At 62.4% G+C, this 55564-nt stretch carries 58 protein-coding genes and 1 pseudogene (1 of these 59 running past the window's edge); 19 read left to right on the top strand and 40 right to left on the bottom strand.

Annotated elements, in window-relative coordinates; translation table 11 throughout:
• Window positions 1–358: 358 nt before the first annotated feature.
• From AC3WWH_RS24305 to AC3WWH_RS24285, 5 genes are all read right to left on the bottom strand, one after another.
• A complete protein-coding gene (locus AC3WWH_RS24305) occupies window positions 359–574 on the bottom strand; it encodes a hypothetical protein (protein ID WP_058323173.1) in 216 nt (71 codons plus the stop codon).
• 52 nt (window positions 575–626) lie between these two features.
• Window positions 627–2600: an amidohydrolase gene (locus AC3WWH_RS24300; RefSeq protein WP_492377301.1), complete on the bottom strand. Its 1974-nt coding sequence runs from the start codon at window positions 2598–2600 to the stop codon at window positions 627–629.
• A 547-nt stretch (window positions 2601–3147) separates the two neighbouring features.
• A complete protein-coding gene (locus tag AC3WWH_RS24295; protein ID WP_058322580.1) occupies window positions 3148–4026 on the bottom strand; it encodes a helix-turn-helix transcriptional regulator in 879 nt (292 codons plus the stop codon).
• A gap of 63 nt (window positions 4027–4089) precedes the next feature.
• Complete coding sequence (locus AC3WWH_RS24290) at window positions 4090–4788, bottom strand: helix-turn-helix domain-containing protein (RefSeq protein ID WP_492377300.1); 699 nt, start codon at window positions 4786–4788, stop codon at window positions 4090–4092.
• Between the two features lie 257 nt (window positions 4789–5045).
• Window positions 5046–5939, bottom strand: coding sequence for a LysR family transcriptional regulator (locus AC3WWH_RS24285; protein WP_058322578.1), 894 nt, complete (start codon window positions 5937–5939; stop codon window positions 5046–5048).
• A gap of 99 nt (window positions 5940–6038) precedes the next feature.
• Between AC3WWH_RS24285 and AC3WWH_RS24280 the strand changes: the two genes are divergently transcribed.
• Both AC3WWH_RS24280 and AC3WWH_RS24275 read left to right on the top strand, forming a co-directional pair.
• A complete protein-coding gene (locus AC3WWH_RS24280) occupies window positions 6039–6500 on the top strand; it encodes a cupin domain-containing protein (protein WP_058322577.1) in 462 nt (153 codons plus the stop codon).
• Window positions 6501–6600: 100 nt separating this feature from the next.
• Entirely contained in the window at window positions 6601–7416 is an 816-nt protein-coding gene (locus AC3WWH_RS24275) for an arylamine N-acetyltransferase family protein (protein ID WP_245299143.1), read from the top strand.
• A gap of 54 nt (window positions 7417–7470) precedes the next feature.
• Here the strand turns inward: AC3WWH_RS24275 and AC3WWH_RS24270 are convergent, their stop codons facing one another.
• Window positions 7471–7704 carry a hypothetical protein gene (locus AC3WWH_RS24270; protein ID WP_058322575.1) on the bottom strand — a complete coding sequence of 78 codons (234 nt, stop codon included), beginning with the start codon at window positions 7702–7704 and terminating at the stop codon, window positions 7471–7473.
• A gap of 493 nt (window positions 7705–8197) precedes the next feature.
• Between AC3WWH_RS24270 and AC3WWH_RS24265 the strand changes: the two genes are divergently transcribed.
• Together AC3WWH_RS24265 and AC3WWH_RS24260 are read left to right on the top strand one after the other, a co-directional pair.
• Complete coding sequence (locus AC3WWH_RS24265; protein ID WP_492377299.1) at window positions 8198–8584, top strand: methylated-DNA--[protein]-cysteine S-methyltransferase; 387 nt, start codon at window positions 8198–8200, stop codon at window positions 8582–8584.
• Window position 8585: 1 nt separating this feature from the next.
• The gene (locus AC3WWH_RS24260; protein WP_058322573.1) at window positions 8586–9164 is read left to right on the top strand and encodes a hypothetical protein; all 579 of its coding nucleotides are present in this window, start codon (window positions 8586–8588) and stop codon (window positions 9162–9164) included.
• A gap of 84 nt (window positions 9165–9248) precedes the next feature.
• Here the strand turns inward: AC3WWH_RS24260 and AC3WWH_RS24255 are convergent, their stop codons facing one another.
• The 9 genes and pseudogenes from AC3WWH_RS24255 to AC3WWH_RS24215 all read right to left on the bottom strand — a co-directional run bounded on the left by AC3WWH_RS24255 (window position 9249) and on the right by AC3WWH_RS24215 (window position 15678).
• A complete protein-coding gene (locus AC3WWH_RS24255; RefSeq protein ID WP_112948626.1) occupies window positions 9249–9998 on the bottom strand; it encodes a 2OG-Fe(II) oxygenase in 750 nt (249 codons plus the stop codon).
• Window positions 9995–10561 carry a methylated-DNA--[protein]-cysteine S-methyltransferase gene (locus tag AC3WWH_RS24250; protein ID WP_082640831.1) on the bottom strand — a complete coding sequence of 189 codons (567 nt, stop codon included), beginning with the start codon at window positions 10559–10561 and terminating at the stop codon, window positions 9995–9997. The genes AC3WWH_RS24255 and AC3WWH_RS24250 overlap by 4 nt, the downstream gene beginning before the upstream one ends.
• A 134-nt stretch (window positions 10562–10695) precedes the next feature.
• On the bottom strand, window positions 10696–10941 hold the full coding sequence (locus tag AC3WWH_RS24245; RefSeq protein ID WP_058322571.1) for a hypothetical protein: 246 nt from the start codon (window positions 10939–10941) through the stop codon (window positions 10696–10698).
• A 146-nt stretch (window positions 10942–11087) separates the two neighbouring features.
• Window positions 11088–11738: a DNA oxidative demethylase AlkB gene (alkB, locus tag AC3WWH_RS24240; RefSeq protein WP_058322570.1), complete on the bottom strand. Its 651-nt coding sequence runs from the start codon at window positions 11736–11738 to the stop codon at window positions 11088–11090.
• Window positions 11722–12372: pseudogene (locus AC3WWH_RS24235) on the bottom strand (hypothetical protein). Before AC3WWH_RS24235 ends, alkB begins: the two are co-directional and overlap by 17 nt.
• A gap of 22 nt (window positions 12373–12394) precedes the next feature.
• The gene (locus AC3WWH_RS24230) at window positions 12395–13036 is read right to left on the bottom strand and encodes a DNA-3-methyladenine glycosylase family protein (RefSeq protein ID WP_113398828.1); all 642 of its coding nucleotides are present in this window, start codon (window positions 13034–13036) and stop codon (window positions 12395–12397) included.
• A gap of 94 nt (window positions 13037–13130) precedes the next feature.
• Window positions 13131–14222: a bifunctional DNA-binding transcriptional regulator/O6-methylguanine-DNA methyltransferase Ada gene (gene ada / locus AC3WWH_RS24225; protein ID WP_492377298.1), complete on the bottom strand. Its 1092-nt coding sequence runs from the start codon at window positions 14220–14222 to the stop codon at window positions 13131–13133.
• 274 nt (window positions 14223–14496) lie between these two features.
• Window positions 14497–14946: an ester cyclase gene (locus tag AC3WWH_RS24220; protein WP_440661825.1), complete on the bottom strand. Its 450-nt coding sequence runs from the start codon at window positions 14944–14946 to the stop codon at window positions 14497–14499.
• A 237-nt stretch (window positions 14947–15183) separates the two neighbouring features.
• A complete protein-coding gene (locus tag AC3WWH_RS24215) occupies window positions 15184–15678 on the bottom strand; it encodes a DUF6428 family protein (RefSeq protein WP_058322566.1) in 495 nt (164 codons plus the stop codon).
• Between the two features lie 43 nt (window positions 15679–15721).
• On the opposite strand from AC3WWH_RS24215, the gene AC3WWH_RS24210 reads away from it, so the two are divergent.
• Both AC3WWH_RS24210 and arsK read left to right on the top strand, forming a co-directional pair.
• Window positions 15722–16063 carry an ArsR/SmtB family transcription factor gene (locus AC3WWH_RS24210; RefSeq protein ID WP_058322565.1) on the top strand — a complete coding sequence of 114 codons (342 nt, stop codon included), beginning with the start codon at window positions 15722–15724 and terminating at the stop codon, window positions 16061–16063.
• Between the two features lie 19 nt (window positions 16064–16082).
• On the top strand, window positions 16083–17285 hold the full coding sequence (arsK, locus tag AC3WWH_RS24205) for an arsenite efflux MFS transporter ArsK (protein ID WP_058322564.1): 1203 nt from the start codon (window positions 16083–16085) through the stop codon (window positions 17283–17285).
• Here the strand turns inward: arsK and arsH are convergent, their stop codons facing one another.
• The 16 genes from arsH to AC3WWH_RS24125 form a co-directional block, all read right to left on the bottom strand.
• Entirely contained in the window at window positions 17286–18014 is a 729-nt protein-coding gene (gene arsH, locus AC3WWH_RS24200) for an arsenical resistance protein ArsH (RefSeq protein ID WP_162752533.1), read from the bottom strand.
• A complete protein-coding gene (arsC, locus tag AC3WWH_RS24195) occupies window positions 17989–18411 on the bottom strand; it encodes an arsenate reductase (glutaredoxin) (protein WP_058322562.1) in 423 nt (140 codons plus the stop codon). Before arsC ends, arsH begins: the two co-directional genes overlap by 26 nt.
• 2 nt (window positions 18412–18413) lie before the next feature.
• Complete coding sequence (gene arsB, locus AC3WWH_RS24190) at window positions 18414–19472, bottom strand: ACR3 family arsenite efflux transporter (protein ID WP_058322561.1); 1059 nt, start codon at window positions 19470–19472, stop codon at window positions 18414–18416.
• Window positions 19459–19998 (bottom strand): arsenate reductase ArsC, encoded by a 540-nt coding sequence (locus tag AC3WWH_RS24185; protein WP_113398826.1) that lies wholly within the window; start codon window positions 19996–19998, stop codon window positions 19459–19461. The genes arsB and AC3WWH_RS24185 overlap by 14 nt, the downstream gene beginning before the upstream one ends.
• A gap of 15 nt (window positions 19999–20013) precedes the next feature.
• Window positions 20014–20454: an arsenic resistance N-acetyltransferase ArsN2 gene (gene arsN2 / locus AC3WWH_RS24180; RefSeq protein ID WP_058322559.1), complete on the bottom strand. Its 441-nt coding sequence runs from the start codon at window positions 20452–20454 to the stop codon at window positions 20014–20016.
• Complete coding sequence (locus AC3WWH_RS24175; RefSeq protein ID WP_110881662.1) at window positions 20451–20804, bottom strand: ArsR/SmtB family transcription factor; 354 nt, start codon at window positions 20802–20804, stop codon at window positions 20451–20453. Before AC3WWH_RS24175 ends, arsN2 begins: the two co-directional genes overlap by 4 nt.
• Window positions 20805–21005: 201 nt before the next feature.
• A complete protein-coding gene (nadE, locus tag AC3WWH_RS24170) occupies window positions 21006–21848 on the bottom strand; it encodes an NAD(+) synthase (protein ID WP_058322558.1) in 843 nt (280 codons plus the stop codon).
• A 249-nt stretch (window positions 21849–22097) separates the two neighbouring features.
• A complete protein-coding gene (locus tag AC3WWH_RS24165; RefSeq protein WP_492377297.1) occupies window positions 22098–22988 on the bottom strand; it encodes an intradiol ring-cleavage dioxygenase in 891 nt (296 codons plus the stop codon).
• A gap of 3 nt (window positions 22989–22991) precedes the next feature.
• Window positions 22992–24746: an FAD-dependent oxidoreductase gene (locus tag AC3WWH_RS24160; protein WP_058322556.1), complete on the bottom strand. Its 1755-nt coding sequence runs from the start codon at window positions 24744–24746 to the stop codon at window positions 22992–22994.
• A complete protein-coding gene (locus AC3WWH_RS24155; RefSeq protein ID WP_058322555.1) occupies window positions 24739–25824 on the bottom strand; it encodes a branched-chain amino acid ABC transporter permease in 1086 nt (361 codons plus the stop codon). Before AC3WWH_RS24155 ends, AC3WWH_RS24160 begins: the two co-directional genes overlap by 8 nt.
• A gap of 10 nt (window positions 25825–25834) precedes the next feature.
• Entirely contained in the window at window positions 25835–26698 is an 864-nt protein-coding gene (locus AC3WWH_RS24150; protein ID WP_058322554.1) for a branched-chain amino acid ABC transporter permease, read from the bottom strand.
• On the bottom strand, window positions 26685–27407 hold the full coding sequence (locus AC3WWH_RS24145) for an ABC transporter ATP-binding protein (RefSeq protein WP_058322553.1): 723 nt from the start codon (window positions 27405–27407) through the stop codon (window positions 26685–26687). The genes AC3WWH_RS24150 and AC3WWH_RS24145 overlap by 14 nt, the downstream gene beginning before the upstream one ends.
• Window positions 27404–28123 carry an ABC transporter ATP-binding protein gene (locus AC3WWH_RS24140; RefSeq protein ID WP_058322552.1) on the bottom strand — a complete coding sequence of 240 codons (720 nt, stop codon included), beginning with the start codon at window positions 28121–28123 and terminating at the stop codon, window positions 27404–27406. Before AC3WWH_RS24140 ends, AC3WWH_RS24145 begins: the two co-directional genes overlap by 4 nt.
• Window positions 28124–28163: 40 nt before the next feature.
• Complete coding sequence (locus AC3WWH_RS24135) at window positions 28164–29444, bottom strand: ABC transporter substrate-binding protein (RefSeq protein WP_058322551.1); 1281 nt, start codon at window positions 29442–29444, stop codon at window positions 28164–28166.
• Between the two features lie 39 nt (window positions 29445–29483).
• A complete protein-coding gene (locus AC3WWH_RS24130; RefSeq protein ID WP_058322550.1) occupies window positions 29484–30545 on the bottom strand; it encodes a maleylacetate reductase in 1062 nt (353 codons plus the stop codon).
• Window positions 30542–31417: a dioxygenase family protein gene (locus tag AC3WWH_RS24125; protein WP_373419874.1), complete on the bottom strand. Its 876-nt coding sequence runs from the start codon at window positions 31415–31417 to the stop codon at window positions 30542–30544. The genes AC3WWH_RS24130 and AC3WWH_RS24125 overlap by 4 nt, the downstream gene beginning before the upstream one ends.
• A gap of 89 nt (window positions 31418–31506) precedes the next feature.
• On the opposite strand from AC3WWH_RS24125, the gene AC3WWH_RS24120 reads away from it, so the two are divergent.
• From AC3WWH_RS24120 to AC3WWH_RS24110, 3 genes are all read left to right on the top strand, one after another.
• Window positions 31507–32457 (top strand): LysR family transcriptional regulator, encoded by a 951-nt coding sequence (locus AC3WWH_RS24120; RefSeq protein WP_058322548.1) that lies wholly within the window; start codon window positions 31507–31509, stop codon window positions 32455–32457.
• Window positions 32458–32608: 151 nt separating this feature from the next.
• Complete coding sequence (locus tag AC3WWH_RS24115; RefSeq protein WP_058322547.1) at window positions 32609–33430, top strand: HlyD family secretion protein; 822 nt, start codon at window positions 32609–32611, stop codon at window positions 33428–33430.
• Window positions 33430–34839: an ABC transporter permease gene (locus AC3WWH_RS24110; protein WP_058322546.1), complete on the top strand. Its 1410-nt coding sequence runs from the start codon at window positions 33430–33432 to the stop codon at window positions 34837–34839. The genes AC3WWH_RS24115 and AC3WWH_RS24110 overlap by 1 nt, the downstream gene beginning before the upstream one ends.
• 186 nt (window positions 34840–35025) lie before the next feature.
• Here the strand turns inward: AC3WWH_RS24110 and AC3WWH_RS24105 are convergent, their stop codons facing one another.
• Window positions 35026–35223, bottom strand: coding sequence for a heavy-metal-associated domain-containing protein (locus tag AC3WWH_RS24105; protein ID WP_058322545.1), 198 nt, complete (start codon window positions 35221–35223; stop codon window positions 35026–35028).
• A gap of 426 nt (window positions 35224–35649) precedes the next feature.
• Here AC3WWH_RS24105 and AC3WWH_RS24100 point away from each other — a divergent pair, with 426 nt between their 5' ends.
• Entirely contained in the window at window positions 35650–36942 is a 1293-nt protein-coding gene (locus AC3WWH_RS24100; RefSeq protein WP_057249228.1) for an NCS2 family permease, read from the top strand.
• 99 nt (window positions 36943–37041) lie between these two features.
• Here the strand turns inward: AC3WWH_RS24100 and AC3WWH_RS24095 are convergent, their stop codons facing one another.
• Window positions 37042–37362 carry a 2Fe-2S iron-sulfur cluster-binding protein gene (locus AC3WWH_RS24095; protein ID WP_058322544.1) on the bottom strand — a complete coding sequence of 107 codons (321 nt, stop codon included), beginning with the start codon at window positions 37360–37362 and terminating at the stop codon, window positions 37042–37044.
• A gap of 40 nt (window positions 37363–37402) precedes the next feature.
• Window positions 37403–38656: a cytochrome P450 gene (locus AC3WWH_RS24090; protein WP_058322543.1), complete on the bottom strand. Its 1254-nt coding sequence runs from the start codon at window positions 38654–38656 to the stop codon at window positions 37403–37405.
• Here AC3WWH_RS24090 and AC3WWH_RS24085 point away from each other — a divergent pair.
• Complete coding sequence (locus AC3WWH_RS24085) at window positions 38643–39617, top strand: helix-turn-helix transcriptional regulator (protein WP_492377296.1); 975 nt, start codon at window positions 38643–38645, stop codon at window positions 39615–39617. The genes AC3WWH_RS24090 and AC3WWH_RS24085 overlap by 14 nt on opposite strands.
• An 87-nt stretch (window positions 39618–39704) precedes the next feature.
• Here AC3WWH_RS24085 and AC3WWH_RS24080 read toward each other — a convergent pair whose 3' ends face one another.
• The 3 genes from AC3WWH_RS24080 to puuE form a co-directional block, all read right to left on the bottom strand.
• Complete coding sequence (locus tag AC3WWH_RS24080; RefSeq protein WP_057249225.1) at window positions 39705–40190, bottom strand: ureidoglycolate lyase; 486 nt, start codon at window positions 40188–40190, stop codon at window positions 39705–39707.
• Between the two features lie 107 nt (window positions 40191–40297).
• The gene (gene alc, locus AC3WWH_RS24075; RefSeq protein WP_058322542.1) at window positions 40298–41320 is read right to left on the bottom strand and encodes an allantoicase; all 1023 of its coding nucleotides are present in this window, start codon (window positions 41318–41320) and stop codon (window positions 40298–40300) included.
• Between the two features lie 10 nt (window positions 41321–41330).
• Window positions 41331–42746 (bottom strand): allantoinase PuuE, encoded by a 1416-nt coding sequence (puuE, locus tag AC3WWH_RS24070; RefSeq protein ID WP_058322541.1) that lies wholly within the window; start codon window positions 42744–42746, stop codon window positions 41331–41333.
• Window positions 42747–42918: 172 nt separating this feature from the next.
• Between puuE and uraH the strand changes: the two genes are divergently transcribed.
• From uraH to xdhC, 4 genes are read left to right on the top strand one after another with little or no spacing between them, the layout of a single operon-like run.
• Window positions 42919–43290 carry a hydroxyisourate hydrolase gene (gene uraH, locus AC3WWH_RS24065; RefSeq protein ID WP_058322540.1) on the top strand — a complete coding sequence of 124 codons (372 nt, stop codon included), beginning with the start codon at window positions 42919–42921 and terminating at the stop codon, window positions 43288–43290.
• Between the two features lie 3 nt (window positions 43291–43293).
• Entirely contained in the window at window positions 43294–44772 is a 1479-nt protein-coding gene (gene xdhA / locus AC3WWH_RS24060) for a xanthine dehydrogenase small subunit (protein ID WP_113398824.1), read from the top strand.
• Between the two features lie 11 nt (window positions 44773–44783).
• The gene (xdhB, locus tag AC3WWH_RS24055) at window positions 44784–47123 is read left to right on the top strand and encodes a xanthine dehydrogenase molybdopterin binding subunit (protein WP_058322538.1); all 2340 of its coding nucleotides are present in this window, start codon (window positions 44784–44786) and stop codon (window positions 47121–47123) included.
• An 18-nt stretch (window positions 47124–47141) separates the two neighbouring features.
• On the top strand, window positions 47142–48008 hold the full coding sequence (xdhC, locus tag AC3WWH_RS24050) for a xanthine dehydrogenase accessory protein XdhC (protein ID WP_058322584.1): 867 nt from the start codon (window positions 47142–47144) through the stop codon (window positions 48006–48008).
• Between the two features lie 4 nt (window positions 48009–48012).
• Here xdhC and AC3WWH_RS24045 read toward each other — a convergent pair whose 3' ends face one another.
• Window positions 48013–48819 carry an NAD(P)H-dependent oxidoreductase gene (locus tag AC3WWH_RS24045; RefSeq protein WP_058322537.1) on the bottom strand — a complete coding sequence of 269 codons (807 nt, stop codon included), beginning with the start codon at window positions 48817–48819 and terminating at the stop codon, window positions 48013–48015.
• 94 nt (window positions 48820–48913) lie between these two features.
• Between AC3WWH_RS24045 and AC3WWH_RS24040 the strand changes: the two genes are divergently transcribed.
• On the top strand, window positions 48914–49840 hold the full coding sequence (locus tag AC3WWH_RS24040) for a LysR family transcriptional regulator (protein WP_058322536.1): 927 nt from the start codon (window positions 48914–48916) through the stop codon (window positions 49838–49840).
• A gap of 106 nt (window positions 49841–49946) precedes the next feature.
• On the opposite strand, the gene AC3WWH_RS24035 is transcribed toward AC3WWH_RS24040, so the two are convergent.
• The gene (locus tag AC3WWH_RS24035; RefSeq protein WP_058322535.1) at window positions 49947–50861 is read right to left on the bottom strand and encodes a LysR family transcriptional regulator; all 915 of its coding nucleotides are present in this window, start codon (window positions 50859–50861) and stop codon (window positions 49947–49949) included.
• 147 nt (window positions 50862–51008) lie between these two features.
• Between AC3WWH_RS24035 and AC3WWH_RS24030 the strand changes: the two genes are divergently transcribed.
• Both AC3WWH_RS24030 and guaD read left to right on the top strand, forming a co-directional pair.
• Window positions 51009–52247, top strand: a complete 1239-nt coding sequence (locus AC3WWH_RS24030) for a urate hydroxylase PuuD (RefSeq protein ID WP_113398823.1) — start codon at window positions 51009–51011, stop codon at window positions 52245–52247.
• On the top strand, window positions 52244–53596 hold the full coding sequence (gene guaD, locus AC3WWH_RS24025) for a guanine deaminase (RefSeq protein ID WP_113398822.1): 1353 nt from the start codon (window positions 52244–52246) through the stop codon (window positions 53594–53596). The genes AC3WWH_RS24030 and guaD overlap by 4 nt, the downstream gene beginning before the upstream one ends.
• Window positions 53597–53710: 114 nt before the next feature.
• On the opposite strand, the gene AC3WWH_RS24020 is transcribed toward guaD, so the two are convergent.
• The gene (locus tag AC3WWH_RS24020) at window positions 53711–54532 is read right to left on the bottom strand and encodes an IclR family transcriptional regulator (RefSeq protein ID WP_058322583.1); all 822 of its coding nucleotides are present in this window, start codon (window positions 54530–54532) and stop codon (window positions 53711–53713) included.
• A gap of 170 nt (window positions 54533–54702) precedes the next feature.
• Here AC3WWH_RS24020 and gcl point away from each other — a divergent pair, with 170 nt between their 5' ends.
• Window positions 54703–55564 carry the 5' end (the start) of a glyoxylate carboligase gene (gene gcl / locus AC3WWH_RS24015; protein ID WP_058322533.1) on the top strand. Its footprint extends 923 nt past the window's final position, so the window shows 862 of its 1785 coding nt (coding positions 1–862); its start codon is at window positions 54703–54705; the stop codon falls past the right edge of the window.

Raw genomic sequence — 55564 nt, 5'->3', positions numbered from 1 at the left:
GGGCGTCGGTGCCCGGTCTTGGCCGGTCTGGGGTGAACTGGTTTGGTGAGAACAGGTGTAGCCGACCGGGTTGTGCTGCTGAATTGCAATAATGCTTTCGATTGAATTGCGATTTTGGCAACAATCGGAATAGGCGACGCCCTCCAAGGTCTTTCGCATCTCCTTGTGACGGGGTCACACGGGTGGTGTGGTCTTCGCCGCCCAGATACCGATCCGGTCACCCACCACACCGCGAAATCGACTTCCGCATAGAGCTCCCGACAACGCGCCGGAAGCTGGCCGGATGGCTCTGGCACTTTGTTTCCCGAGCGCCTTTCCGCTTCCAGTATTCCGCTTGAAAGCGGGATACTTTAGTCCCTCATCGGGTCTGCGGCCATTCGAGATTACCGAAGGTGGTCCGGGATACTCCCTTGTAATAGGCGCCACGCTTGGGCGACGGCTGGTTCACAACCACCTTCACCCAGGAGGGGCGGGCCTTGCCCTTTGACGAGGCACGGTCATCGCCGAGAGCAGCCGACGAGGCGATCAGGATTGAGACTGCCGCTATCGCACCAGTTCTGGCCATGTTTTTCATTTCTTGTTCCTTGGAAGCGTTGTCACTGCCGATATCGAGCGTTCTGTGTGTCTCACACGGCCCAGCATGAGCATCCGAGTGCGCCGAAGAAGCCCTTGAGATCGGCGATCGGCAGCTTTGACGTCCAGGCGCCGGCATGGTCGTGTCCATGCAGACCGCAATTGCTGGCGCAGCCGCAGGACGTGATCGCCGTGCGCCGGAGCGAGTTCTTGCCGGCACCATCGGGCTCGCCCCAGGCGGCATAACCGCCGAAGGTGCGAACCGGCGACCAGTCGGGCATCGCCGGCGGCACCGGGTTCTCGTCGTGGGAAGCGAAGTCGCCGGCCGCATAGACGACCTTGCCGCCGACCATCGTCAGCTCCGAGGTCAGGAACGAGATCTCGTCCTCGGCGCAGGCGAAGTAGTCCTTGTTCGGCACGATCAGGTCGGCAAACTGCCCCGTCTCGATCCGGCCCTTCTTGCCTTCGTCGTTCGAGAACCACTGCACCTTCTCGGTCCACATCCGGAGCGCCGTCTCGCGATCGAGGCAGTTGGCGCGCGGATAGAGCTGCAGGCCGCCGATGGTCTTGCCGGTCACCATCCACGACAGCGAGACCCAAGGGTTATAGGAGGCGACGCGGGTGGCATCGGTACCGGCGGACACGTTGACGCCCTTGTCCAGCATGCGCCTGATCGGCGGCGTCGCTTCCGCCACCCCGTGGCCGTAGCGCTCGACGAAATATTCGCCCTGATAGGCCATGCGATGCTGGGTGGCGATGCCACCGCCAAGCGCGGCGATCCGGTCGATGGAGCGGTCGGAGATCGTCTCGGCATGGTCGAAGAACCAGTTCAGGCCGTCGAGCGGGATGTCCTTGTCGACCTTCTCGAAGACGTCGAGCGCGCGGCTGATGGTTTCGTCATAGGTCGCATGCAGCCGCCAGGGCCAGCGGTTCTCGGCCAGCACCCGGACGACCTCTTCGAGCTCGCCCTCCATCTCCGGCGCCATCTCCGGGCGCGGCTGGCGGAAGTCCTCGAAGTCGGCGGCCGAAAACACCAGCATCTCGCCGGCGCCATTGTGGCGGAAGTAGTCGTTGCCCTGCTTGTATTTGACCGAGGAGGTCCAGTTGAGGAAGTCTTGCTTCTCTTCCTTCGGTTTCTGGGTGAAGAGGTTGTAGGCCAGGCGAACGGTCAGCTGATCGTCGTCCGACAGTTTCTGGATGACGGCGTAGTCGTCCGGATAGTTCTGGAAGCCGCCGCCGGCGTCGATGACGCTGGTGACGCCGAGCCGGTTGAGCTCGCGCATGAAGTGGCGGGTGGAGTTGACCTGGTAGTCGAAGGGCAGTTTCGGTCCCTTGGCCAAGGTCGAATAGAGGATGCCGGCATTGGGCTTGGCCAAGAGCAGCCCGGTCGGGTTGCCGTTGGCGTCACGGGTGATCTCGCCGCCCGGCGGGTTGGGCGTGTCCCTGCCATAGCCAACCGCCCTGAGGGCGGCGCCATTCAAGAGCGCCCGGTCATAGAGATGCAACAGGAACACCGGCGTATCCGGGGCGACCGTATTGATCTCATCGATCGTCGGCAGCCGCTTTTCGGTAAACTGGTGTTCGGTGAACCCGCCGACGACCCGCACCCATTGCGGCGCCGGCGTGATCGCCACCTGGCGCTTCAGCATCGCCATCGCATCGGCGAGCGAACGCACGCCGTCCCAGCGCAGTTCCATGTTGAAGTTGAGGCCGCCGCGCACGACGTGGGTGTGGTTGTCGTTGAGACCCGGCAGCACGCGCTTGCCCTTGAGGTCGATCACCCGGGTGCCCGGGCCGGCCAGCGCCATGATCGTCCGGTCGTCGTCGACGGCCAGGAACTTTCCGTCCTTGATGGCAACGGCGCTTGCCGTCGGGTTGCTGCGGTCGAGCGTGGTGACAAGGCCGTTGTGCAGGATCAGGTCGGGCGTCATCGAGGTGTCTCCAGTCTGTTGGGCGTGTGTCGCGGTTGCCCTACCCAAGGCTAGGGCGGCGGCGGTTGCACCGAGAAAATTGCGCCGTGTAGGCATTATGCTGGTTCCTATCTATGGAGTTGCTGCCCGGCGCCCGAATACCTGCGCTTGACGTGGTCGCGGGGCCCAGAAGGAAGATGGCAGGATCGAAATGCCGCCGCGCAGCAGATGACGGCGCCAATGTCAGGGGAAAGGAGCGGGTAAAATACCTGCGAAGGGGGCGCCAAGCTGCCCGCAAGGTCACGCGATCAACGAACTGGCTGTCGAGTGGGTGGACGGCGCTAAGGTAGGTGAGATCAGAAGGCTGCGGGACGTTGGCGTAGCTGCCAGGATCATCGGCTTCTCCTAGATCAGTTGCCGGTTGCGGGACTGTTTCTCCAATATTGCTTTTATTCCACTGCAGTTTCTTGTCGGGAATGTCTGCCTTTTGAAGATTCTCACGTTTAAGCAGCGAAATCTAACTCTGTGGACGTCCGGACGTTTCTCCCTGAACTTATCGCTGGTTGCGCCGCCAAGGTTGAGCCGGGGGCGGAGGCTTGTTCATCGTGCTTACCTTACAAGGCGTCCGTTCCATGCAGCCAACGGTCGCTCCCGTTTGGCCGATTCAGGTGCGCCGGTCACGCCTGAAACGAGCAGGCGTGATGCCCGCTATCAGGGAAAAGCTTCTGGTCAGATGGCTTTGGTCGGCAAAGCCACAGCGAATGGCGATTTCGGCGATTGGCAGATCCTGGAGCAGCAATTCCTTGGCACGGGCTATGCGGTATTCGGTGAGCCAGCGTAGTGGTGTGCGGCCGAAGCTCGCCTTGAAGGCTTGTATAAAGTAGCTCCGAGACAGCTCGCAGCTTTTTGCGAGCTCCATCATCGATAGGTGCCCGTCGAGCTGCGCGGCCAGGTACTCCAACGCGTGCTTTTCCTGCCAGGGAGCCAGCGTGCCCTTGCGCTCGCCCGGAAAATACAACCCGCCGTATTTTTGCACGAGATGTGTCATTATGGCGAGCGTGACTTGATCGATGAATAGCCGACTGGCCTGTTTTTGCCGCTCCAGCGCGGGCAGCAGCGCGTGGGCGAGGCCGAGAATGACGGTGTCGACTGTACCAGGAGGGCATTCGAAGCCCGTGAGGTCGGGCCGCCCGATTTCGGTGGCGAAGTCGCGCACATGCCGAAAGGGAATCCGGAAGCGCACGTTGTCGAAGGGCGATAGATGATGGCAGCGCCATTCCTCGCGCAGGTCCGTGATGGCAAGCGCCCCCTCGGGGTGGCCGCCTTCGAAAATTAGCGACGTACCACGCCAAAGCCGATGTAACCGAAAGTCGCGCAATTGCGTGATAATGCAGAAGGCGTCCTCGCGTGCGTTGGCCGGGCTTGGTGCTAAGTCTTCCCGATCGGACTTCAACCGCATTATGGAGATGGGAGACGCATCGACGATCGATCGGTGTATGGCGTCCGGCTCCTGGGGCTTTTCTGGGGCGGACTCCCTGTACATCGTGCACTCCCAACTAACAGGCGAACGAAAGATTGCCCAACTTTCTTCGTTGAAGCAATTGGACTAATGGAGGCCTCGCCGCCGCCAAACTGAAGGGGTAACGCCAGTTTCACCGACAAATACCCTCTCAAAATGTCCGAGGTCGTCGAATCCGCACGCATGCGCAACGTCCTCCAGCGAGAGGGCATGGATGGCAAGGTGTGATTTCGCCCTGCCGATTTGCGTGGCGATTAGCCGTTGCGTGGTTCCGGGTTCCTCCCGCATAAGAGCCCCTTGCGCCTTACCAGCGCTTCCCTCGATCGGCTCGCCATACCGGTGCAGGAGGTGGGCGCAGATGGCGACCGCCACGGGTCGCAGGGACGCCGGTGCCGTTCCGGTGCCGGTAAAAAATGCAAGCAGCGCGGTACCGAGATTGCGAAGCACCGAATCCGGTTCGCCGCGACGGCAGATCAGGCGTCGTCGTCCGATTTCCGGCGATAGCTCCGCAGTCTCGCTGAAAAGGGCTTTGGGTAGCACAAAGGCTAGCGAGCGCAGCCGACTGTTGAGGCGAATGGCCGCCCCGTCCGCGAGATCCACGAGGCAGATCGTACCGCGCGCGAAGTGGCGAACCTTAGTGCAGGAGCCATCCGCCCGAATGTCGGCGTGTTCGGCGTCCTCCAGATAGAGCATGAGGAAATAGGACTCGGAGGCAGGGAGCCGAACGTCGTTTGCTTCATCGGCCCTTGCTTCATCGGCCTTGGGTTCCCGGCAAATACTGGTCACGGAAAAGGTCGCGTCGCGGATTGGTACAGTGGTCAAGCATGGGGCCTCAGGCGTTCCGAAGCAGACGCCCACGCATGCCATGTCTTTGCTATTTAAGTTCAAGGACAATCCCTTGGCGACATTTAAGGAACGATCTTGCAAAAGCAGGTTCTGCGCCCGGACTGTATTCCAGGCTGGGCCAACGTGCAACGCGAAGACCGATCGAACTCGCGTTCAACGAGAATTGTCGAGATCGGCGCCGACGTCTTTCGCCTCGTCTACGTCCGCAGTTTGCCTGCCAGGAACGAGACGAAGCGTCGGACCTTTACCGCGATATGGCGATTGGCCGGATAGACCGCTTGCAACTGTATCGTGCTGATATGCCAGTCGGGGAGGAGACGTACCAACCGGCCCTGCCTGAGGTCTTCGCTAACGATAAAGTCGGGCAGGAGGACGATACCGACTCCCAGCAAGGCGGCGTCGCGCAGGCCAAGGCTGTGATTAAGCTCCAGCCGGGGCACGATGGGAATGCGAAACTCCTCATCGTTCCTTCTGAACGGCCAGATCCGCCCCCATCGCAATTCGGCGAAGTGGAGACAGAAGTGGTGTGCCAGGTCGTGCGGCGTCTTCGGTGCATCATGCTCGGCTAGATAGGCGGGTGACGCGGAAATCACGAGTGACGATGTCGCCAGTTGCCGAGTGATGAGATTGATGTCGACTTCGAGGCGCCCTCGGATTGCAAGGTCGAAGCCATCCTCGACCAGGTTTACGGCCCGATGCGACAGGTCCAGTTCGATGGACACAGCCGGGTTGAGCTTGAGGAACTCCGAAACTGCCGGCACGATCACCAGATGCCCGAGATCGGGCGGCGCTGACACCCGCAACCGCCCAACGGCTTCCTTCTGGAACGAGGTTGCCGTCCGTTCCGCCTCCCTTATCTGCGGCAGGATGCCCGAAAGCGCTTCACGGTAAGCGGCGCCCGCCTCGGTAAGAACGATCTTGCGCGTCGATCTCTGAAAGAGGCGGATGCCGAGGCGATCCTCGAGCTGCCTGACCTGGGCCCCCACCGTCGCGCGCGACATGCCCAGTTCGTCCGCAGCCTTGGTAAAGCTGAGGTGGGTGGAAACCGTCAGAAAGGCGGCAATCCCGTCAAGCGGATCCAGCGATTTCATGAGCGCGATTATCCGTTCAATGATGCCAAGTCATCGCTCTTATCATGAGACGAAGCACAAAGTAATCGATGGGTGTCCTCAAGCAGAAGGAGACCCGACATGAAGACATTCACTTACGCGGCGGTATCGCCGCCGGGACATGGAATGCCGGCAGCGGCGTTCGGCAACCACGTGATACGCATGATGGCCGACAACACAGGCGGCGCGCTGGGCATGCTCGAGGCCATCGTGCCGCCCGGGGAAGGCTCGCCGCTTCATGTGCACGAGCGCGAGGACGAGTTCTTCCGCGTCCTGTCCGGTTGCTTCGGCTTCTGGTGTGGCGGCGACTATGTCGAGTTGGCGGAGGGGGGCTGCATCGCACTGCCGCGCGGCGTGCCGCATCGCTTCCGGAACATCGGAGAGACGGAAGGCCGCCTCATGGTCGTCGTGACGCCGGGCAGGTTCGAGAATTTCTTTCCAATCATCGACCTCTGCAAGCCCGAAACGCCCGAGGAGATCGCCTCAATCGCGATGGGTTTCGGCCTGACCTTCCTGCCCGAGGGCAGTCGCAAGGTCGCCTGATCCGGCGGCAGACCGCCCCAAACGTAGTGCCGACAAACTCGACAACGGTCCATCGAAAGGAGACCGAAGGATGACACACGCGCCTTCACACGAAATCGGAATGAGCCTGACCGCCGGCCAGTTGGACGCCTATCTCGCGAGGATCCGGGTAGACCGGCCAGTTTCTCTCGACCTTCAAGGCCTGTCGAAACTTCACCGCGCTCACCTCATGACCTTCACCTGGGAGGCGCTGGATGCCTTCATGGGATGGCCGTCCTCAATCACTCCGGCATCCGCCTTCGCCAAGATGGTGGAGGGCAGGCGCGGCGGCTGGTGTTACGAGATGAACGGTCTCTTCGGCGCAGCACTTGACGCGCTCGGTTTCCGGGTAACCCGTCTTTGCGGTGCCGTCGACCGCGAAAGGCTGGGCAACATCTCCATCGGCAATCATCTGACCCTGCGTGTCAATCTCGACCGCCCCTATCTTGCCGAGGTCGGCGTGGCCGACGCCATCGTCGAACCCGTGCCGATTGCTGTCGGACCGTTCAGCCAGCGCGGCTTCAATTTTTCGATCATGCCGGCGGAGGATGGCTGGTTGCGCTTCAAAAACCATGTGCACGGCATCGCACACAGCTTCGATTTCCGTGCCGATTACAGCTGCGAGGCCGCCATGGCCGCCACGCATTCGTGGCTGATGCGGGACCCCGGGTCGCCATTCACAAACGCGCTGGCAGTGCTGCGTCATACCGCGGACGGTTATGTCGCCCTGCAGAATGATTGCTTGCGCACGGTCACGCCGGGCAGCGTTCGCGAACATCGCATCACAAGCGCGGACCATCTCGCGGACACGTTTGAGACCGTTTTCGACCTCGAGATTCCCCGGCCTGAGCGAATCTGGGACAAGGTCCTGGCGATTGGCCGCGACAAGGCGGCCTGAAGGCGCGGCACCAATATTCTGGGGTTCGAAAAAAACATCTATCCTTCGCGCAGTCTAGCGAATATTGCCGCGCTTTCGCAGGGGCATCGGCACGACCTCGGCAGATCGAGTGGGCTGTTCCATCACATCGGCGGGCTTGCCGTCGGTGTCCTGGCCGCACGCCGCATTGCCCATACGCTCGTCCCCGGGCCAAGCCGGTGACGGCGTGATCATCCGGAGTAATTCCGGACGCAGACCGTCGCCGCGCTGAGCGGCGATGGAATGCAAACCTCGTAGCAATGTCATCATGGCTCGACCCTCCGTCGTGATGCGGCAGCGGCCTTCAGGCCGCGCTGATGGTCCTCAGGGCCGTGGGATTGTCGCAGGCGCCACACGCACGGTTTCACACTGACGGCGGGCGGCGGCGATTTGTTGCCAACCAAGCTCCTGCGCATCGTGGATATTAGAGGCGTCCATTTGCAGCTCCGTCGGATTGCCAACGACGATACGGCTGCTTCTCGGGCACATGCGCTCCGAAAACTGCTTTCAAATCGAAATTGGCCGTTCACACCGGACGAGACGCTGACGACCAGCATTTCGATTTGAAAGCAAAGACCGGAGAGTGGCGCAATGCATCAGCTTCTAAACTCGTTTCACAACGAATGAAGAAGGTAAGACGATGCGTGAAACTATTCGATTTGCATGGGGCGCCAGTTCCCTCGGCGACTTTGTTGTCGCCATGTCGAACAAAGGGATTGTGGTGCTTGAATTCAGCTCGATGCGCACCGCGATGGAGGATGCGTTGAGTATCCGATTTCCGGAAGCCGAGCTTGAACGCGCCCAGCACGAACTTGCCGACGTGATCGAAACCGTGGCCGGCGCGATCGACGATCCGGCCAAGGTTTGCGATCTGCCACTCGATCAGCGTGGGACGCCGTATGAGGTCCAGGTCTGGTTCATGTTGCGGGAAATTCCTGCTGGCCAGACCACGAATTATGGGGCGCTCGCGGCCAAGGTCGGTTCGCGTGATCCGCGGGATGTAGCGGCTGCGATCGCCAACAACCCGATCGCCGTGATCGTGCCGTGCCATCGCGTCATCAAGAAGGATGGCTCGATTTCCGGTTATCGATGGGGTGTCCGCCGCAAGCGTGCTCTTCTGACCCGCGAGCAGCGCGCCACGGAGGAATGAGATGTCAGATGTTCGTTCCGCGGTCTCGCCGTGCGGGCGTATCGCCGAGCCGCTGCAGGTCATCAGGCTGTCGATCGATTCCGTAGATGCGGCCCGTCGGCAATTCCCAGGCTACAGGTTGACGCGGCTGGTGGGGGCGCGGCTTGAGCTGGATGAAAAAGACATCGACCGGCTCTCTGACATGCTCGGGGTCGATCTCCTGCGGCCCGTGGCGGGCGCGTCGAAGCCGTTCGACCATCATTTGCGCCATGTGATCGCTCTCTACGAGCTTAGCGCTCTGTTTCGCGATGACGGGCACGCACCCTACCATCATGCGATCCGGCCGACCGGCTACGACTACCATCGAGACAAAGTGGACCCGTCCGGCATGGAGCTATGGCGGGCCGACTATCGCGTGATGCCGGATGTCAGGCAAATGATGGCCGCCTCGATCCGATGGCTCCATAGGGCAGGGAAGGACAATGTCTGGCTGCGGCGGGTGCCTTGCACCTGGCACGCCGCCGAGGCGATTGCCTGCCTGCGCGCCAACGGCGCGTTTGAGGATTGGGCTCGGCTCTATGCGCTTTATCCCGGGTGGTAGTTGCGGCGGTCCGCTCTGGCTGCAGGCCAGGGGCTCCGAAAGGGCGGCCGGCGCTGCGAAAACTGCGGCGCCGGCATCGCGGGTTCATCGCGCGTCGTGGAAAATGATCCCGACGGTGTGACGCATGCCGGATCGGACGCGGCTGACACCGTGGCGCAGGTTCACGCGGTAGTTTCCCTTCGTTCCCTGGACCGGACGATTGTGGACGGCGAAGGCGACGGCGTCGCCCTGTCTGAGCGGCACGACCTCGACGCGGCTTTGCATGCGCGGCCGCTGTTCGGTCAGTGCAAATTCGCCACCTGTGAAGTCGCGGCCCGGCTCGGAGAGCAGGATCGCCACCTGGATCGGGAAAGCGAGATCGCCGTAAAGGTCCTGGTGAAGGCAGTTGAAGTCGCCGGCAACATATTGCAGCAGCAGCGGCGTCGGCCGGGTCTGGCCGGCATCGTGGCATTGCTTGAGGAATGCGGCATGCTCGCCGGGAAACCTCTGGTCCAGTCCCATCCGTTCGTTCCACACGTTGGCGACATCGGCAAGGCGCGGGTAGAGCGCCGTGCGGATACCGCCGATGAGATCGGGCAGCGGATATTTGAAATAGCGATACTCGCCCCTTCCGAAGCCGTGCCGCGCCATGATGATATGGCTGCGGAAATGGCTTTCGTCGACGTAGAGCGACGCGACGCTGCTGCATTCCTCGGGTGTCAGAAGTTGGGGAAGGACGGCGCAGCCGAAGCCGTCGAGCTCGCCGGCGAGCGCCTTCCAGTCATAGGCAGCAATCCGTGCCGCCGCGGACGCATCCGCAGAGGCCGGGACCATGTCGATCGCAGTCTTGTTCATACCGTGGTTTCCTTCTCTATGAGGGTGCGTTTGCGCTCAAGGCCCCAGCGATAGCTGGCGAGGTCGCCGTTGGTACGCACGACCCGGTAGCACGGAATGGCGAGCGCAATGGGGTTGGCGGCGCAGGCGCCGGCGACGGCGCGCGGGTTCGCGAGCGGACCAATCCACTTGGCGAGTTCGGTGTAGCTCACCGTCCGGCCGACGGCGATGGCCTTCAGCTTTTCCCAGACGTGGCGCTGAAACGGCGTGCCGTGCATGTCGAGCGTCAGCTGAAGGCCGCCGGATGGCTTGGCGATAAAGCGCAGGACTTTCGCAACGTCGTTCTTCACCATAGTTTCGCGCGCGATTAGCGTGGAGTGCGGGAAGCGATCGGCAAGATCCGCCTCCAGCTCTTCGGCGTTGTCGCCGAGCAGGATCGCGCATACGCGCTTGGCGCTGCGCGCGACCAGCACCTTGCCGAGTTCGCAGTCGGCGACCGCGTAGGAGAGAACGCCGGCGGCCGTCGAAGGGGAATTCTGCGGCGATTGCGGCCGCAGCGCGTCAGTCTTGATAATGAGGTTCATCGTCGTAGCTCCTTGTTCTGTCCTCACGATCGAGACTACTTTTCCGGTCATGCTGCCGAACTCCGATCCTTGCTTTCAAATCGAAACTCTGCTCGCGCTGATGCAAGAGAATGAAGAATGCCGGGCAAGGCCGATCAGGCGAGTCTGAGGATGGTGGTTTCTGCGAGAAGATAGGTCTCGCCGGAGGTGAGGCGGGCTTCGACCTCGCCGTGGTCGCACATCTCCAGCTCGGCATAGCCGGCGGCCACGAGTTGGCCGACATACTTCATCACCAGCGCCTTATCCGGGTCGCCTGGAGTAGCGAGCATGTCAATCGCGTCCTGGGTTCCGGGCAGTTTGCGCCGGCTTGCCTTGGCGTCGAATCCGCCCCGCGAAAACATCAGCGTCGGTTCCTTGTCTTAGCCGTTGCGCGTCGGATCGCGAAAATCCGAAAATCGCATATCGACTTTCCGACTAACTACACACTTGGCCATGGGTTCGTTCTGGCGGCACTCCGTTTGTTGTCATCAAACTGAAGAAAGATGAGTTATAACGCTCCCCGGAAAGTGAGATTGATGCGCATCCGTCCGACAGTCTCATGGACGCCATCCTTCAATTCGGGCACGCCGTGATAGAAGAGCCGCGACGGGCCGCCCCAGACCGCCACGTCGCCATGTCGCAGCGCGTACTTCTTCACAGGATCATTCCGCTTCAGGCCGCCGAACTGGAAAGTCGCCGGCAGGCCGAGCGAGACCGACACGATCGGATTGGCGAAGTCGCGTTCGTTTCTGTCCTGGTGCAGCGAGAGGCGGGCGCCCGGCTCGTAGCGGTTGATCAGGCAGGCGTCAGGGCGGAAGTCCGGATAGCCCGCCCGTGTCGCCGCCTCGACAGCCAGATCGAGGAAGCATTCCGGCATGGCCGGCCAGGGACGGCCTGTTTCCGGATCGTTGCGATCGTATCGATAGCCGGTACGATCCGTGACCCAGCCGGCCGTGCCGCAATTCGTCATCGCCACCGACATGGTGAAGCCGCCCGGTGTGACCATATGTCGGAATGGCGACTGGCTGGTGATGTGGCCGAGCGCGGCGAGCAGATCCTTTTCATAGGGAAGTGCTGCGCCGCGAAGCAGCATGGCCCCCTCCGCCATGATCTCGGTTGCGGGATCGGCGGGGGCAAGCATGTCAAACAGATCGGGCATCTTCGGGCCTATTGCGTATGGTGATGATCGATGGGTGAAAGGCGGGCCGGTAGCCTGCAAGGAGCGCCATGACCGTCGATGGTGGTGTCAGGAGCCAATCGGCGTCGTGGAGGATTTTGGGCCTGTCGTAGCCGTCATTGGCCCAGCGATACGCGAGGCCGGCGCGCAGCGTGTAAGCCTCATCCTTGGCCACAACGACCGCGCCGTCAGGCAGGTCGGACAACAGAAGGGCGATCGGATGCAAGCGCTTGTGGCCGCGATCGAGGCGCTCGGCATGCAGTACGGAATCCATATGCGTAGCCGAAGGAGGCGCCTCTTTCTTCGCCGACGCCCAGCAGGCCCGGAAGCGTTCCGCGGCTTCGCGCCGGCAGAGGAAGCAGGGACGATGGCCGGCGGCGAACGCCACGGCCTCGTCGAGGAAAAACAGCTCCGTCCAGCTCCGGCGCGCCATCACGTCCCGGCGCCAACCCCTGAATTCGCAGGCGCAGACGAGCCAGGTTTTTGTTGCTCAGCGCCTGGCCAGCAATGTCTTCGTTGCCGGATCGTGGATGATGCCGCGATTGCCGGTAAACAGCCCGCGCTGAGTAATGGCGACGATATCACCGAAGGGCGTGACGCGGTTTTGAAGGGGCATGATGTACTTTCCGGAGCCGTATTTACTTCAACACGTTTCCGCGCTCGCGCGGGATGCGCCACAGATACCAGGCCGCGACCGTGCGATGGGGCGACCAGGCCTTCGAGAGCTCGCGCAACTGTTTCGGTTTCGGTTGCTCAGGCAGCGATTTGAGGACGCGGTAGCCTTCGCGGACACCGAAGTCATCGACGGGCAGGATATCCATCCGCTCCAGAGAATACATCAGCAGCATTTCGACGGTCCAACGGCCGATGCCCTTGATGCCGACCATGCGGTCGATCAGCGCCTCGTCGTCCATGGTGGCGGCGATGTTGCGGGTGGGGATCAGGCCATCCAACGTTCCCTGGGCGATCGCCTTGATGGTGGCGATCTTGCTGGCCGAGAAGCCGCAGGTCCGAAGTTGGTCGAACTCGGCCGCGATGAGGTCTTCCGGGCTTGGAAAATCGCGGTCATCCAAGAGCCCCTTGAGGCGTCCAATGATGGCGTCGCCAGCTTTGGCCGTCAGCTGCTGGTAGGCAATCGCGCGAATGAGCGCCTCGTATGGTTCGCGGGCGGCCTTGGGATCGTGTCGGCAAGGGCCGACCAGTTCGATCAATCTGGCCCAGTCGTCGTCATGGCTGGAGAGGAAGGCGACAGCTTCATCGTAGCGAGAAGGCAAATTCATGTGGACGCCTTGCGTTCGTCGGCGATCGCGAAGCGCGGCCGGTTGTTGGTGGTCAGGATGTGGCCGCGGCGGAGCGGCGGTTGCGGCCGTGACGTCATGCGGTCTGAGGCGATTCCCGATCGAGCAGGGCGCGCTTGCGTTCGACGCCCCAGGCATAACCGGAAAGCGCGCCGTCGTTGCGCACAACGCGATGGCAGGGAATGGCGACTGCGATATTGTTTGCGGCGCATGCTCCGGCGACTGCCCGCGTGGCGCTCGGCGAGCCGATACGTCGGGCGATTTCAGAATAGGACACACGCGCGCCGACAGGGATCTCCTGTAGGACCTGCCATACCCGGCGCTGGAACGCCGTGCCGCGGACGTCGAGCGGCAGATCGAGGCCGACGCTGGGGTTTTCGACGAAGCCACAAACGCGGGCGATCAGAGCCTCGTATTCGCGGTCTATGCCGATCAGGCGCGCCTTCGGAAAACGATCCTGAAGATCGCGAACCAGCTCGTCCGGATCGTCTCCGAGCAGGATCGACGCGACGCCTTTCGTGCTGGACGCCACGAGGATTGCGCCGAGATAGGACTGGCCGACCGCAAACTTGATCTCCTCGTTGGCGCCACCCGCACGGTACTGTGTCGGCGTCATGCCGAGCATACCGGTCGACTTTTCGTAGAAGCGGCCGCTGGAATTGAAGCCGGCGTCATACATCGCCTCGGTGACGCTCGTGCCGGTTTCGAGGCCCGCACGCACTTTCTTCGCGCGGTGGCCGGTGGCATAGGCCTTCGGGGTCAGCCCCGTCGACGTCTTGAACATACGATGGAAATAGCTCGGACTGCGGTCGACAGTAGCCGACAACTCTTCCAGCGACGGTTCCTCCTCGCTTTCCTCGATGATGCGGCAGGCCTTAGCGATGAGCGCGGCATTCTCGCATTCGAGCGAAGGGCCATCGGGGTTGCAACGTCGGCACGGACGAAAACCGGTTGCCCGTGCGCTTTCGAGCGTATCGTGCAGCGCGACGTTCTTCGGATTTGCCGTGCGTGACGGGCAGGAGGGCCTGCAATAGATGCCAGTTGTCGAGACGGAATACCAGAAACGACCGTCGGCAGACTTGTCGCGCGCTACGATCCGCGCCCAGCGGGGGTCGTCCCCCACGAAAGGAGGTGAGGTGTGAAGGGTTGGTGCGGGCCGGATGTTCATGTCCATGGTCTTCTACTCGGATTTGTTCTGGCTCGATCGTGCCTCCGATCCGCGCTGGTCACACTCCGATCCTTGCTCTCGAATCGAACAAAACCCACCCGAAACTTGCGCAGGGGGTCGCCGGGTTCCCGGGGGCACGCACCTTCAGTGCACAGGCAACCAGCGCGAGCAGGTGAGCGTTTTGAGGCTAGGCCGCACGCGTAGCTTCGAGCGGGGCGATGAAACATGCCATCGAGGCTCGCACGGGGAGCTGTGCGAGCCTCGATGGCTTCGATCAGGCCTTCCGGATCAGCCCAAGCTGCATCATCGCGGTCAGACCGTCGTCGAGGCCATGCTCTTCGACGATCATGCCGTCGACCACCTTCAGAACAGTCTTGCCGGTAAAGTGCATCTTGCGGCCGGTCGCCGCAGGTACGCCGCCGAGCAGGAAGTCGTCGAAAGCCGGACCCGTGTGGGTGCCGCCGCCTTCCCACTGGCCGACCACATAGTCGCCCTCGGCAATCAAGTCAGCGGTGCCCCAGAAGTTGAGATCGGGGAACGCGGCGCGAAAGTCGGTCATGAACGCCTTGATGTCTTCGCGGCCACGGCGCGGTTCGTGCAGGGAATATTGCAGGAGCATATCGGGCGCCGCGATGTCATCGATAACAGCAAGATTGGCGTCCTTGCCCCAGAATTCGGTGAACCAGCGAACGACGACGGCCTTGTTGTCTTCTTCGTTGCTCATGGAAATATCCTCTTTTCAAAATCGGGCGACCATCGAAACCGCTCGATGACCTGATGAAAGGGATATGTGAGCTTGCCGGGCGCCAAACTCCGGTTCTTATCTTCGAATTGGAAACGGCGTGCGAGGTGAGCGCTGGCGGTTACCGCATGGGGGAAACGGCCGTGCAGGTGATGGCCGGCGCCTCCATCAAGAGCAGAGATTGGATCATCCGACCCTTCGCGAATATGCCTTGACCCACTAGGCGCAGCACCGCTTTTCATTGGACGCGTGTTCAGCCAGCCACCGGTCTCGAGGCTTGCAGCTCGCGGGGCGGGGCGTCAAACTGACGTGGAGAGCACCGTCTTCCGCGACAGGATCGTTTGCGCAGAACAACTGCATCGGGCGGACTCCATCGCTCACTTCGAAGGTCAGCTTGGCGGAACCGTCAAGACGGACGTGCTCGGAAACCTTGCGGACAATGGCCGAAAATTTGCCGGCCGTCATATGGGTCCGTTCGCCCTCTTCGATGTCCCACAACTGCACGAAGATTTCAGACCAGGCCTCCGGGTTAGCGCCGCAATCGAGCGCGGAGAACTGGCCAGCCTTGACCTCAGTTACATGGTAGCCGGCCTTTACGGGCTTTCCGTCGTAGGCGAACACCAGTGGGAGGTCCGCGGCGACAGCGATCCTTTCAAGCAACTCTCCGAGCGAGATGTCAGTTTTGTTGGAATGGCTATTGTCGATCCTGCTCATTTGCGTCTATCCTCGATTTCAATGATTCAAGGATTATTGAAATATGGATGATCGTCAAGCCCTCGCGTCCTTTGCGGCACTTTCCCAGGAGACCCGGCTCGCCATCGTAAGAACGCTGGTCGTCGCCGGCCCTGAGGGCCTGGCCGCAGGCGCGATTGCGGAGCGCATGGGCGTTTCTCCATCGAACGTCTCGTTTCACCTCAAGGAACTCGAACGCTCCGGCCTCATCTCCCAGCGCCGCGAGTCGCGTTCGATCGTCTACAGCGCAAGTTATGACACGCTGGCTGACCTGGTGACGTTCCTGATGGAGGACTGCTGCGCAGGACATCCCGAAATCCGCGGCTCGGTCGAGCGATCCGCTCGTTGCTGCCCAAGCGAAGCGTAGAGCGCCGAGGAATACGTCATTGCATACGAACAAGGTTCCTGCGGGCATCGTCTCCGCTCTCGGTGTCACGCAGATTATTGGCTACGGCACTCTCTATTATGCCTTCAGCATCCTGGCGCCAGGAATGGCCAAGGACCTGGGCATCAGCCTGGAACGGGTCTTCGCCGTCTTCTCGGTCTCCCTGTTCATTGGAGGTCTTTCCGCTCCGTTCATCGGCAGACATATGGACAAGGTCGGCGCGGCGACGGTGATGACGGCTGGTTCGACCCTTGCGGCGTTCACCCTGGCGCTTTGCGCGTGGTCGCCGTCCGTAGCGCTCTTTGCCCTTGCAATAATCCTGCTGGAGGTGTCCTCCGGCATGGTCCAGTACCAGGCAGCCTTCGCGACGCTGGTCGAGAGCGAACCCCGTTCAGCCTCCCGCAGCATCACCTATCTCACACTGATCGGCGGCTTTGCTTCGACCATCTTCTGGCCGATCGCCGCGACACTGATCAGGTACCTGTCCTGGCGGGAAATCTATCTGGTGTTCGCGGCGCTCAATCTTCTCATCTGCATGCCACTTCACTACTGGATCATGCGTGCCGGAAGGGTCGGTTCCAAACTGGATGAGACAAGAACCCGCGAAGTCGTCGTCGGCGCACTTGAGCCGCAAGCGCGCCGCCGCGGGATGTTGCTGGTCTCCATTGCCTTCTCGCTTTCGGGGTTCACTCTCGCGGCAATACTCGCCCACATGGTGCCGATGCTGGGCGCGATCGGACTCGGCAGTGCGGCGGTCGTGATCGGATCGCTGTTCGGCCCGGCACAGGTCATGAGCCGCCTGATCAACATGGCCTTCGGAAAGGGCCTGTCGCCGCCCGCGCTTGCGATCGTCTCTGCGGCGCTCATGGTCCTCGGTGCGGTATTACTCGGGGTGTCGGGTGATTGGTTGCCAGGCGCGGTGGCTTTCGCCGTCTGTCTTGGCCTTGGGTCCGGAATCAACAGCATCGCTCAGGGGAGCCTGCCACTCTATCTGTTCGGGTCCGCAGGCTACGGAGCGATTACAGGAAAGATGGCTGCGGCCAGACTGGCAGTGGGTGCCGCCGCCCCCTTCGCGTTCGCCACGGCGATGGAGAATCTCGGCATCGCCGCGGCGCTGTTCGTCAATGCCATGCTTGGTACGCTCGGTATCGCTGCATTCGTCGCAGTGGCCGTCTCTACGCGCAGCCCCACGAAGACTGAGTGACTAAATCGACCTCAACGACACCCGCTTTTCAAGTTCGGCAGCGTCTTCCTTCCGTTCGCTGTAGCGGTCGGTCAGGTAGGCGGAAGCGTCCCTCGTCAGCAGCGTGAACTTGACCAGCTCTTCGCACACGTCCACGACGCGGTCGTAGTAGGAAGACGGCTTCATCCTGCCGTCCGCATCGAACTCCTGGTAGGCCTTGGCGACGGACGACTGGTTCGGGATCGTGATCATCCGCATCCAGCGGCCGAGGACGCGCATCTGGTTCAGAGCGTTGAAGGATTGGCTACCCCCGGAAACCTCCATGATCGCGAGCGTCTTTCCCTGCGTCGGACGGATCGATCCGAGCGACAGGGGAATCCAGTCGATCTGAGCCTTCATGATGCCCGTCATCGCGCCATGGCGCTCGGGGCTGACCCAGACCTGGCCTTCGGACCATTGCGACAGCTCGCGCAGTTCCTGCACTTTCGGATGGCTGGCCGGAGCCGCGTCGGGAAGCGGCAATCCTCTCGGATCGAACATGCGCACCTCGCACCCCGAACGCTCGAGAAGTCGTCTGGCTTCGTGCGCGAGCAGCCGGCTGTACGATACCTCCCTGAGCGAGCCGTAGAGGATCAGGATGCGCGGCTTGTGCATCGAAAAGGCGGGACGCAACGCGTCGAGGTCAGGCTGGCGAAGATGCGGCGACTGCAATGCGGGAAAGGTCTCAGACAATGCGCTTTCCCTCCTGATCGAGGACCTGTTCGCCGTCTTCCTTGAAGAAGGCTCCCTTGAAGGCATCCGGCAGGATGTCGAGAACGACCTCCGAGGGGCGCGCGAGCCTTGTGCCGAGCGGCGAGACGACGAACGGCCGGTTAATGAGGATCGGATCCTTGAGCATGGCATCGAGCAACTGGTCGTCCGTCAGATTCGGATCGTCGAGACCCAGCTCGACGTAAGGCGTACCTTTCTCGCGGATCGCCTGCCGGACGGTCAGCCCGGCGTCAGAGATCATCCTTGCCAGTTCCTCGCGCGAAGGCGGAGACTGGAGATAATCGATGACCGTCGGTTCGATCCCGGCTGCGCGGATCATCTCCAGCGTGTTGCGGGACGTGCCGCAGGCCGGGTTATGATAGATGGTGACGTCCATTGTCATGTCCTTTCGGTAATGGTGTTCCGGGAGACGGCGGGTGCTGCCTCGTACCAGCCCTTGGTGCGGTTCACGGCCCAGACGACCGTGAGCATCACGGGAACCTCGATGAGCACGCCGACGACCGTCGCCAGCGCTGCGCCGGACTGGAAGCCGAACAGGCTGATTGCGGCCGCGACCGCGAGTTCGAAGAAATTGCTGGCCCCGATCAGTGCCGAAGGTCCGGCGACGCAATGGCGCTCGCCCGACATCCGGTTCAAGACATAGGCCAGCCCCGAGTTGAAATAGACCTGGATGAGGATGGGGACGGCCAGCAGCGCGATGATCGTCGGCTGGGCGATGATCTGCTCACCCTGGAAGCCGAAGAGGAGGACGAGCGTCGCCAGCAGCGCGACAAGCGAAAGCGGCTGCAGCTTCCCCAGCATGACGTCCAGCGCCCTGGTCGTGCCGTCAACCGTTAGTCGACCTCTCAGAACCTGCGCGATGATGACCGGGACCACGATATAGAGGACGACCGATAGAACGAGCGTGTCCCACGGTACGGTGATGGCCGACAGCCCGAGCAGGAGCCCGACGATCGGCGCGAAGGCGACAACCATGATCGCATCGTTGAGCGCGACCTGGGAAAGCGTGAACAGCGGCTCGCCGCGCGTCAGATTGCTCCAGACGAACACCATCGCGGTACAGGGCGCGGCCGCAAGGATGATCAGGCCGGCGATGTAGGAGTCGATCTGATCGGCGGGCAGATAGGGACGGAACAGCCATCCGATAAACAGCCATCCCAGCAGCGCCATGGAGAACGGCTTTACCGCCCAGTTGATGAACAGGGTCACGCCGATTCCGCGCCAATAGGTGCTCACCTGCGCCAGCGAGCGGAAGTCGATCTTGATGAGCATCGGGATGATCATCAGCCAGATCAGGATGGCGACGGGCAAATTCACCTTGGCGATCTCCGCCGCGCCGATGGCCTGGAAAACACCGGGCATCAGATGACCGAGGGCGACGCCGACGACGATGCAGAGAAAGACCCAGATGGTCAGGTAGCGTTCAAACGTCGACATTAGCGCACTTTCCTTGGCTTGCCGTCGAACCTTCCATCGCGCCGATCTGGCTGAGCTTCGTTTCGAGCGCCAGGTGATCGATCGATGCCAGTGGGAGGCTGACGAACACCATGATCCGGTTCTTGAGGAAGCGGGCGGCTTGCGCGAAGGCGCGCTGGATTTCGACCTCGGTGCCAACAACGGCGGCCGGGTCTTCGACACCCCAATGCGCGGTCATCGGATGTCCGATCCATACCGGGCAGGCCTCGCCGTGTGCGCTGTCGCAGACGGTGAAGATAAAGTCCATTTCGGGCGCACCAGGCTCGGCAAACACGTCCCAACTCTTGGAGGAGAAGCCAGTCGCCGGATAGCCGAGTGCTTGCAGTTCCTTCAGGGCATGCGGATTGATCTCGCCTTTGGGCTGGCTGCCTGCGGAGAATGCCCTGAACCGTCCTCCGCCCTCTTTATTGAGGATGGATTCGGCGAGTATGGAACGTGCGGAATTGCCCGTGCACAGGAAGAGCACGTTGTAGGTCTTGTCGGTCATGGTCGTTGTCCGTGGTTAGGTCGGAGGATTGCTGAGTTTCATGATCGTGGCCGATGCCGGGCAAATGCCCGAAAGCTGACGGGTTGCGAGAACGGCGGACGGCGCGTCGGCGCGCTCGACCGCAACGAAGCCGAGGCTTTCGAAGAACGGCGCGGCGGTCGTCGTAGCCAGGAAGACTGCCGAGCTTTCTTTGACGGCTTTCAGGGTTTCCTTGATCAGCGATCTGCCGAATGACTTTCCACGATGCTCGGGCAAGATGACCATCGACCTGAGGAGGACGGCATCGCCGCACGTCTCGATGCCAGCGTAGCCAATTGTGCCGCCATCGGAGGAAACCGCCCTGAAGAACGAGCGTCCCGGCTCTCCGAGGTCCTCGATCGGAAGACCGGAGGCCGATAGCGCCAGCGTCAGTCCGGGATCGCTTCCCGGGACTGGCTCCAGTCTGACGTCGCTCATGACAGCTTCACCTCGGGTCCGCAGCAGGGCGTAAGTTCGGCGATCAGCGGCGCACAGAGTTCGGTCGAGCCGCCACAGCAGTCTTTCAACAGGAAGAGGGTCAGGTTTCGCAGGCCGTGTAGGTCGGCTCGATAGATGATCGAGCGGCTCTGCCGTTCGCTTGTCACGAGGCCCGCGCGCGACAGCGTTGCGAGGTGCGCCGACATGGTATTCTGCGGGACGTCGAGAAGGCGGGCAAGTTCGCCGGCAGGCACGCCATCCGGTTCGTGTCGGACGAGAAGCCGGAATGTCTCGAGCCTGGTAGACTGGGCCAGTGCGGCAAGCGCCGCTATTGCAGTAATATTATCCATGTATCCAGAATAATGGATATATTGGATATGTCAATTGCTCCCGACGATCCTGTCCACTATTGGCGCAAAGCGGAAGCAGCCCCTGATGCATAGTCCTCCCGGCAACAGCGCTCACGGCTGTGATGACACCTTTTTGCTGGTGTCGCTTGTCTGCGCGGGCCTCGCACCGGAATGGACCAAGGATTTGCCGACCCGCAGATATCATGCAGTCGTGGCGTGCAAGACCGGGTGATGGTCCGTGGGGACGACGGGAAGGGCGCGCTTATGTGCGCTGGCGCGATAGGTTGAGAGTATGCGTTCAGCCGCAGCCGGCTCGACAGTTCTGCCTTCGAGAAAGTCGTCGATCTGGTCGTATGTCACGCCGTAAGCATCCTCGTCCGGTCGCAGAGGTGCATCCGATTCAAGGTCAGCGGTGGGAGTTTTCCAGACGAGCTGTTCCGGCGCCCCCAGTTTCGAGGCCAAGGCGCGAACGCGGCGCTTGTTCAGACCGGCGAGAGGGAGAATGTCCGCTGCGCCATCACCGAATTTCGTGTAGAAGCCCATGAGCGCCTCAGCAGCGTGGTCCGTGCCGATGACGAGACCCGACGATGCCCCGGCGATTGCATATTGCGCGACCATCCTCTGCCGCGCCTTCACGTTACCGAGGATGAAATGGTGACGCGGGGCCGGGTCAACGCCACCGGCAAGGATTGCGTCCATGAGGCTATCGGCCGCCGGTTTTATATCCACGGTGATGACACGGTCCGGGCGGATCGCAGCGACAGCTGCGGCCGCATCGTGTTCATCCGCTTGCACGCCATAGGGAAGCCGGACGGCAATGAACGTCGCCGAATAGCCGCTTTCGCGTAACTCCTGAACGGCGCGCTGGGCGAGAAGCCCGGCCGTCAGGGAATCGACCCCACCGCTGATCCCGAGCACGTAGGCGCGCTGTCCGCCTTGCACGAGATAGGCCTTCAGGAATTCAATCCGCGTGCGGATTTCGCTCAGCGCATCGAATTCCGATCGAACGCCAAGCGCCTGAATGATGGCAAGTTGCTCTTTCACTGAATGTCTCCTGCTGACTTCGCCTCGTCGCTCCTGGCGGTCCGTCCCTTCGGGGTGACCGCACCAGATATTTCATCTGAGGATCCGAAGGAGGCAAGGGAATAACCTTCCTGCCTCCTCCTTCTTCCACGTCGAAGGCACGCACGCTAGCAATGCTGGACGTGGTCTTGCAGCAGAATGGCGAGCTGCGGCCTGAGCGGCGATTGCTTTTTTGGCGTGCCGCTGCCAGGCAATGACCTCTGAACCGGATCAGTTGGCGCCCTTTGACCGTGCCAGCACGAAGTCGTGGTTCACTTCCCAGAAGCGACCCGAAAATCCGTAATCCGCGGCGCGGCCCGGGTCCTCAACGCGCCGGAAAGTCGCAAGTAAGCTTTGCTTCACTCCGAACACCGCATCCGAATGGATATACGGATCATCCGGATCGAAGATGTGGGTGATGAGCGTCTCGTACCCGTCGGCCTTGATGATGTAGTGGAGATGGGCCGGGCGGTTGGGGTGACGCCCGAGATGCTCCAGCATCCGGCCGACCGGACCGTCGTTCGGGATCGGGTAGTATTTCGGCTTTACCGCCCGGAACCAATATTCGCCGTCTGGCCCGGTGCGGAAGACGCCGCGCAAGTTGAACTCCGGCTGGATGCCCTTCTGCTGAACGTCATAGAAGCCTTCGTCATTGGCCTGCCAGACATCGATCACTGCGTCAGCAATGGGCCTGCCCTCGGTATCGAGGATGCGACCGCCGACCACCATGTGCTCGCCCTTCTGGTCGAGACAGATGTTTGCGCCCATCTCGAGCTCCGGCGCGTCCTGGACATGAAACGGGCCCAGCACGGTGCTTTCGGAGGCACCCGACGGCTTGCGATTGTTGATTGCGTCAACCAGCATCGAGACGCCCAGAGTGTCGGACAAAAGGATGAACTCTTGCCGCCATTCGTTGCACATCTGTCCGGTGCGTGTGAGGAAGAGGATCGCCTCCATCCACTCCTCCTGCGTCGGCTCGATTTCCCTCACCGCTTCGTGCAGCTTGCGCGTCACGACTTCCATGATCTGTTTCAGTCGTTCGTCCGTGGCATTTTTGTTGCGACCCGTGACGACCTCAATCGAGTTTTCTTCGGTGAAGAAGCCTTTCTCATGCGCTTCCATGGATCACCTCCCAAGCACTGATGTCATGACCCGACGAAGGTCTGCAACGGGATCTGCCGACTGCGCCTCCGAGCGCCAGCAGACGTGATGGTCAGGACGCACGAGAACGATGCCGCTGTCACGCACTTCGCTCAGCCCGGCCCAGTCGCCGGTGAAATCATCCCACTGCTGCCGCGCGCCGATGGCGTGGGCCGCGATATCGACACCAAGCTCATGGCCGACGACCTTCGCCGCTTCGATCCACCCCTGTCCGCCGATCCCGGTCAGGACGGTGAACCGGCCGTGGCCGGAGAGATCGAGCGTCGAGGCCTTCTTCCCATCGCCAGAGAAAACCCATGCATGCGGCAGTCGGGCCCCCGGCCAGGTGGTCTGCTGGAAATGCAGTTCCGGGTCCTTTGCAAAGGCCGGTTCGGGTTGACCGTCGGTGACGATCGCATCCGAACGATAGCGCTGGTTCATCTCGACACCGTGAGCGTCGAACTCGTAGACCTTGGCGGCGATCGCCTTGCGGATGGCGGAGCGCTGTTCTTCCGCTGCCGGCGTATCGCGGCAGCGCCCATCCATGTTCTGCTGCATCTTCACCGGATCGATGGAATCGAGCAGGCCGAGCGCCTTGAAGATCGGGCCGAACTCTTCAATCGACTTGTTGGCGCGGCTGACGATCTGCTTGGCGACCGGCGCTCGCTCCGTTGTGTAGGTATCAAGCAGCTTTTCGCTCGCCTGGCCCTTCAGCACAAAGGCGAGTTTCCAGGCAAGGTTGAAGGCATCTTGGATCGAGGTGTTGGAGCCGAGCCCGTTCGATGGCGGATGGCGGTGCGTGGCATCGCCCATGCAGAAGACGCGTCCGTTCGACATCGTCGTCGCATACATGTTGTTGACCGTCCAGGTCGAGACCTGCTTGATCGTGACGTCCAGATCTTGCACGCCGACCAGGTCGCGCACCACCTTCTTCGCATGGGCTTCGTCAACGGCCGGTGCCGGCTGGTTGATGTCGTATCCCCAGACGATCAGCCACTCGTTCCAGGGGCGGACCATGCGCACGAGGCCCATGCCGATACCGCCGACGTCGGCCCCCGGTTGCAGCACCCAGTAGAGCACCGAAGGACGATGGGCGACATAACGCGACAGGTCGGCCTCAAACAGGATGTTCATTGAGCCGGCAACGCCCATCCGGCCCTCGAAGGTGAGCCCGGCATGCTCCGCGACCTTCGAATTGCCGCCGTCAGCGCCGATCAGATACTTCGAGCGAACGGTGATTTCCTTGCCGGTCAACCGGTCGAGACACGTCGTGGTAACGCCTTCGCCGTCCTGCACATGGCTGACATACTCCGTCGACATCCGCGCCTGGGTACCGCGCGAGCAAGCCGTCTTGAACAGGAGCGGCTCCATGAAAGTCTGGGGCAGATCGTTCATGTGGCTCGGCGAGGATAGCTGGTGTTCGGCGCGCGAGACCGGGTGCTTGCCCCAGCTTTTCATGCGTCCGATCTCTTCGCCCGCAAGCGAGGTACAAAAGACGTTCTCGCCCATCAGGTCCTGTTCGGCGGCGAACATATAGACTTCGTCTTCCACGTCCCGGCCGAGATCGCGCAGGACCTCCATCGTGCGCTGGTTGGTGATATGGGCGCGTGGCGTGTTCGCCAGCCAGCGATAGCGGTTGATCACCATGTTTTCTATGCCGTAGCTCGAAAGCAGGGCGGCCGTGGCGGAACCGGCCGGCCCCGTGCCGATGATGAGTACGTCGGTTGTGATATCAGCCATTTGGTCCTCCCTTTGGCATGTGTGCGAGTGGTCCGCCGATCAACTTGCGACGGACCGGAAAGAGCTGGATACCGGTGCGATCGGAGAACAGGCCCCAGAGACCGCGCGGCGAAAAGAGCATGACGAGGATGCCGATGAGGCCAAGGACCAGCAGGTACCAGGAGCCAAAATCGGCGAAGAGCTTTTGCAGCAGGAAAAAAAGCACCACGCCGACGATCGGCCCTTCGATGGTGCCGATCCCGCCGATCACCACGATGAAGATGACGTAGGCCGTCCAGTCGGTGACGGAAAAAGCCGCGTCCGGCGAAATACGCGCTTTCTGCACGTAGATCAGCGCACCGGCCAGTCCTGTGACGAAGGCCGTCGCCACGTAGACCAGAGCCTTCATGCGGCGGGCGTCGACGCCGAGGGCCCGGGCGGCCTGCTCGTTGTCGCGCACGGCCGCAAGACCGAGCCCCTGCTTGCTTCGCAGCAGGCGGTAGATGAAGCCGATGGTCGCGAGCGCCAGGAGGAGCGCAATCCAATAGGTGAGGGCATCGCTGGCCGCGGCCGCCTTCATGCCGAAGAGGTTGCGCACGATATCGACGCCTGCCATGTCCTTCGTCGCCTCGCGCGGCAGCGACGTGCCGGTGCCCCCGCCGAGCGCCTTCCACTGTGCGAGCAGCAGCCGCACTACCTCGGCCACCACCCAGGTGCCGATGGCGAAATAGGGCCCCTGCAGCCGGAAGGTGAAAAAGGCAGTCGGAATGGCGAGAAGCGCCGAAAGAGTGCCGGCAATCAGGATCGCAACGATGGGATCGACGCCCGCCAGAATGACCGCACCGAACATCGCATAGGCGCCGAACCCGACGAAAACCTGTTGGCCGACCGAGATCAGCCCGGCATAGCCGGCAAGCAGGTTCCAGTTCTGCGCCAGCACGAGCATGGTCAGGATGAAGAAGAGATCCTGCACGACGCCGCGGGACACGATGAGGGGAGCTGCAATCGCAAGGGCGAGGCCGGCGACTGCCGCCAAAGCCGCAAGCGATGAGGTTCCGCTTCGGGTTTCGACCTTGAAGGACGGAATGGCGATGGACATCGGCTTGACCTCAATCGACGGCGCGAGGGAAAAGCCCGCGCGGCTTGATGACGAGAACGGCGAGGAAGGCGAGATGTCCGGCAAGGATCTGCCATTCCGGATTGACGGCCGCCCCAAGCGTCTGCGCAACGCCGAGGATGACCCCGCCGGCAAGCGTTCCCCAGAGCGAGCCGAGGCCGCCGATGATCACGGCTTCGAAGGCGTAGATCAGGCGGGACGGTCCCGATGTCGGATCGAAGTTGGCGCGGGTGCCAAGATAGAGGGCGGCGATCGTCACCACGACCATGGCAAGCCCGGTCGCCATGGCGAAGACGCGTTGCGGGCGAATACCCATCAGCCCGGCTGTCACGATGTCGTCGGAGGTTGCCCGGAAGGCGCGACCGAGCGCCGTTCGATAGATCAGCTGGTTGAGGCCGAAGATCACGGCGAGCGCCGACAGGAAGGTCATCAACGGCATCAGGCCTATGTTGAGCGAGCCGACGCCGATCGAAGCACTTTCCAGCGCCCCGATGGACACGCGGCGGCTGTCGGCGGAAAACGCTTCGAGCAGGCCATTCTGGAGGACGATGGAGATGCCGAACGTGACGAGCAGCGGCGGCAACACGTCCTTGCCGAGCGTGCGATTGAGCACGAAGTATTGCAGGCCCCAACCTGTCAGGAACATCAGTGGCGCGGCAATGAGCGCTGCCAGGAATGGATTGAGGCCGAGCGCCGAGGTCAGCAAAAGGATCAGGAATGCGGCAAGCACGATCAGGTCGCCATGGGCGAGATTGACGAGCCGCATGATGCCGAAGACCAGGCTCAGGCCGGCGGCAAACAGGGCGTAGAGCCCGCCGAGCAGAACGCCCTGCACGATCGTATCAATGAAGCTCATGGCGCGGCGCTCCGAAATAGGCCTGGTGGATCTGCTCGCGGGTCAGCACCTCCGGACGCCCCGAAAGCGTCACCCGCCCTTCCATCAGGCAATAGACCTGGGTTGCGACCTTTAGTGCCTGGGCGATGTCCTGCTCGACGATGACGATCGAGGCACCGGTCGCGCGGATACGCGGGAAAGCCGCGTAGATGTCGCGAACGACGACCGGCGCCAGGCCGAGGCTGATCTCGTCGCAGAGCAGCACATCCGGGTTGGACATCAGCGCCCGGCCGATCGCCACCATCTGCTGCTGGCCGCCGGAAAGGGCCGTCGCCGGGCTGTTTCGACGCTCGCGCAGGATCGGGAAGAGCTCATAGACGCCCTCGATCGTCCATGGTCCCTGTCCCTTGCGGCCATAGGCGCCGATCAACAGGTTCTCCTCGACGGTCAGCGACGGGAACAGCCGGCGGCCTTCCGGTACCATGGCGATGCCGCGGGCAAGCACGTCGGGTGCTGCCAGCGCGCCGATCGGTTCATCGCGATAGACGACCATGCCCGGCTCGCTTGCGAGCACGCCGGAGATCGCGCGCATCAGGCTGGTCTTGCCCGCGCCATTGGCGCCGATGATCGCAACGGTTTCCCCCTTGGCAACGGCGATATCGACACCGAAAAGGGCCTGGAAGTCGCCGTAGAAGGCCTTGAGCCCTCTGGTTTCAAGCATCGCCGTCATAGCTCGATCCCCAGATAGATCGCCTGGACGGCACGCGACGCCATGAGCTCGTCGGGCTTTCCAATGCCGATCACCTTGCCGAAGTTGAGAACCAGAAGCCGTTCGACCACCGAGGTCAGCGCATGAAGCACATGTTCGATCCAGATGATGGCAACGCCCTTTTGCTGGATGGCACTGATGGTCGCGACCAGCTGGTGGCATTCGGCTTCCGTCAAACCGCCGGCGATCTCGTCCAGCAGCAACAGCCGGGGTTCGGTGGCAAGCGCCCTTGCCAGTTCCAGCCGCTTGCGCTGCAGAAGGGTGAGGCCGCCGGCCAGTACATTCGCCTTCTCGAACAGGCCGGTGTCCACCAGGATTTCGGCGCAGCGGTCACAGGCTTCCGCCTCGCGCCGCCGCGTGCCAAAACTGCCCGCGACGAGCAGGTTCTCAAAGACTGTCAGCTTTTCGAAGGGTTGCGGGATCTGGAAGGTCCGCCCCATGCCCGAAAGACAGCGCGCCATCGGCGGCGTTCGGGTGACATCCACGCCGCCGAAGCGGACCGTGCCGCTGTCGGCGGCGATGTTGCCGGTAATCAGATTGAACAGCGTCGACTTGCCGGCGCCGTTTGGCCCGATGATGCCCAGCGCCTCACCCTCGCCGACCGAAAAGCTGATCTCGTCGGCGACGGTCAGCGCGCCGAAGCGCTTCGAGACCCGCTCGAGCTCTAACAGAGACATGCCTGACCCTCCTCGGTCACAGTCCCACGCCATCAGGCGCTTAAACGATCGCTTCCATTTTTCCACCGGCGGGGATGTTCGGCGCCGTCTTGTTGTCGGTAATGACGAGGTCGTAGCCGCCGGCGTCCTTCAGCCGCCACTGACCGCCGACGAGCGGCGTCTTGGCGACGTTGCGGGCAGCAAACGGCGGCAGTCCCTTGCCGTCCCATGCAATGGGACCGACGAGCGTATCGAGTTTTGTGGCGGCGATTGCCTGGGCCACTGCATCGCCGTCCGTCGGGTCGTCGGCCCGCGTAACGGCGTCGACGGCCAATTCGAAGAGGGCGTGGGCAAAGCCGATCGGCTGCGTCCATGGCCGGCCGGTCGCCTTGGTGAAAGCGTCGGCCACTTGAGCGGATGTCTCGCCTGTCAGCGACGAGGCGAAGGGGTGGCTCGGCGACCACCAGACTTCGGACGAGAGATTGTGCCCGGCCTTGCCCAGTGCTTCGACCGCCTGCGGAAAGAGCAATGCCTTCCCGATCGAGGCGACCTTCGGCACGAAACCCTGCTGCTTTGCCTGGTTCCAGAAGGTCGTGAAGTCAGGAGGGATGACCACGCCGGTAACGATCTCGCATCCAGCCGATTTGAACGCATTGATCTGGGCAGAGAAATCGTCCGTCATGTTCTGGTAACGGCCGGGATCGGTGAGCCCGTAGCCAAGCTTTTCGAGGACCGGCGGGAAACCCACGGTCCCGTCGCCCCAGGCATTGCCGTCACCGTCATTGGGGAAGAGGCCGCCGACTTTGTGGTTCGTCTCGACCTGGGCCCACATATTGGTGAAGACGGCGATCACATCCTCGAGGCCCCAGAAGAAGTGATAGGCATAGTCGAACGGTTTCCACGAAGCGGGATCGCTTGGGTTACCCTGTTGGCCGATGAACCAGGGCTGCCACGGCGCAACCGTCGAAATGCAGGGCATCTGTTCGGCTTCGCAGGTGGTTGCAACAGGGTTCGTGGTTTCGGGTGTCGAGGCGACCATAACCAGATTGACCTCGTCATCGACGATCAGCTGCTTGGCGACTTCCGCCGCCCGGTTCGGGTTCGACTGGCTGTCCTTGACGACAACCTCGAAGTTTTGGCCCTTGGCCTTGGTCGCCGCCAGAAACGCGTCGATGACGAATTTGTCGGCTTCGCCGAAGGCAGCGAGCGGCCCGGTTTGCGGGCTCACATAACCAAGCTTGATCGCCGTGTCCTTGGCAATCGCCGGCATCGCAAGTCCGGATGAAAAGGCGACTGCGCCACCTGCGGCTGTCGTCTTCAGAAAATCGCGTCTCGTCAGCATGGTTCCTCCTCCCAATGCCCTTCCTCCCGAAGGGTCTCGTCAGTTCGTCGGCCGGCTGCCCTCCCAGGCATCCTGCAGCAGCGCCCGAATGGACTGGCGGTCAATCGGGCGTGGGTTCCAGTAGGGGTTTTCGGTCGCAATCGCGGCGGTCCGATCGAGATCGGCCTCCAAAAGGCCGAGGTCCTTCAAGGCCAGCGGCGCACCGAGCGACTTTGCGAAATCCCACAAGCCGCCGCCAACCGATCCGCCGAAGGTCCGGGCCACAGGTTCAAGCAGCTCAGGCACGGCCGCGGCGTTGTAGGCCGCCGTATGCGGCAGCATGATCGCGTGGGTTTCCGCGTGCGGCGTATCGAAGGTGCCGCCGAGCGTGTGGCAAATCTTGTGATGCAGCGCCATGCCGACCACGCCGAGCACGGTGCCCGAGAGCCAGGCGCCGTAAAGCGCTTCGGCCCGCGCCTCGCGATCGCGCGGCGTCCCGATGATCGTCGGCAGGCTCGTCTTGAAGGCTGACAAGCCTTCTTTCGCCATCAGCGAAGAGATCGGGTTACGATCCTGCGCATAAAGCGCTTCGACCGCATGGGCCATGGCGTTGAGCGCGCTGGTCACGCTCATGCCGACCGGCAGGCCGAGAGTCAGCTCGGGATCGTAAATCACCACCTCCGGCAGGATCGAAGGATGCCTGACGGTCGTCTTTCGGCCGCCTTCCGTCTGTCCGAGGATCGGCGTTACTTCCGAACCGGCGTAGGTGGTCGGGATAACGACTTGAGGCAGATCGGTGCGGTAGGCGATCGCCTTGCCGAGCCCGGTGGTGGATCCGCCGCCAAGGGAGACGACACAGTCGGCGCCGCTTTGGTTGACCGCTTCCATCGCCTTTGCCGTGACCTCGACTGGCGTATGCATCACGGCCCCGGCAAAAACGCCTGCGGCAAGTGGCCCGAGCCGCTCCGCCAATGCTTCCGCGTCTGCCCGTTGCTGCGGTGTTGAGAGCACCAACGCTCGGCTGCACCCAAGCTTTTCGACCCAGGCTCCGGCCTCGCGGCTCCTGCCTTCGCCAAAGACGATGTGCGCCGCACTGCCCTGGTAGGTGAAATTGTTCCTCACGACCCAGATCCTTCCCTTGCCCTCGCCATCAGGAACTTGAAGTCCAGCCGCCAGCCGGGCTTGCCGCCGATGTCGGAGCATTTGAATTCGTGCACCAGTTCCGGCTTGACGCCGAAGATCGCGTCCTCGTCGATATGAGGATCGCTGCCGTCGTAGATATGCGTCGTAATCGTCTGGAAACCTGGAGCGGTGACGATGAAATGTAGATGGGCTGGGCGCCGGAGCGAACAACCCGCCTGGCCAAGGAGCTTGCCCACCGGCCCGTCTTCCGGGACGCTGTAGCCGGCGGGGCGCACCGTCAGGTAGTCGAACCGCCCTTCGCGATCGGTCTTGAAGACGCCGCGCAAATTAAACTCCGGTTGCAGGTCCGGTTGCTGGTTCTCGTAGAAACCTGCGGCGTTCGCCTGCCAGGTCGTGACCTCCGCGCCCTCGATCGGGTGGCCGTCGAGATCGAGCAATTGCCCGAAGACCGCCAGCCGCTCGCCGACGCCATCGAGCGAGATGTTGCTGCCGGATATGCGTTTCGGCGTGTCGGCGCGAAAGAACGGCCCACGGACCGTATTGGGTGTCGCCTGTTTCGGGCGACGGGAGTTGATCTCATCGACCAGCGCCGAAGCGCCAAGCAGGTCGAACAGCAGACCCCACTCCTGCCGCCGCTCGTCCGTGGTGTGACCAACCTCGGTCAGAAACTCGATCATTTTGCGCCAGTCGGCTGCGCTGGGACGCAATTCCCTGATAAGCCCGTGAAGGTGGGTGACGACCGTGCGCAGCACCAGCGGCAGCGAGCCGTCGTCGGCTTGCGATATTCGCTGTGCGAAAGCCTCGGTGAAGGCTGCTTCATTGGGATTCGAAACCATCGCGCCCCGCATCACACTCCTCCAGACACTTGGCTGAAATGAAAGCTAACACGGGCATCTGGCGCGATTGATGATTTTACTCTGAGTTAATATAATCAATTGTTATGAAGATAGACGAACGCCATCTTGTTCAGCTCGCCGCGGTCGTGAAAGCCGGCGGTGTCACCGAAGGGGCAGCGCTGCTCGGACTGTCGCAGCCGGCGATCTCGCGCACCATTGCCATGCTCGAAAAGCGCCTGGGCGAACCGCTTTTCGTCAAAGGGCGGCGGCCGCTGCAACCGACGCCGCTCGGGCGCGCGCTCGCCGATCATGGCCAGGTCATGCTGTCGGCCTCACGCAAGGCGTCCGATACGATCGAGAGCTTTCGCCTCGGCAAAAGCGGTCTGGTGCGCGTGGGCGGCACGCCATTTTTCATGGACGCCTTGATCGCGCCGATGATCGCGGACTTCCAGGCACAAAACCCCGACGTCAGGATCGACCAGAGCTACGGCTACATGGCCGACCTGCGCGCCGCCCTGAAGGGTGATCAGATCGATCTTGCTATCTGCCCGCTCGATATTCTTGAGGAAGGATCGGGCTTGGCGTTCCAGAAGGTGCTTCCCGGTCGAAACGTCGTCGCCTGCCGGGTCACGCATCCGCTTCTGTTGAAGCGACGACCGCAGCCGTCGCAGCTACTCGAATATCCCTGGGTGGCGCCGCCGCCGGGAAGCCCGTTGCTTGCGGATCTTCATAGTCTGCTGCTCTCCTTCGGGGCGACCGAGATCAAGATACGCTACACAGGCGGCTCGTTGATGAGCCTCGTCAACTATCTGAAGGGTATCGACGCCTTGACTGTGCTTCCGCACAGTGTCGTCTTCGCGCTACGCAACGAAAAATCGATCACGGCACTTCCGGTTTCCGTCCCGCACCCGGAACGCGCTCTTGGGCTTCTGAGGCGCGCGACCTCGGCGCATACCCCGGCCATCGAAAAGTTCTCGCAACATATCCGCCACAGTTTCGAGCAACTTCAGCACCTCATCCATCGACATGAACAGGCCGTGGTTTGGGGTGTTTAGCTGGATATGCGCCCATGCGAACCGGTAACCGCATTTCGAATCTGTGACGGGACGACCTCGATCGCGACCACGGCGTAGGTTCGTTCGCGCGAATTCAAGTTCAATCCGTGGATCGAATGCAGGTCGGTATCCGCTCGATGCCGCGGGAGTCGTGAAACCGATTAGGTTCAAGAAAGAGAGTTCCGGCGAGTCCGACGCCTCGATCAGCAATCCCGAGCTGCTGATGAAGCTGCAGGAGGCCGAGGCCGCTCGCGCCGTCGCGGTGGCCGACCTCAATCGGATCGAAGTCGGCACAAGGGCAGAGGTGGTGGCGGAACGCAAGGCTGCGGTCGCAGCCAGCGAGGCAAGCCTGACTCTGGCACAGCAAACCTATGATCGCACGCTGCAGTTGACCCAGGGCGAACACGCGTCGGTCCAGAACCTCGACCAGGCAACGGTAAATCTCGATGTCGCCAAGCGGTCGAATGAGCAGGCCAAACTCGCCTACGACGAGGCCGTGGCCGGTTACACGCCAGAGGAGCGCGGTGTCGCGAAGGCGGCCGTGGCGAAGGCGGACGCCGCAATCGCGACCTTGAAAGCACAGGTCGCGGAGTTGACAGTGACCGCGCCTATCGCCGGGCAGGTCTATCAGATTGCCACCGGATCGGGGGAGTATGTCTCGCCTGGCGTGCCTATGCTCTCGCTCGTCGATCTTTCCGATATCTGGGTACGCTTCGACCTTCGAGAGGATCTCGTGAAGGGCCTGAAGGTGGGTGACCATTTCCAGGTGAAAATTCCAGCTCTCGGTGACAGCCCCGTGGAAGTCGAGGTCCGCACGATTGCGACGCGCGGCGAATATGCGGGCTGGCGCGCAACGCGGGCGACCGGTGACTTCGACCTCAGGACCTTCGAAGTTCGGGCCTATCCGGTCGAAAAGATCGCCACGCTGAGGCCGGGCATGAGCGCCTATGCCGACTGGGCGGACGCACGGTGATGACGGCCGCTCAGCCTCGCGGGCTCGTTGCGGTCGCCGCCCGGGAAGTCCTGTGGATGTGGCGGGACAATGTGGCCCTGCTTCTGGTGGTGGGCATCCCGCTTCTGGCTTTCTCGCTGCTTGCCGCAACTTTCGGAAATGCGGTCATCCGCAATCTTCACGTCGACGTGGTCGATCAGGATCGGTCGAGAACCTCGATGACCTTCGCGCAGGCAATCAGCGCCGCTCCCGGGGTCAACGTCGACAGGCGGTCCTTTGATCTTAGCGGCGCCATGCACGCGGTGCGGTCGGGTGAGGCGATCGCTGCCGTCTATATCCCCAAGGATCTCGAGCGTGACATCATGGCCGGGCGGCGGCCGCAGATCGTGGTGTTCTTCAACAAACAGTATTTCACACCCGGGAACGTCGCTTCGAGCTCCCTGCAGTCGGCGGTTTCGGCGGCGATCGCCGACCTGCCGCGCGGCGCGGCAAGCCCGGGCTTCAGGCCGGGCCTGCTCGTCGTCGAGCAATATGTCCTGACCAATCCGACCCTGAACTATGCGCAGTTTCTGCTTCGCGCCATATTGCCGACGGTGCTTCATGTCGTTGTCGCGATCGCGGGCGGTTATGCTGTCGGGTCTGAATTCGGATCGCGCAGCATGAGCGAATGGCTTGCCACGGCCGGAGGCAGCAGCCTCACGGCTCTCGTCGGCAAGTTGCTGCCTTATTTGGCGATCTTCCTGCTGATGATGGCCGTGGTGCTCGGCATCATTCACGGTCTCTACGAGATCCCGTTCCGCGGCAATCCGGTCCTGGTCGCGGCGGCTGCATGCCTTCTCATCATTGCCTATCTCTCGGTCGGCGCTCTCTTTCAACTGCTCGTCAGAAACCTCGCTTCCGGCCTCAGCCTGACCGGTATCTTTTGCTCCCCCGCTTTCGGTTATGCCGGCGTGGGCTTCCAGATCCTGGCAATGAATACCTTCGCCCAAAGCTGGGGGATGCTTCTGCCGCTGCGCTGGTACATTCAGGTCCTGTTCGACCAGGCGGCCCGAGGTGTACCTGAGCAGGATTCGATTACGCCCTTCATGGCACTTGGCGCTCTCGCAGCGCTCTATTTCCTGTTCTCATGGCTTCGGTTGCGCGCGATCGCGAACAGACCCTTGCCCACCGCGGAGGAGGCGGTCGAACCACGGCGATCAGGCAGTATCAGCGTCGCCCGCGCGCTCGCGGACGAATATGGCCGCGTCCTGCGAGACCGTGGAGCTTTCGGCCTCATCGTTCTTGGCCCGATCATCTACGGTCTGTTTTACCCGCAGCCCTATGTCGGGCAACTCATCCGGAACATTCCGATCGCTGTCGTCGACGACGACCACCGTCCTGTGGCGGCAGGATCGGCGGAACGGGTGCGCCTTCCGGCGGGTTGGCGATGAGCTTGGCGATCGATTCGCCCTGATCCGGTGCGAACGCGGTGATGTAGACGAGCCCCTTCACCTATCAAGCTGGGTGCGCACCAAAGCGCTTCGCGCAGTGTCTGGATCCATCCGGTTGGGGCCGTGGATAGTCCACGGCCCCTAATTGATGCCTTAAGCAAGGCCGTTGTCTGCGCAGCTCATCGTCTAGAGTGCGCGGCTTTCGTAGCCGGCGGCCCTCAAGGCGTCGGCGATCGGGCCAGCAGCAGCGGCGGTTTCGACGCTGACTTCCCGGTTGCCGAGATCGACCTTGATCGTCGCCTGCGGATCGACGCTTAGGATTGCCTTCTGCACGGCGCCGGCGCAGTGGCCGCAGGTCATGTTGTCGATCTTGTAGGTCTGCATGCTTGTCTCCTTCGTTTCGGTGTGAGAGAAACATGGGGTTTCCCACCGTTGGAAGGTCAAGACGGCCTTTCAACATATTTTTTCGAGGGTTGTTGTCCGTGCCCTTCGGATGGTGGCGAACACGCGAAAGACGCCGTTTCGGCGCCGCCAAATGCTCCGAAAAATTTGAAAGTCTTTCATCACCGATCCCGGGAATGGACGGCTAGCGGTCCGGCTCCGGAAGCCGCACAATCCCAAGGCTGTGCAAAAGGCATTCGCATCGTCCGAAAGAGGGCGGACGATCGCCAGCCGGCACGAAGCCTTAAGCGAAGCGATCGCTCCGGAAACGTCCGGACGTTCGAAATGCACTGGTCGGGAACTGGAGGAGACGGTTTCCCGGTCACTGTCGTTCGGCTGCGTCGTGGTGACGCCGCCAAGGGAGGAAAGATGTTTGAACGACTATTCAAGCTGAAAGAGCATCAGACGACGGCGCGCACCGAGGTGATCGCCGGTATCACGACATTCCTGACGATGTCCTACATCATCTTCGTCAACCCCGACATCCTGTCGAGCACGGGCATGGATAGGGATGCCGTCTTCGTCGCAACCTGTATCGCCGCCGCACTCGGCTCCGCCGTCATGGCGCTCGTCGCCAACTGGCCGATCGGCATGGCGCCCGGCATGGGCCTCAACGCCTTCTTCGCCTTCACCGTCGTCGCTGCCCTCGGCTTCACCTGGCAACAGGCGCTGGGCGCGGTCTTCATCTCGGGTGTGATCTTCCTGATCCTCACCGTAACCGGGGTGCGAAGCTGGCTGATTGCGGGCATTCCGCATTCGCTGAGAAGCGCGATTGCCACCGGTATCGGCCTCTTCCTCGGCATCATCGCCTTGAAGAACGCCGGTATCGTCGTCGACAATCCGGCAACGCTCGTCGGCCTCGGCGATCTCAAACAGACCGGTCCGCTTCTCGCCATCCTCGGCTTCTTCGTGATAGCCGTGCTCGATGCGCTGAAGGTTCGCGGCTCGATCCTGATCGGCATCCTGGTCGTCACGGTACTGTCGATGATCCTTGGCGTCAGTGAGTTCAAGGGCATCGTCTCGGCGCCGCCGAGCATTGCTCCGACCTTCCTGCAGCTCGACATCATGGGCGCTCTGCATGGAGGCCTGCTGCACGTCATTCTCGTCTTCGTGCTCGTGGAAGTCTTCGACGCCACCGGCACGCTGATCGGTGTCGCCAAGCGCGCCAAGCTGGTCGAAGAGGGCAAGCCGAACCGTCTCGGCCGCGCGCTTCTCGCCGACAGCACCGCGATCGTCGCCGGCTCGCTGATCGGCACCAGCAGCACCACCGCCTATGTCGAAAGCGCCTCGGGCGTTCAGGCCGGCGGCCGCACGGGTCTGACCGCGCTCACCGTCTGCGTGCTGTTCCTGGCAGCGCTGTTCTTCTCGCCGCTGGCAGCGGCCGTCCCGTCCTATGCGACGGCTCCGGCTCTGCTCTATGTCGCCGGCCTGATGATGCGCGAACTGACGGAAGTCGACTGGGACGACCTGACGGAAGCGGCACCGGCTGCGCTCACGGCGCTTGCCATGCCCTTCACCTACTCGATCGCCAACGGCCTCGCCTTCGGCTTCGTGAGCTACGTCGTGTTGAAGGTCTGCACCGGAAAGTGGAGCGTCATCCACCCGGCCACCCAGATCGTTGCCGCCCTGTTCATCGTGCGCTTCGCGTTCTTTGCCGAGTAATACGAAATTTGGCCGGGGCATCGTCGCCTCGGCCAATCAGAACTTCCCCGTAAGTGTTGGCCGGAGCAACGAAAATGTTGCCCCGGCCTTCTTCTGATCTCAGTATTGCCCGGTCGGCAGATGCACCACCAGGCCATCCAGATCGGCCGAGACCGTTATCTGACAGCTCAGGCGGCTGCGCTCGTTGGGATTGACCACGCACTCGATCATGTCCTGCTCCTGGAAATCGGGTGCCGGCAATCGTTCGGCCCATTCGCCGTCGATGTAACAGTGGCAGGTGCCGCAGGCGCAGGAACCGCCGCATTCGGCGGCAATGGCATCGATGCCGTTCTGCACCGCCGCGGACATCAGCGATTGGCCGACCTCCGCCTGCACTTCTTTGGTCGTGCCGTCCGCGTCGATGAAGACGATCTTGGGCATGGGTATTCTCCGGTTCTTAGAATGTCGGTTTCAGTGCGGGTCAGGCTTGCCGGATGGCAATCTTCAGCCGCTTGGGGCCGCGCACCGAAAGGCCGCGCTTGTATTCCGGTTCCCGGTCCACGAGTTCGATGGTCGGGAAGCGGCGAAGCAGGGTGCTGAAGATGATATCCATGTCGAGCCGCGCGAGGTGGTTGCCGAGACAGAAGTGCACGCCGCCGCCGAAGGCGAGGTGGCGGTTGGGCGTGCGGCCGATATCGAAGGTGTCGGCGTTCTCGAATTGCTTGGGGTCGCGGTTGGCCGCACCGTAAAGCAGGCCGAACTTGATGCCGCGCTCGAAGCGCCGGCCGCAGATCTCGACGTCCTCGACGCAATGGCGGTGGAAGAAGGGAAGCGGGGATTCGTACCGGAACATCTCCTGGACACCGGTCTGGATCAGGCCGGGTTCGTTCCTCAGCCGCGCCATCTGCTCGGGAAAGCGCAAGAGCGCATGCATGCCGCTGCCGAGCACGTCGATCGTCGAGCCGTGGCCCGCCATGAGGATCAGCATGCAGGTGGAGATGAATTCGTCGAAGTTCATTGCGCCGGAGCGCTCAGCCTCGATCAGCACCGAGATGAGATCATCTTTCGGCGCGCGCTCGCGCTCGGCCTTCAGCGCCGTCAGATACTCGTAGAACTCGGTGGTGTTGTCTTCGGCGATCTTCTTGCGCGCGTCGGAACGGTCGACGTCGAAGAACTGCACGATGTTTTCCGACCAGATGCGGAGCTGCGGACAGTCTTCGTCCGGCACGCCGAGCAGGCGGCCGATGATATGGCCGGGAACGTGGGCGGCGAGGTCATCGACGAAATCGATCTCGCCGCGATCGGCGAGGCTGTCAATCAGGCGGTCGACATAGGCCTGGATCTGGTCGCGCAGCTTGGCGATCATGGCCGGCGTGAACAGCTTGAACACCTGCTTGCGCAGCCGGTCGTGCACGGCGCCGTCGCTGTCGAGCAGGCTGAACTGGACGAAGCGCTCGTGGTGAGGCATGTCATGCCAGTTGGCGGCGCGCTGCAGTTTCGCAAGCTCCTTGGTGGTCGCAATGTCCTCGAGCGAGCGCACCATGCGCTTGTCCATGACGATCGCCGAGACATCCTCGAAGCGTGAAGCCAGCCAGATGTCGAGGTCCGGGAAGTAATGCAGCCCTTCCTTGTCACGCAAGGCGCGGTAGGTCGGGTAGGGATCGCGGGCAAAATCCGGGGACAACGGCGCGAAGGTCAGCTTTGCGGCTTCGCCGTTCGGCGTGGCTTCGGTCATGGGCAATACTCCGTGCATAAAGCTGCATGATAGCGTCGCCACGGTCTCGTCGGGAATGGTACGCTGTCGCAAGATGATGGACAAAACTCGCATTGACTGTCAAAAAACGCGGATGCTGTCTGAAAACGAAGAGATCTATTTCCATACGCCGGCCAAATTTGCCGATGCGTTTCCCTATCTGGCGCTGGTCGCCGGAAGCCGGACCGCCCATCCTGAGGAAGCGTCGATCCGCAAGCGGTTCCACCAGCATGTCTTTGTCTACACCACCGGCGGCCGCGGGCTGATAGAGGTGCGCGGTCAACGGTTCCTGGCCGAAACGGGCAATGTCGCCTGGCTCGATACCGCGCAGGCCTATGCGCACAGCTGCGCGCCCGACAGCGAAAACTGGCGCTATCTCTGGATGGGGATCGAGGGGCACGGTCTCGATGCGCTCTACCAGTTCCTGGGTGTCCAGCAGTCGCCATTGTTCGCGCCGAGGGATACGCAGGCGGCACGCGCTGCCTTTGAGGCCGTGAGCGGGTTTCTTGCGGAACGCTCGCCTGCGACCGATGCCTTGGCGAGTGCGGCTATCTCCGGGCTGATCGTGGACATGATCGGTCCGCGTCTGACCGGCAGTGAGCCGGGCGAGGATGCACCGGGCGAGGATCGTTTGTTGGCTGTTCTTTCAGGGATGCGTGACGATCTCGCCCGCGCCTGGACGATCGATGATCTCGCGGCCCTAGCGCGGCTTAGCCAGTCGCAACTCTTTCGCCGCTTTCGCGATATGGTGGGCACGACGCCGATGGACTGGCTGCGCCACGAGCGCATCAACCAGGCGAAGCGCCTGCTGGTCGGCCGCGATGCGAAGGTTTCCGCGGTGGCGGCTATATGCGGCTACCCGGATCCCTATCATTTCTCGCGCGATTTCCGCCGGGTGACGGGATACACGCCGACGAAGTTCCGTCGGGATGGCGGCTACTGATGTCGATTGATGGGCATCAGGCAAACAGTTGACGCACCGTGACCCACGCACCGATGACCCGGTCAGTTGACCGGGCCATTCGTTCATTCATACAATCAGGAACGGCTCCTTGAAGAAGTGTTCCTCCAGATTAACGCCTTCGCCGCCGCGGTCGACAACCGCGAAATCCGAGACATCTTCGAGTGGTGTCAGGATGCCGTGCCAGACATTGCGGGCGATGTTCACGCCTTGGCCCGGTGTGGTCTTGAAGGCGATCGGTTCACTCGGGCCTTCGTCGGTTTCCCGGGAGACGACGACGAGGAACGGATTGTCGCTCAAGGGAATGAAAGCCTGGCTGCCGAGCGGATGTCGCTCGACCATGGTGAGCTTGAGCGGCAGCGGATAGGGTTCGCCGCGCACCAGGCTGATCATCGGCCGGGCCTTCTCGCCCGTCGTTTCGATCTTGGCTAGATCGTGATAGCGGGTGCATTTGCCGCCGTTAATGGGGAAGTTGTGGGCGTTCTCCGTTTCGATTACGTCGCCGTAGGGCGCAAAGGCCTCCCGGGTCAGTGGCTGTATGACGATCTCCTTCATGCGACGCTCCTCCGTGCAATGTTGATCGATGGCAGCAATTCCGGGGAAAGCGCTTCCCTGGAACTTGCGGTTCAGGTCCGATCATTTCGTTTCCTCTGCGAAACGATCTAGGGGCTGCCGGCTTTCGCAATACGCCCGAAGACACGCAGCCGGCTGATGCCGCCATCGGGGAAGATGTTGAAACGCACATGGGTTACAGGGCCCGGCGCTTTGAACTCGTTTGCTCCGTAGGTGTGCAGGCTGTCGGCCGAGAGCTTCTGCTGCGGCAGAACCTCGCGCCAGAACATCGACGATGCGGTGATCGAGGCAGCCAGCTCGCACGTGGCTGCGCTGAGGTCGGCTGCCTGCAGCGAGCAGGCATCCGGGTAGTTTCCCTTGAAGTGGGCGGTGTCGACCACGATCCGCTCGACCGCACCGCGCGCGGCAAGTTTCACCACGATCCAGTCGTTGCCGGGCTCGCGCCGGCGGCGCGTCTCCCAGCCGTCGCCCATGTTGATGCCGCGTCCGGGCGCAAGCAGCCGCTGGTGGCCGTAGTGCCCGTTCGAATACGCGATGATGCGGCCGCCGAGCAGCGATGAGGCGAGATCGACTGCCGTGTCGCCGATCGCCGCCCGGTCCAGGGCGGGCGTGCCGTAAACCTTGAGGCGGGCGATGCCGCCATCGGGATAGATGCGCAGGCGGACATGGCTCCAGACCGCTTCCGACCTGGCCTCGAAATGATGAAGCGCACTCGGCCCGAGCGGCCGCGCGCAGACAAGTTCCGTCCAGGCCGTCCGCTCATCCGGTCCATCGGGCGCCAGACAGGCGTCGATGGCGCAGGCGCTCGGATAGTTGCCGGTGAAATGCGCCGTATCGACCTCGAAGCCGCGGATACGACCGTTTGCGGCAAGCGCGATGATGGCATGATCGTTGCCGGGGCCGCGGCGACGCCGCGTCTCCCAGCCGTCCATCCACTTGCCGTTCTCGTCATAGACACCGGGATGATAGACCGGCGGCGCGTCCTGAAGCATGCGCTCGAGCGGCGCGAAGAACTCGTCGGTTGCGAAGACCGGCCTCGCGCCGAGAGCCGCGGAGGCGAGGTTGATCGCGTTTAGCGCGAATTCGGGCGGGCTCACGCCGTCGGTCGTCATCGCGAGGCCCTCAGCTCGGCAACATGTCCTTGAGGCGCAGATAGGCGATCCGCTCCACCTGCCGGCACGCCGTCTCGAATTCCGTCTCGCGGTCGTTTTCGACCCGGCTTTCGAAGGCCGCAAGGATTTCGCCCTTGGTGCGTCCCTTGACCGCCAGGATGAAGGGGAAGCCGAACTTCTCGACATAAGCCGTGTTGAGCGTGGTGAAGCGCTCGCGCTCTGCGTCGGTCAGCGCATCGAGCCCGGCGGATGCCTGTTCGTTGGTCGAGCTTTCGGTGAGGCGTTTCGCCTGCGCCAGCTTGCCGGCGAGATCCGGGTGGGCGATCAGAACGGCAAGCCGCTCCTCTGCAGAGGCTTCGCGGAAAACGGCGGAGAGTGCGGCCGCAAGGCCGATCGCCGTGTCGTTGGCGGGCGAAAGCTCGCCCTGGAAGGCGCGCTTGGCGATCCACTTCGAATGTTCGAAGACGCCGCCGAAGCGGGTGACAAACTCTTCTTCAGAAAGCCGCGACGGGCGATCGTCCCAGGCCTTGAAGGGATAGGCCTCGGCCCAGTAGCAGGCGATATCGACGCGCTTTGCGAGCCAGACCTTCTCGTGGCTCTGCACGTAGTCGAGGAAGCGGGCAAGTGCTGCGGCGCGGCCGGGGCGGCCGACGAGGCGGCAGTGCAGTCCGATGCTCAACATCTTCGGCGCGCCGGCCGCTCCTTCTGCGTAAAGAACGTCGAAGCTGTCCTTGAGGTAGCTGAAGAACTGGTCGCCGCTGTTGAAACCCTGCGGCGTCGCAAAACGCATGTCGTTGCTGTCGAGCGTATAGGGGATGACCAGTTGATGGCGCCCGGCATGTTCATGCCAGTAGGGCAGGTCGTCGGCATAGGCGTCGGACACGTAGTCAAAGCCGCCGGCTTCCGTCACGAGGTCGAGCGTGTTGTCCGAACAGCGGCCGGTGTACCAGCCACGTGGGCGCTCTCCGGTAACGATGGTATGCAGGCGGATCGCCTCGGCGATTTCCTGGCGCTCGCGCTCCGGTGCGAAATCCTTGTGTTCGATCCATTTCAGGCCGTGCGAGGCGATTTCCCAGCCGGCATCCTGCATGGCGGCGACCTGCTCGGGCGAGCGCTTCAACGCGGTGGCGACGCCATAGACCGTCGCCGGCACGCCGCGTTCGGTGAACATGCGGTGCAGCCGCCAAAAGCCGGCACGCGCGCCATATTCGTAGATCGATTCCATGTTCCAGTGGCGCTGGCCCTGCCAGGCCTGCGCGCCGACGATTTCCGACAGGAATGCTTCGGAGGCCGCGTCGCCATGCAGCACGCAGTTCTCTCCGCCTTCCTCGTAGTTGATGACGAATTGTACGGCGATGCGCGCGCCGTCGGGCCATGTGACCTTGAAGTTCGGGCCGTGGCCGTGAAGATCGCGGGGGTATCTCATCAAAGCAGCTCCTCCAGACATTTTCGTCTCTGCAGCAAATTTCTAGCCGCATTTGTTTCGAGCCATTCCCCCCAAAAATTTTGAAAGTCTCGAATGATCCGCTCGCTACCAAGCGGGTCGGAATGCCGGAATACTGCGAGGTGGAAAGCTGACTTCGGGAGGAGCGAAAAGAATGCAATCTCATGGTGGAAACGCCGGTCGCCTGACGACGCACGTGTTGGATACGGCAAGCGGCAAGCCAGCCGAGGGGCTGCGCATCGAGCTCTACCGGGTCGAGGGCGAGCGCCAGACGCACATCAAATCTGTCAGGACCAACGACGACGGCCGCTGCGACGAGCCGCTCTTGAGCGGCGAACGGATGCAGACGGGCACCTACGAACTGCATTTCCATGCCGGCGACTATCTCGGCGGTCAGAGCAAGCGCGGCGTGAACCCGTTCCTCGACGTGATCCCGATCCGCTTCGGCATCGATAACCAGGGCGCCCACTACCACGTGCCGCTGCTGCTTTCGCCCTATGGCTACTCCACCTACCGCGGGAGCTAAGCGATGACGATCCAGATCCGCAACACCATTCGTTTCCTCTTGAACCACCGCCTGGTGGAGCTCGCGGACGTCTCACCGGTCGAGACCCTGCTCGATTTCCTGCGCATCGACCGCAATCTGAAGGGCACCAAGGAAGGCTGCGCCGAGGGCGACTGCGGTGCCTGCACGGTGCTCGTCGGACGCTTGCTCGACGGCAAGCTCAAGTATGAATCCGTCAATGCCTGCATCCGTTTCGTCGGCTCGCTCGACGGCTGTCATATCGTCACGGTGGATTCGCTGGCACAACCAACTGGTCCGCTGCATCCGGTGCAACAGGCGATGGTCGACACCCACGCTTCGCAGTGCGGCTTCTGCACGCCGGGCTTCGTGATGTCGCTCTATGGCCTCTGGATGGAAAACCCGAAGCCGTCCATCGCCGAAATCGAAAAGGCGCTGCAGGGCAATCTTTGTCGCTGCACCGGCTATGCCGCGATTATCCGCGCCGCCGAAGCGATCTCGACGATCGGCGACGTCGGCAAGGATCCGCTGGTCGCCGAACGCGATCGGATCGCCAAAGAATTGGCTGCCCTGCAGGATGGCCGCCGCGTCGAGATCGGCACTGAGTTGGAGCGCTTCATCCTGCCGGGTTCGGTCGATGATTTCGCCGCTGTGTTCGAAGCGAACCCCAAGGCGACGATCGTTGCCGGTTCGACCGATGTCGGGCTCTGGGTAACGAAGTTCATGCGCGACATCTCGCCCGTCATTCACCTGACCCATCTCGAAGAGCTGCGCCGGATCACGGTCGATGCGGATGGCGTTACCCTTGGCGCCGGCGTCAGCTATACCGAGGCCTATCCCGTCATCGCCGAGCACTTCCCGGAGCTGACGGAGCTCTGGGATCGCATCGGGGGCCAGCAGGTGCGCAACATGGGCACCGTCGGCGGCAACATCGCCAACGGTTCGCCGATCGGCGACACGCCGCCGGCCCTGATCGCGCTCGGCGCGTCGATCACGCTGCGCAAGGGCGCTCGCCGTCGTACCGTCGCGCTCGAGGATTTCTTCATCACCTATGGCAAACAGGACCGTGAGCCCGGCGAATTCGTAGAAGCCGTGCGCATCCCGTTCGTCTCGGATAATGCCCGTGTCGCTGCCTACAAGGTGACGAAGCGTCTGGACGAGGACATCACCGCCGTCTGCGGCGGCTTCTGCATCGCCTTCGACGCCGGTCGGGTCACCGAAGTGATCATCGCATTCGGCGGCATGGCCGGCACACCGAAGCGCGCCGCCAATGTCGAGGCTGCACTTAAGGGCGCGGAGTGGAACGAGGACACGATCGAGCGCGCGGTCGCCGCTTTCGATGAGGATTTCACGCCGCTCACGGACTGGCGCGCTTCGGCGGAGTACCGCCAACTGGTGGCGAAGAACCTGCTTCGCCGCTTCTATCTCGAAACGCAGTCGAGCGGCCAGATCCGCCTCGATCGCACCATTGCTGTCGCGGTTTAAGGGAGGAAGCCATGAACGTGATGCAGCCCATCGACCGCATCCGCGGCGGCGTGCACGAAAACGAACGGCACGAATCCGGCCACAAGCATGTGTCGGGTACGGCCGAATATATCGACGACATTCCGGAACCCCAGGGCACGCTGCACGGCTATCTCGGCCTGTCGCAGCGGGCGCATGCTGATATCCTCTCGACCGACTTCGAAGCGGTAAATAGCAGCGAAGGCGTGATCGGCGTGCTGACGGCGGCCGACATTCCCGGCGAAAACGACATCAGCCCGGCCCACAAGCACGATGAGCCGATCTTCGTCACCGACAAGGTGGAGTTCTACGGCCAGCCGATCTTTGCCGTCATCGCCACCTCCCGTGAGGCGGCCCGCCGCGCGGCGGCCAAGGTCAAGATCGAGTACCGCGACCTGCCGCATGTGACCGACGTGCTGGAAGCGGCGGCCGCCAACTATCCGCTGGTCATCGATCCGCTCAAGCTCGAGCGGGGCGACATCGAAGCCGGCTTCGCCAAGGCGAAGAACATCCTCGAAGGCGAGATGCGTATCGGCGGCCAGGATCACTTCTATCTGGAAGGGCAGATCTCTTTCGCCATCCCCGGCGAGGACGACGAAGTTCTCGTCTACTCTTCGACGCAGCATCCGGCTGAGACGCAGCACATGGTTGCGACCGTTCTCGGCGTGCCGTCGAATGCGGTGACCGTCAACGTGCGCCGCATGGGCGGTGGTTTCGGCGGCAAGGAAACCCAGGCCAACATTTTTGCGGCCGTCGCGGCCGTTGCCGCCAAGAAATACCGCTGCCCGGTCAAGGTCCGGCCCGACCGCGACGACGACATGTGCGCGACCGGCAAGCGCCACGACTTCCATGTGGACTACAAGCTCGGCTTCGACGATGAAGGTCGTATCGAGGCGGTGGACGCTGTCTTTTCGGCGCGCTGCGGCTATTCGGCCGATCTCTCCGGTCCGGTCACCGACCGCGCACTGTTCCACGCCGACAATTGCTACTTCTATCCGAACGTGCGCCTGCGCTCGCGGCCGCTGAAGACCAATACCGTTTCCAACACTGCATTCCGCGGTTTCGGCGGTCCGCAGGGCATGGTCGGCGGCGAACGCATGATCGAGGAGATCGCCTATGCCGTCGGCAAGGATCCGCTCGAAATCCGCAAGCTGAACTTCTACGGCGGCGAGGGGCGAAACCTCACGCCCTATCACCAGACCGTGGAAGACAACATCATCGGCCGGATCATCGAGGAACTGGAAACCTCGGCCGACTATGCCAAGCGTCGTGAGGCGGTGATCGCCTTCAACCGCGAAAACCATGTGGTCAAGCGCGGCATCGCGCTGACACCGGTGAAGTTCGGCATCTCCTTCACCAAGACCGAATATAACCAGGCCGGCGCGCTGGTGCACGTCTATACGGATGGCTCGATCCATCTGAACCACGGCGGCACCGAGATGGGGCAGGGGCTCTACACCAAGGTCGCCCAGGTGGTCGCCGACGAGTTCCAGGTGAACCTCGACCGGATCAAGGTGACGGCGACCACGACCGGCAAGGTGCCGAACACGTCGGCGACGGCTGCCTCCTCCGGTTCCGACCTCAACGGCATGGCGGCCGCCAACGCCGCCCAGCAGATCAAGGAGAGGCTCGTGCGCTTTGCCGCCGAGCGCTGGAACGTTGCTGAGGCCGACGTCGCTTTCGAGCCGAACACGGTTCGCATCGGCGCCGAACGCCTTGGTTTCAACGAGTTCATCAAGATCGCCTATGGCGCCCGCATCCAGCTTTCGGCTGCCGGTTTCTACAAGACGCCGAAGATCCACTGGAACCGCGCGGAAGGCCGGGGCCGGCCGTTCTTCTACTATGCCTATGGCGCCTCTTGCTCCGAAGTCAGCGTCGACACACTGACTGGCGAATACCAGGTGGATCGCACCGACATCCTGCACGACGTCGGCCGGTCGCTGAACCCGGCGCTCGACCTCGGCCAGGTGGAGGGCGCCTTTGTTCAGGGCATGGGCTGGCTGACGACGGAAGAACTCTGGTGGGATGCCAAGGGTCGGCTGCGCACGCACGCGCCTTCGACCTACAAGATCCCGCTTGCGTCGGATCGGCCACGCGTCTTCAACACACGGCTTGCCGAATGGTCGGTCAACCGTGAGGAAACCATCCGCCGTTCGAAGGCGGTCGGGGAACCGCCGTTCATGCTCGGCATTTCCGTTCTGGAGGCCTTGTCGATGGCGGCGGCCAGTGTTGCGGAGTATCGTATAGCACCGCGCCTTGATGCGCCGGCGACGCCGGAACGGGTGTTGATGGCGATCGAGCGGCTGCGGGCGGCCGCGAGGCAGAAAGGGTAACAGGGGCTGATTGTCATGGTGGCGAGCCGCGAGGATATCAGGGACTTTCTCCGACGCGAGCCGGATTGCGTGCTTGTGGAAGTGACGGGTGCGGCCGGCTCGACGCCGCGCGACACCGATGCCTGGATGCTCGTCGCCACCGATAGCCTCTTCGGCACGATCGGCGGCGGCCAGCTCGAATACATGGCGATCGACCATGGCCGGCGGGCGCTGAAGCGCGGCGACGCGCTGGAGGCAATGACCATCCCGCTTGGTCCGGAGATCGGCCAGTGTTGCGGCGGGCGCGTGGCGCTCGACTTCACACGCATCGATCGGGAGAAAGCCGCCATGCTGATTGAACGCAGCGACCTGGAAATCGCCAGCCGGCCGCATGTCTATGTCTTCGGCGCCGGCCATGTCGGCGATGCGCTGGCCATGGCGCTGTCCCTGGTTCCGGTCCGCACCGTGCTCGTCGATACCCGCGAGAACGAGCTTTCGGCTGTCGCCGACATTCCCGGCATCGAGACCTGCCTGACGGCCATGCCGGAGGCGGTCGTGCGCGACGCGCCTCCCGGCAGCGCCTTCGTGATCCTGACGCACGACCACGCGCTCGACTTCCTGATCGCCGCCGAGGCGCTTCGCCGCGACGACGCATCCTATGTCGGCATGATCGGCTCGAAGACGAAACGCGGGACCTTCAAGAACTGGTTGTCGCGTGAGATCGGCCGCCCGGATCTTTTCGACCGGCTCGTCTGCCCGATCGGCGGCACGACGGTTAAGGACAAGCGGCCGGCCGTCATCGCAGCGCTTGCCGCCGCGGAAGTCATGGCGGCGGCGCTGAATTTCCGGCAGCCGGCCCAACCCGATAGCCCGCGTCGTCCGGCTGTCGCGAAGTTTGCACGCTAACGGCTCAGGCGCTATTGCCCTGGTGTATCGCACCGTTCAGGTGAAGCGCAAAGCCGCGCGCGTCTGCGGCTTCGATATCCGGACGCAGTTCAAGGGTCGGGATCAGGTAGTCGCCGCCATTCTGCCGGCGATAGGGAATAGGCGGCGTGGTTGTTAGCGTGCGCATCCTTTGCCTCAGCCGCTCGGCCGTCGCTTCGAAACCGGCTTCGTCAAGACCGTCGACCCGGTAGGCGACAAAAGGCGGAAGTACATCGTAGCCGGGATAATAGAGCACGCCGTGATTGATCGGGAAAAGTAGGTCGTCGATCGGTCCATTGACACCGCGTGGGGAATAGTGCTCCTCCCAACCGCCAGTCGTCACCACCAGCATGGCGCGTTTTCCTGCGAGCGTTCCCTCGCCGAACCGCTTGCCCCAGTATTTGTCGCTGTGTTCGCCGACGCCATAGGCGAAGCCGTAGGCATAGACGCGATCGACCCAGCCTTTCAGGATCGCCGGCATCGAGTACCACCACAGCGGAAACTGCAGGATAAGGGTATCGGCCCATAGCAGCTTTTCCTGCTCGGCCCTGACATCAGCGGTCAGGGTATTGGTCGCGAAGGCTTCCTTCGAGGCACGGCTTGGCTTGAACCGGGCATCCGGAATGAGCGCGGGGAAGTCGGAGCGGTCGATCTCGGATTTCCATCCCTCGGCATAGAGGTCCGTGACGCGCACCTCGTGTCCCTCGGCTTCCAACGCCTTGACGGCGACATCGCGCAGCGTCCCGTTCAGCGAACGCGGTTCGGGATGGGCATAGACAAGCAGAACTTTCATGGTCGGCAATCCTTCAGTCGTGAACTGAGACTTTAGGTAGACCGCCGTTTGTTCATGCGGTAGATATCCAATATGGATATGATTATGCCGAAAAATGGATAAATCGGATGTGACGCTGGAACGCATGCGGAGCTTCGTGCGCGTCGCCGAGCGCGGCAGCCTGTCGGCCGTCGCCCGCGAACTCGGCATCGGTCAGTCGAGCGTTACGCGACATCTGCGGGAGCTGGAGGAAGCCGTCGGCGTGCCCCTGCTCAGCCGCACCACCCGGCGCGTCACGTTGACCGACGAAGGCAGTCGTTACTATGCCAACAGCATCCAGATCCTACGCTTAGTCGACCAGGCAGGCGACGAGGCGCGCAGCACCCGCGGCGCCTCGGCCGGGATCATCCGGGTGTCCTGCACCGCCGCCTTCGGTGTCCTGCACGCAACCCACCTGATCTTCGCCTTTCAGGATCGTTATCCTGATATCGAGGTCGATCTCAGTCTGACCGACGAGCGGATCGATCTGGTGCGGGAAGGGGTCGATATCGCGCTGCGTCTCGGGCCGCTCACTGACAGCTCCATGAAGCTCCGGGTGCTTGGCGAAAGCCGCCGTCTGTTCGTCGCTGCCCCTTCCTACCTGGAGGCACGTGGGTGCCCGGCTGCCCCGCGCGACCTCGCTGCCCATGAGGGAATCCGCATGTCGAACGTCGCAGGCAGCGACGTGATCTCGCTGGAAGGAGCAGAGGGCCGCAGCCACGCGGTACCCTTTGGCGGGCGTTTCCTCGTCGACCACGGGCTTGCCGCCCGAGAGGCGCTTGTCGCCGGACGCGGCATCGCACCGACACACCAATGGCTCGTCGACGATCTGCTGGCGAGTGGTCGGCTCGTGCCGATCCTGCCGGGCTACAGGTTGCCTTCGGTTCCACTCAGCCTGCTGATCGTGCCCGAGCGCGCAGGCATCGCCCGGGTTCGCTTGCTGGTCGACTTTTTCGTCGAGCAGGTCGGCGGTATTGCCGGTATTGAGAAGACGAGAGGCTAGAGCATCCCGCTTTCAAGTGGAATTACTGAAAGCGGACAAGATGCTCGAGAATCAAAGTGCTGGAGCGTCCTTGGTGCGTTCGTCTGAACGCACGGCGCTCCAGACGCTACTCCAGCATCTTGCCGATCAAGCGCTGACAGCGCTCGGCCATGTAGTCGATCATCAGCCTGACCTTCGGATCCTGGAAGCGCTTGTGTGGATAGATCGCCGCCAACTGCACGCTGAGCGGCGGCGTGTCGACCAGGATCGGCACCAGCGCGCCGGAATTGATGTGGCTTTTCACCTCGAAGAGAGGCTTGTTGATGATGCCGCGGCCGTCGAGCGCCCATTGGGTGAGCACGTCGCCGTCGTCCGAATCGTAAGGGCCGGTCACCTCGAGTTTGCGCATGCCTTCCATGGTCTGGAGCGTCCAGAAATACTCCTTCGAACCGGGGTAGCGCAGCAGCAGACAGTCGTGTTTGTCAGCGATCAGCGCGTCAGGCGTTTGGGGCACGCCGCGCTTCTCGAAATAGTCGGGCGACCCGCAGACCACGCGCTCGCAATTCATGATGCCACGCATGCGCAGGTTCGAATCTTCGAGGATGCCGAGCTTGAACGCGACGTCGACGCCTTCCGAGAGGATATCGACATTGTGGTCCGACAGACGAAGCCGCACTTCGATGTCGGGATACTTGTCATGGAATTCGGGAATGCCCGATGCAATCAGGCGCCGACCTATCCCCAAGGGAGCGGTAATCTTCAGCGCCCCCTTCGGATTGCGGGATAGATCGGCGATCGCGTTTTCGGCCTCGTTGACCGCTTCGAGGATCTTCACCGCGCCATCGTAAAAGACGCGGCCATGCTCCGTCGGGGTCAGCTTGCGCGTCGTCCGGTTGAACAGGCGAACGCCCATATGGCGTTCCAACTCTTTGATTCTATTGCTTGCAACCGCCGGCGTCACGCGCTGGTCGCGACCGGCCGCCGATAGGGTTCCAAGCTCTACGACGCGCACGAAGACGCGCACATTGTCCAGATAAGACATGCCTCCGTCCCACTCCTCCGGCTTCTCTCTAGCCTATCCATTGCGTCGCTATTTTATAGATTTTTTTGAAAGTGTTGGTGAAGCAGCGACGTTCCCGCGACCTCCAGCAATGACACATAATGGTCCGAGGAGAAATGGGAGAATTCCATGTACGAGTATGCCATAGCCTGGGATTGGCTCACCTTTGCCATGAGATGGCTGCACGTCATCACGGGTATCGCGTGGATCGGTTCGTCATTTTATTTCGTTGCACTTGACCTTGGCCTGAAGAAGCGACCGGATCTGCCGGTCGGTGCCTATGGCGAAGAGTGGCAGGTGCACGGCGGCGGCTTTTACCACATCCAGAAGTATCTGGTGGCGCCGGCCAACATGCCGGAGCACCTGATCTGGTTCAAATGGGAATCCTACGTCACCTGGCTTTCAGGCTTCGGCATGCTGTGCATGGTCTACTATGCCGGTGCCGACCTCTACCTGATCGATCCGCACGTGCTCGATGTTTCTAAGCCGGTGGCGATCGCCATCTCACTGGGCTCGATCGCCTTCGGCTGGCTCGCCTATGACACGATCTGCAAGTCGCCCTTCGGCCGCGACAACACCAGGCTGATGGTGCTTCTGTACTTCATCCTCGTCGGCATGGCCTGGGGTTACACGCAGCTCTTCACCGGCCGCGCCGCCTTCCTGCATCTCGGCGCATTTACCGCGACGATCATGTCGGCCAACGTGTTCTTCATCATCATTCCGAACCAGAAGGTTGTCGTCGGCGACCTGATCGCGGGCCGCACGCCGGATCCCAAGTACGGCGTGATCGCCAAGCAGCGCTCAACCCACAACAACTACCTGACGCTGCCAGTTTTGTTCCTGATGCTGTCGAACCACTACCCGCTGGCCTTTGGCACCCAGTTCAACTGGATCATCGCCTCGCTGGTGTTTCTGATGGGCGTCACCATCCGCCACTGGTTCAACACCCGCCACGCCGACAAGGGCAATCCGACCTGGACCTGGCTCGTCACCGCGCTGCTCTTCGTCGCGATCATGTGGCTGTCGACCGTGCCGAAGGTGCTTGCCGGCGGTGGCGAGGAAAAGATCTCCGCCGCGCAGCAGCCCTTCGTGACGGCGGAAGCCTTTCCGAAGGTCCGCGACACCGTGCTTGGCCGCTGTTCCATGTGCCATGCCAAGGAACCGGGCTGGGAAGGATTGGTCGTGCCGCCGAAGGGCGTGACGCTCGAAACCGACACCGAGATCGCAAACCACGCGCGTGAAATCTATCTGCAGGCCGGCCGTTCGCATGCGATGCCGCCCGCCAACGTCACCGGCGTATCGGACGAGGAGCGGCAGTTGCTCGTCGCCTGGTACGAATCCGTCGTGAATGGAGGAAAGACCCAATGACCGATTTGCTGATCCGCGGCCGCGTTCTGACCTTTGTCGACGAGCCCAAGGACATCGACGATACCGCCTCCTATCGCTACTTCGAGGACGGCGCCGTGCTGGTGCGGGGCGGCAAGGTTGCCGATATCGGCGAGCATGCCGAAGTCGCCCGCCGCGCCGGCGCCGGCGTCAAGGTCGCGGACCACCGCCCCAATCTGGTGTTGCCTGGCCTGATCGACACGCACCTGCATTTCCCGCAGACGCAGGCGATCGCCTCCTACGGCGCGCAGCTTCTCGAATGGCTGAATACCTACATCTTCGTCGAGGAGCAGAAGTTCCGGAAGCCGGAACATGCCGACTACATCGCCGGCCGTTTCATGGACGAGCTTCTGTCCAACGGCACGACGACGGCCGTCGCCTATTGCTCGGTGCACCCGGAAAGCGTCGACGCCTATTTCAGCGCCGCGGAAGCCCGCGGCATGCTGATGATCGGCGGCAAGGTGATGATGGACCGCAATGCGCCCGACGCGCTGCGCGATACGCCGCAACTGGGCTATGACGAGACCAAGGCGCTGATCGCCAAGTGGCACGGCCGCGGCCGTGCGCATTACGCCATCAGCCCGCGCTTTGCCATCACTTCGACCCCGGAACAGATGGAGATGAGCCGCACGCTCGTGGCCGAGCACCCGGAGTGCTACGTCCAGACGCATCTTTCCGAGAACAAGGACGAGATCGCCTTCGCGACCTCGCTCTATCCGGAGGCCAAGGACTACACCGATATCTACGCGCGCTACGACCTTCTGACACGCAAGACCTTGCTCGGCCACTGCATTTATTTGAGCGATCGCGAGATCTCGGTTCTCGCCGAGACAGGCGCGGTCGGCACCTTCTGCCCGACCTCGAACCTGTTCCTCGGCTCCGGTCTCTTTGACAGGGATCGCTTCGACAAGCTCGGCGCGCGCTGGTCGGTCGCGACCGACGTCGGCGCCGGAACGAGCTTCTCGATGCTGGAGACGATGGACGAGGCCTATAAGGTGTTGCACCTGCAGGGCCAGCGGCTGACACCGTTCAACTCCTTCTACCGTATGACGCTCGGCAACGCCCGGGCGCTGGACCTCGACGACCGCATAGGCTCGCTGCATATCGGCGCCGATGCCGATATCGTGGTGCTGGACAGTCGCGCAAAGCCGTCGATGGAGCTGCGCATGCGGGTCGCCGGTTCGCTGGCGGAAGAGCTCTTCATCCTGCAGACAATGGGCGACGACCGGTCGGTGGCCGAAACCTATGTCGGCGGCAAGCCGATGAAGGGTGTTGCGACCGCGGCCAAGCATACCGCGAACGCGGTGACGAGAAACTTCGAGACCGCATAGGGGCGGACGCCGACTGCGCCTCATTCGCCGCCGGCCGGACACCGATTGGTGCTCAAAGCAGAATCTCCCAGCGCCGCGCGTCTTGATCGATGCGCGGCGCTTTCGTCTGGGCCGTTACAGGTCTTCCGGCCGTTTGCCACCCATTGCCCTCGTCAGGGCGTCGGCGCGTTCGCGCACGATGGGGCCGAAGGTCGAAAGCTTCTGGTCGCTGACGCGGACGGACGGGCCGGAGATCGAAATGCCGGCGATGGTTTCGCCATATTCGTTGAAGATTGGTGCTGCGACACAGCGCATGCCGAGCGTGTGCTCCTCGTCGTCGACGGACCAGCCGCGGTGGCGGATTTCCTGGATGTCCTTGAGCAGCGCCGGCAGCGTGTCGCGGGTCTTGTCGGTGAAATGCGCGAGTTCGCGGCCACCGAGCAGCTGGGCGATCTCCTTGTCCGACCAGGTCGAAAGGATCGCCTTGCCGATGCCGGAGGCATGAACCGGACCGCGGCGGCCGGGGCGGAAGAAGGCGCGCATCGGCGCGTGGCTTTCGACCTGCGAGATGAAGACGACGTCGCCGCCTTCCTCGATGCCGATATTCGCCGTCTCGCCGCTTTCCTCCATGAGGCCCTTGAGGAAGGGGCGGCTGATCGTTCCGAGCTTGCGGAAGCGCAGATAGGCGTTGCCGATCTCGAACGCCTTGAGGCCGACGGTCCAGGCGCCGGTGTCCGGGTCGTTCATCACCATGCCGTGGCCGGCCAGTGTCGTCAGCAGGCGATGCACTGTGGATGGCGCCATGCCTGTTTGGTCGGCAAGCTGGGTCAAGGTCGAGCCGTCCTCCTGGGCGACGACCGTCAGAAGAGCAAGGCTGCGATCGAGCACCTGTACGGATGACGGTGCTGCATTCTCGCCCGCCTTGCGTCCGCGTTTTCCCCTGCCGTTGCCGTCCATCGAAGCCTCTCTGCAAATCACGTCTCTCGCCATCATCCTCTATCAGGCCACGGAGGGATTTTCTCCGAATTGTTGAAAATCTTTATTTCCACATGATGGAAATGATTTCCATTTATGTGTTGCGTATCGAGAATTATGGATTATGTTTTCAGGAAATAGGAGGAGTTCCCATGGCTAAGATGCGTGCCGTTGACGCGGCTGTTTATGTTCTGGAGAAGGAAGGCATCGACTGTGCCTTCGGCGTACCTGGCGCCGCCATCAACCCGTTCTATTCGGCTCTGAAGGCTCGCGGTTCCGTCCGCCACATTCTCGCCCGCCACGTCGAGGGTGCCTCGCATATGGCCGAAGGTTATACCCGCGCCAAGCATGGCAATATCGGCGTCTGCATCGGTACGTCGGGCCCGGCCGGCACCGACATGATCACCGGCCTCTATTCGGCTTCGGCGGATTCGATCCCGATCCTCTGCATCACTGGGCAGGCGCCGCGCGCCCGGCTCGACAAGGAAGACTTCCAGGCTGTCGATATTGCGAAGATCGCCGCACCCGTAACCAAGTGGGCGGTTACCGTCATGGAGCCCGCGCTGGTTCCCTTCGTCTTCCAGAAGGCTTTCCACATCATGCGCTCCGGCCGTCCCGGCCCGGTGCTGATCGACCTGCCGGTCGACGTCCAGCTCGCCGAGATCGAGTTCGATCCGGACACCTATCAGCCGCTTGAGCCCTATAAGCCGAAGGCGACGCGTGCCCAGGCCGAGAAGGCCCTGGCCATGCTGAACGAGGCGGAGCGTCCGCTGATCGTCGCCGGCGGCGGCATCATCAACGCCGACGCCTCGGACCTCTTGACCGAATTCGCCGAGATCACCGGCATTCCTGTCATCCCGACGCTGATGGGCTGGGGCACGATCCCCGACGACCATCCGCTGATGGCCGGCATGTGCGGCCTGCAGACCTCGCACCGCTACGGCAACGCCAGCATGCTCGCTTCCGACTTCGTTCTCGGTGTCGGCAACCGTTGGGCCAACCGCCACACCGGCA

The organism is Ensifer sp. EB106-03-01-XG145 (assembly GCF_058792075.1).
Note: the sequence above shows the minus strand (reverse complement) of the source record. Positions and strands in the feature narration are given on the sequence as shown.

Coding starts and splice junctions, on each gene's coding strand:
- AC3WWH_RS24305 (WP_058323173.1), bottom strand. CDS start 574: ATGAAAAACATGGCCAGAACTGGTGCGATAGCGGCAGTCTCAATCCTG.
- AC3WWH_RS24300 (WP_492377301.1), bottom strand. CDS start 2,600: ATGCCTACACGGCGCAATTTTCTCGGTGCAACCGCCGCCGCCCTAGCC.
- AC3WWH_RS24295 (WP_058322580.1), bottom strand. CDS start 4,026: ATGTACAGGGAGTCCGCCCCAGAAAAGCCCCAGGAGCCGGACGCCATA.
- AC3WWH_RS24285 (WP_058322578.1), bottom strand. CDS start 5,939: ATGAAATCGCTGGATCCGCTTGACGGGATTGCCGCCTTTCTGACGGTT.
- AC3WWH_RS24280 (WP_058322577.1), top strand. CDS start 6,039: ATGAAGACATTCACTTACGCGGCGGTATCGCCGCCGGGACATGGAATG.
- AC3WWH_RS24275 (WP_245299143.1), top strand. CDS start 6,601: ATGAGCCTGACCGCCGGCCAGTTGGACGCCTATCTCGCGAGGATCCGG.
- AC3WWH_RS24270 (WP_058322575.1), bottom strand. CDS start 7,704: ATGATGACATTGCTACGAGGTTTGCATTCCATCGCCGCTCAGCGCGGC.
- AC3WWH_RS24260 (WP_058322573.1), top strand. CDS start 8,586: ATGTCAGATGTTCGTTCCGCGGTCTCGCCGTGCGGGCGTATCGCCGAG.
- AC3WWH_RS24255 (WP_112948626.1), bottom strand. CDS start 9,998: ATGAACAAGACTGCGATCGACATGGTCCCGGCCTCTGCGGATGCGTCC.
- AC3WWH_RS24250 (WP_082640831.1), bottom strand. CDS start 10,561: ATGAACCTCATTATCAAGACTGACGCGCTGCGGCCGCAATCGCCGCAG.
- AC3WWH_RS24245 (WP_058322571.1), bottom strand. CDS start 10,941: ATGTTTTCGCGGGGCGGATTCGACGCCAAGGCAAGCCGGCGCAAACTG.
- alkB (WP_058322570.1), bottom strand. CDS start 11,738: ATGCCCGATCTGTTTGACATGCTTGCCCCCGCCGATCCCGCAACCGAG.
- AC3WWH_RS24230 (WP_113398828.1), bottom strand. CDS start 13,036: ATGAATTTGCCTTCTCGCTACGATGAAGCTGTCGCCTTCCTCTCCAGC.
- ada (WP_492377298.1), bottom strand. CDS start 14,222: ATGAACATCCGGCCCGCACCAACCCTTCACACCTCACCTCCTTTCGTG.
- AC3WWH_RS24220 (WP_440661825.1), bottom strand. CDS start 14,946: ATGAGCAACGAAGAAGACAACAAGGCCGTCGTCGTTCGCTGGTTCACC.
- AC3WWH_RS24215 (WP_058322566.1), bottom strand. CDS start 15,678: ATGAGCAGGATCGACAATAGCCATTCCAACAAAACTGACATCTCGCTC.
- AC3WWH_RS24210 (WP_058322565.1), top strand. CDS start 15,722: ATGGATGATCGTCAAGCCCTCGCGTCCTTTGCGGCACTTTCCCAGGAG.
- arsC (WP_058322562.1), bottom strand. CDS start 18,411: ATGGACGTCACCATCTATCATAACCCGGCCTGCGGCACGTCCCGCAAC.
- arsB (WP_058322561.1), bottom strand. CDS start 19,472: ATGTCGACGTTTGAACGCTACCTGACCATCTGGGTCTTTCTCTGCATC.
- AC3WWH_RS24185 (WP_113398826.1), bottom strand. CDS start 19,998: ATGACCGACAAGACCTACAACGTGCTCTTCCTGTGCACGGGCAATTCC.
- arsN2 (WP_058322559.1), bottom strand. CDS start 20,454: ATGAGCGACGTCAGACTGGAGCCAGTCCCGGGAAGCGATCCCGGACTG.
- AC3WWH_RS24175 (WP_110881662.1), bottom strand. CDS start 20,804: ATGGATAATATTACTGCAATAGCGGCGCTTGCCGCACTGGCCCAGTCT.
- AC3WWH_RS24165 (WP_492377297.1), bottom strand. CDS start 22,988: ATGGAAGCGCATGAGAAAGGCTTCTTCACCGAAGAAAACTCGATTGAG.
- AC3WWH_RS24160 (WP_058322556.1), bottom strand. CDS start 24,746: ATGGCTGATATCACAACCGACGTACTCATCATCGGCACGGGGCCGGCC.
- AC3WWH_RS24155 (WP_058322555.1), bottom strand. CDS start 25,824: ATGTCCATCGCCATTCCGTCCTTCAAGGTCGAAACCCGAAGCGGAACC.
- AC3WWH_RS24150 (WP_058322554.1), bottom strand. CDS start 26,698: ATGAGCTTCATTGATACGATCGTGCAGGGCGTTCTGCTCGGCGGGCTC.
- AC3WWH_RS24145 (WP_058322553.1), bottom strand. CDS start 27,407: ATGACGGCGATGCTTGAAACCAGAGGGCTCAAGGCCTTCTACGGCGAC.
- AC3WWH_RS24140 (WP_058322552.1), bottom strand. CDS start 28,123: ATGTCTCTGTTAGAGCTCGAGCGGGTCTCGAAGCGCTTCGGCGCGCTG.
- AC3WWH_RS24135 (WP_058322551.1), bottom strand. CDS start 29,444: ATGCTGACGAGACGCGATTTTCTGAAGACGACAGCCGCAGGTGGCGCA.
- AC3WWH_RS24120 (WP_058322548.1), top strand. CDS start 31,507: ATGAAGATAGACGAACGCCATCTTGTTCAGCTCGCCGCGGTCGTGAAA.
- AC3WWH_RS24110 (WP_058322546.1), top strand. CDS start 33,430: ATGACGGCCGCTCAGCCTCGCGGGCTCGTTGCGGTCGCCGCCCGGGAA.
- AC3WWH_RS24105 (WP_058322545.1), bottom strand. CDS start 35,223: ATGCAGACCTACAAGATCGACAACATGACCTGCGGCCACTGCGCCGGC.
- AC3WWH_RS24100 (WP_057249228.1), top strand. CDS start 35,650: ATGTTTGAACGACTATTCAAGCTGAAAGAGCATCAGACGACGGCGCGC.
- AC3WWH_RS24095 (WP_058322544.1), bottom strand. CDS start 37,362: ATGCCCAAGATCGTCTTCATCGACGCGGACGGCACGACCAAAGAAGTG.
- AC3WWH_RS24090 (WP_058322543.1), bottom strand. CDS start 38,656: ATGACCGAAGCCACGCCGAACGGCGAAGCCGCAAAGCTGACCTTCGCG.
- AC3WWH_RS24080 (WP_057249225.1), bottom strand. CDS start 40,190: ATGAAGGAGATCGTCATACAGCCACTGACCCGGGAGGCCTTTGCGCCC.
- alc (WP_058322542.1), bottom strand. CDS start 41,320: ATGACGACCGACGGCGTGAGCCCGCCCGAATTCGCGCTAAACGCGATC.
- puuE (WP_058322541.1), bottom strand. CDS start 42,746: ATGAGATACCCCCGCGATCTTCACGGCCACGGCCCGAACTTCAAGGTC.
- uraH (WP_058322540.1), top strand. CDS start 42,919: ATGCAATCTCATGGTGGAAACGCCGGTCGCCTGACGACGCACGTGTTG.
- xdhA (WP_113398824.1), top strand. CDS start 43,294: ATGACGATCCAGATCCGCAACACCATTCGTTTCCTCTTGAACCACCGC.
- xdhB (WP_058322538.1), top strand. CDS start 44,784: ATGAACGTGATGCAGCCCATCGACCGCATCCGCGGCGGCGTGCACGAA.
- AC3WWH_RS24045 (WP_058322537.1), bottom strand. CDS start 48,819: ATGAAAGTTCTGCTTGTCTATGCCCATCCCGAACCGCGTTCGCTGAAC.
- AC3WWH_RS24040 (WP_058322536.1), top strand. CDS start 48,914: ATGGATAAATCGGATGTGACGCTGGAACGCATGCGGAGCTTCGTGCGC.
- AC3WWH_RS24035 (WP_058322535.1), bottom strand. CDS start 50,861: ATGTCTTATCTGGACAATGTGCGCGTCTTCGTGCGCGTCGTAGAGCTT.
- AC3WWH_RS24030 (WP_113398823.1), top strand. CDS start 51,009: ATGTACGAGTATGCCATAGCCTGGGATTGGCTCACCTTTGCCATGAGA.
- guaD (WP_113398822.1), top strand. CDS start 52,244: ATGACCGATTTGCTGATCCGCGGCCGCGTTCTGACCTTTGTCGACGAG.
- AC3WWH_RS24020 (WP_058322583.1), bottom strand. CDS start 54,532: ATGGACGGCAACGGCAGGGGAAAACGCGGACGCAAGGCGGGCGAGAAT.